Origin of the sequence: Pseudomonas sp. GM102, from assembly GCF_000282555.1 — a bacterium.
Lineage (GTDB): Bacteria > Pseudomonadota > Gammaproteobacteria > Pseudomonadales > Pseudomonadaceae > Aquipseudomonas.
Genome location: NZ_AKJB01000086.1, coordinates 1 through 55,578, shown reverse-complemented (window position 1 = coordinate 55,578; position 55,578 = coordinate 1). Strand labels below are relative to the sequence as shown.

General features: G+C 58.8%; 60 protein-coding genes (1 of these 60 only partly in view). 50 read left to right on the top strand and 10 right to left on the bottom strand.

The genetic code is table 11. The annotated features are described in order from the left end of the window. Positions 1 to 1,365 carry the start of a ribonuclease E gene (rne, locus tag PMI18_RS08235; RefSeq protein ID WP_007904028.1) on the bottom strand. Its footprint begins 1,818 nt before the window's first position, so the window shows 1,365 of its 3,183 coding nt (coding positions 1-1,365); its start codon is at positions 1,363 to 1,365; its stop codon lies off the left edge, out of view. Positions 1,366 to 2,066: 701 nt separating this feature from the next. Between rne and rluC the strand changes: the two genes are divergently transcribed. From rluC to sppA, 3 genes are read left to right on the top strand one after another with little or no spacing between them, the layout of a single operon-like run. Next, positions 2,067 to 3,029, top strand: coding sequence for a 23S rRNA pseudouridine(955/2504/2580) synthase RluC (rluC, locus tag PMI18_RS08240; RefSeq protein ID WP_007904017.1), 963 nt, complete (start codon positions 2,067 to 2,069; stop codon positions 3,027 to 3,029). After that, on the top strand, positions 3,016 to 3,678 hold the full coding sequence (locus tag PMI18_RS08245) for an HAD-IA family hydrolase (RefSeq protein ID WP_007904016.1): 663 nt from the start codon (positions 3,016 to 3,018) through the stop codon (positions 3,676 to 3,678). The genes rluC and PMI18_RS08245 overlap by 14 nt, the downstream gene beginning before the upstream one ends. 26 nt (positions 3,679 to 3,704) lie before the next feature. After that, on the top strand, positions 3,705 to 4,694 hold the full coding sequence (gene sppA / locus PMI18_RS08250) for a signal peptide peptidase SppA (protein WP_007904015.1): 990 nt from the start codon (positions 3,705 to 3,707) through the stop codon (positions 4,692 to 4,694). A gap of 212 nt (positions 4,695 to 4,906) precedes the next feature. Here sppA and PMI18_RS08255 read toward each other — a convergent pair whose 3' ends face one another. Continuing rightward, entirely contained in the window at positions 4,907 to 5,485 is a 579-nt protein-coding gene (locus tag PMI18_RS08255) for a Maf family protein (RefSeq protein WP_007904014.1), read from the bottom strand. Positions 5,486 to 5,589: 104 nt separating this feature from the next. Between PMI18_RS08255 and PMI18_RS08260 the strand changes: the two genes are divergently transcribed. The 17 genes from PMI18_RS08260 to PMI18_RS08340 all read left to right on the top strand — a co-directional run bounded on the left by PMI18_RS08260 (position 5,590) and on the right by PMI18_RS08340 (position 19,343). Continuing rightward, positions 5,590 to 6,117: a YceD family protein gene (locus PMI18_RS08260; protein WP_004371317.1), complete on the top strand. Its 528-nt coding sequence runs from the start codon at positions 5,590 to 5,592 to the stop codon at positions 6,115 to 6,117. Positions 6,118 to 6,130: 13 nt separating this feature from the next. Then, positions 6,131 to 6,313, top strand: a complete 183-nt coding sequence (gene rpmF, locus PMI18_RS08265; RefSeq protein WP_003179396.1) for a 50S ribosomal protein L32 — start codon at positions 6,131 to 6,133, stop codon at positions 6,311 to 6,313. A 4-nt stretch (positions 6,314 to 6,317) separates the two neighbouring features. Further along, positions 6,318 to 7,328, top strand: a complete 1,011-nt coding sequence (gene plsX / locus PMI18_RS08270; protein ID WP_081499880.1) for a phosphate acyltransferase PlsX — start codon at positions 6,318 to 6,320, stop codon at positions 7,326 to 7,328. 125 nt (positions 7,329 to 7,453) lie between these two features. Then, positions 7,454 to 8,392, top strand: a complete 939-nt coding sequence (gene fabD / locus PMI18_RS08275) for an ACP S-malonyltransferase (RefSeq protein WP_007904008.1) — start codon at positions 7,454 to 7,456, stop codon at positions 8,390 to 8,392. A 16-nt stretch (positions 8,393 to 8,408) separates the two neighbouring features. Then, complete coding sequence (gene fabG / locus PMI18_RS08280) at positions 8,409 to 9,152, top strand: 3-oxoacyl-ACP reductase FabG (RefSeq protein WP_007904007.1); 744 nt, start codon at positions 8,409 to 8,411, stop codon at positions 9,150 to 9,152. Positions 9,153 to 9,343: 191 nt separating this feature from the next. After that, positions 9,344 to 9,580 carry an acyl carrier protein gene (acpP, locus tag PMI18_RS08285; RefSeq protein ID WP_003175607.1) on the top strand — a complete coding sequence of 79 codons (237 nt, stop codon included), beginning with the start codon at positions 9,344 to 9,346 and terminating at the stop codon, positions 9,578 to 9,580. Positions 9,581 to 9,688: 108 nt separating this feature from the next. Then, entirely contained in the window at positions 9,689 to 10,933 is a 1,245-nt protein-coding gene (fabF, locus tag PMI18_RS08290; protein WP_007904000.1) for a beta-ketoacyl-ACP synthase II, read from the top strand. Beyond that, positions 10,933 to 11,748: an aminodeoxychorismate lyase gene (gene pabC, locus PMI18_RS08295; RefSeq protein WP_007903998.1), complete on the top strand. Its 816-nt coding sequence runs from the start codon at positions 10,933 to 10,935 to the stop codon at positions 11,746 to 11,748. Before fabF ends, pabC begins: the two co-directional genes overlap by 1 nt. Positions 11,749 to 11,751: 3 nt before the next feature. Then, positions 11,752 to 12,990, top strand: coding sequence for an endolytic transglycosylase MltG (mltG, locus tag PMI18_RS08300; RefSeq protein WP_007903996.1), 1,239 nt, complete (start codon positions 11,752 to 11,754; stop codon positions 12,988 to 12,990). Between the two features lie 19 nt (positions 12,991 to 13,009). Next, the gene (tmk, locus tag PMI18_RS08305; protein ID WP_007903994.1) at positions 13,010 to 13,642 is read left to right on the top strand and encodes a dTMP kinase; all 633 of its coding nucleotides are present in this window, start codon (positions 13,010 to 13,012) and stop codon (positions 13,640 to 13,642) included. Further along, positions 13,635 to 14,621 carry a DNA polymerase III subunit delta' gene (locus PMI18_RS08310; RefSeq protein ID WP_007903987.1) on the top strand — a complete coding sequence of 329 codons (987 nt, stop codon included), beginning with the start codon at positions 13,635 to 13,637 and terminating at the stop codon, positions 14,619 to 14,621. Before tmk ends, PMI18_RS08310 begins: the two co-directional genes overlap by 8 nt. 43 nt (positions 14,622 to 14,664) lie before the next feature. Then, a complete protein-coding gene (locus tag PMI18_RS08315) occupies positions 14,665 to 15,021 on the top strand; it encodes a PilZ domain-containing protein (protein ID WP_007903986.1) in 357 nt (118 codons plus the stop codon). A 14-nt stretch (positions 15,022 to 15,035) separates the two neighbouring features. Beyond that, positions 15,036 to 15,827, top strand: a complete 792-nt coding sequence (locus PMI18_RS08320; RefSeq protein WP_007903985.1) for a TatD family hydrolase — start codon at positions 15,036 to 15,038, stop codon at positions 15,825 to 15,827. 394 nt (positions 15,828 to 16,221) lie between these two features. Continuing rightward, the gene (locus PMI18_RS08325) at positions 16,222 to 16,860 is read left to right on the top strand and encodes a TetR/AcrR family transcriptional regulator (RefSeq protein ID WP_007903981.1); all 639 of its coding nucleotides are present in this window, start codon (positions 16,222 to 16,224) and stop codon (positions 16,858 to 16,860) included. A gap of 139 nt (positions 16,861 to 16,999) precedes the next feature. Then, the gene (locus tag PMI18_RS08330) at positions 17,000 to 17,968 is read left to right on the top strand and encodes a GTP 3',8-cyclase MoaA (RefSeq protein WP_007903977.1); all 969 of its coding nucleotides are present in this window, start codon (positions 17,000 to 17,002) and stop codon (positions 17,966 to 17,968) included. A 192-nt stretch (positions 17,969 to 18,160) separates the two neighbouring features. Continuing rightward, positions 18,161 to 18,766, top strand: coding sequence for a DUF4823 domain-containing protein (locus PMI18_RS08335; protein WP_007903975.1), 606 nt, complete (start codon positions 18,161 to 18,163; stop codon positions 18,764 to 18,766). A 16-nt stretch (positions 18,767 to 18,782) separates the two neighbouring features. Then, a complete protein-coding gene (locus PMI18_RS08340; RefSeq protein WP_007903972.1) occupies positions 18,783 to 19,343 on the top strand; it encodes a DUF1285 domain-containing protein in 561 nt (186 codons plus the stop codon). Between the two features lie 59 nt (positions 19,344 to 19,402). Here PMI18_RS08340 and PMI18_RS08345 read toward each other — a convergent pair whose 3' ends face one another. Continuing rightward, on the bottom strand, positions 19,403 to 20,275 hold the full coding sequence (locus PMI18_RS08345; protein WP_007903971.1) for an esterase/lipase family protein: 873 nt from the start codon (positions 20,273 to 20,275) through the stop codon (positions 19,403 to 19,405). A 248-nt stretch (positions 20,276 to 20,523) separates the two neighbouring features. Here PMI18_RS08345 and PMI18_RS08350 point away from each other — a divergent pair, with 248 nt between their 5' ends. The 10 genes from PMI18_RS08350 (at position 20,524) to PMI18_RS08395 (ending at position 31,620) form a co-directional block, all read left to right on the top strand. Then, positions 20,524 to 21,240: a FadR/GntR family transcriptional regulator gene (locus PMI18_RS08350; protein ID WP_007903969.1), complete on the top strand. Its 717-nt coding sequence runs from the start codon at positions 20,524 to 20,526 to the stop codon at positions 21,238 to 21,240. A gap of 171 nt (positions 21,241 to 21,411) precedes the next feature. Next, complete coding sequence (locus PMI18_RS08355; RefSeq protein ID WP_007903967.1) at positions 21,412 to 22,287, top strand: SMP-30/gluconolactonase/LRE family protein; 876 nt, start codon at positions 21,412 to 21,414, stop codon at positions 22,285 to 22,287. Between the two features lie 273 nt (positions 22,288 to 22,560). Next, a complete protein-coding gene (locus PMI18_RS08360) occupies positions 22,561 to 23,379 on the top strand; it encodes an SDR family oxidoreductase (protein WP_007903965.1) in 819 nt (272 codons plus the stop codon). Positions 23,380 to 23,500: 121 nt separating this feature from the next. Continuing rightward, on the top strand, positions 23,501 to 24,505 hold the full coding sequence (locus tag PMI18_RS08365; protein WP_007903960.1) for a substrate-binding domain-containing protein: 1,005 nt from the start codon (positions 23,501 to 23,503) through the stop codon (positions 24,503 to 24,505). Between the two features lie 66 nt (positions 24,506 to 24,571). Next, positions 24,572 to 26,116, top strand: a complete 1,545-nt coding sequence (gene araG / locus PMI18_RS08370; protein ID WP_007903952.1) for an L-arabinose ABC transporter ATP-binding protein AraG — start codon at positions 24,572 to 24,574, stop codon at positions 26,114 to 26,116. 9 nt (positions 26,117 to 26,125) lie between these two features. Then, a complete protein-coding gene (gene araH, locus PMI18_RS08375; RefSeq protein ID WP_007903950.1) occupies positions 26,126 to 27,094 on the top strand; it encodes an L-arabinose ABC transporter permease AraH in 969 nt (322 codons plus the stop codon). 209 nt (positions 27,095 to 27,303) lie between these two features. Further along, positions 27,304 to 28,017 carry a GntR family transcriptional regulator gene (locus PMI18_RS08380; protein WP_007903946.1) on the top strand — a complete coding sequence of 238 codons (714 nt, stop codon included), beginning with the start codon at positions 27,304 to 27,306 and terminating at the stop codon, positions 28,015 to 28,017. Further along, positions 28,014 to 29,021, top strand: a complete 1,008-nt coding sequence (locus PMI18_RS08385) for an ADP-ribosylglycohydrolase family protein (RefSeq protein WP_007903941.1) — start codon at positions 28,014 to 28,016, stop codon at positions 29,019 to 29,021. The genes PMI18_RS08380 and PMI18_RS08385 overlap by 4 nt, the downstream gene beginning before the upstream one ends. Positions 29,022 to 29,231: 210 nt before the next feature. Then, the gene (locus PMI18_RS08390; RefSeq protein WP_007903940.1) at positions 29,232 to 30,698 is read left to right on the top strand and encodes a purine-cytosine permease family protein; all 1,467 of its coding nucleotides are present in this window, start codon (positions 29,232 to 29,234) and stop codon (positions 30,696 to 30,698) included. Further along, a complete protein-coding gene (locus tag PMI18_RS08395) occupies positions 30,691 to 31,620 on the top strand; it encodes a PfkB family carbohydrate kinase (RefSeq protein ID WP_007903939.1) in 930 nt (309 codons plus the stop codon). Before PMI18_RS08390 ends, PMI18_RS08395 begins: the two co-directional genes overlap by 8 nt. 135 nt (positions 31,621 to 31,755) lie before the next feature. Here PMI18_RS08395 and PMI18_RS08400 read toward each other — a convergent pair whose 3' ends face one another. The 5 genes from PMI18_RS08400 to PMI18_RS08420 all read right to left on the bottom strand — a co-directional run bounded on the left by PMI18_RS08400 (position 31,756) and on the right by PMI18_RS08420 (position 34,949). Beyond that, positions 31,756 to 32,136, bottom strand: a complete 381-nt coding sequence (locus PMI18_RS08400; protein WP_007903937.1) for a Rho termination factor N-terminal domain-containing protein — start codon at positions 32,134 to 32,136, stop codon at positions 31,756 to 31,758. A gap of 77 nt (positions 32,137 to 32,213) precedes the next feature. Further along, positions 32,214 to 32,468, bottom strand: coding sequence for a hypothetical protein (locus PMI18_RS08405; RefSeq protein WP_007903936.1), 255 nt, complete (start codon positions 32,466 to 32,468; stop codon positions 32,214 to 32,216). A 54-nt stretch (positions 32,469 to 32,522) separates the two neighbouring features. Continuing rightward, complete coding sequence (locus PMI18_RS08410) at positions 32,523 to 32,837, bottom strand: hypothetical protein (protein WP_007903935.1); 315 nt, start codon at positions 32,835 to 32,837, stop codon at positions 32,523 to 32,525. Positions 32,838 to 32,978: 141 nt separating this feature from the next. After that, positions 32,979 to 34,184: an MFS transporter gene (locus PMI18_RS08415; RefSeq protein ID WP_007903934.1), complete on the bottom strand. Its 1,206-nt coding sequence runs from the start codon at positions 34,182 to 34,184 to the stop codon at positions 32,979 to 32,981. Positions 34,185 to 34,271: 87 nt separating this feature from the next. After that, positions 34,272 to 34,949: an HD domain-containing protein gene (locus PMI18_RS08420; RefSeq protein ID WP_007903933.1), complete on the bottom strand. Its 678-nt coding sequence runs from the start codon at positions 34,947 to 34,949 to the stop codon at positions 34,272 to 34,274. A gap of 231 nt (positions 34,950 to 35,180) precedes the next feature. On the opposite strand from PMI18_RS08420, the gene PMI18_RS08425 reads away from it, so the two are divergent. The 10 genes from PMI18_RS08425 to PMI18_RS08470 all read left to right on the top strand — a co-directional run bounded on the left by PMI18_RS08425 (position 35,181) and on the right by PMI18_RS08470 (position 43,766). Beyond that, positions 35,181 to 35,663 carry a GNAT family N-acetyltransferase gene (locus tag PMI18_RS08425; protein WP_007903931.1) on the top strand — a complete coding sequence of 161 codons (483 nt, stop codon included), beginning with the start codon at positions 35,181 to 35,183 and terminating at the stop codon, positions 35,661 to 35,663. 154 nt (positions 35,664 to 35,817) lie between these two features. Next, positions 35,818 to 36,480 carry a hypothetical protein gene (locus tag PMI18_RS08430; RefSeq protein ID WP_007903923.1) on the top strand — a complete coding sequence of 221 codons (663 nt, stop codon included), beginning with the start codon at positions 35,818 to 35,820 and terminating at the stop codon, positions 36,478 to 36,480. Continuing rightward, positions 36,477 to 36,971, top strand: a complete 495-nt coding sequence (locus PMI18_RS08435) for a PAAR domain-containing protein (RefSeq protein WP_007903922.1) — start codon at positions 36,477 to 36,479, stop codon at positions 36,969 to 36,971. The genes PMI18_RS08430 and PMI18_RS08435 overlap by 4 nt, the downstream gene beginning before the upstream one ends. A gap of 6 nt (positions 36,972 to 36,977) precedes the next feature. Beyond that, positions 36,978 to 37,709, top strand: a complete 732-nt coding sequence (locus PMI18_RS08440; protein ID WP_007903920.1) for a hypothetical protein — start codon at positions 36,978 to 36,980, stop codon at positions 37,707 to 37,709. A 7-nt stretch (positions 37,710 to 37,716) separates the two neighbouring features. Further along, complete coding sequence (locus PMI18_RS31345) at positions 37,717 to 38,214, top strand: hypothetical protein (RefSeq protein ID WP_177319034.1); 498 nt, start codon at positions 37,717 to 37,719, stop codon at positions 38,212 to 38,214. A 352-nt stretch (positions 38,215 to 38,566) separates the two neighbouring features. Continuing rightward, a complete protein-coding gene (locus tag PMI18_RS08450) occupies positions 38,567 to 39,559 on the top strand; it encodes a 2-dehydro-3-deoxygalactonokinase (RefSeq protein WP_007903917.1) in 993 nt (330 codons plus the stop codon). 19 nt (positions 39,560 to 39,578) lie between these two features. Then, positions 39,579 to 40,199: a 2-dehydro-3-deoxy-6-phosphogalactonate aldolase gene (locus PMI18_RS08455; protein WP_007903916.1), complete on the top strand. Its 621-nt coding sequence runs from the start codon at positions 39,579 to 39,581 to the stop codon at positions 40,197 to 40,199. Between the two features lie 46 nt (positions 40,200 to 40,245). Beyond that, a complete protein-coding gene (gene dgoD, locus PMI18_RS08460; RefSeq protein ID WP_007903915.1) occupies positions 40,246 to 41,394 on the top strand; it encodes a galactonate dehydratase in 1,149 nt (382 codons plus the stop codon). 197 nt (positions 41,395 to 41,591) lie between these two features. Then, positions 41,592 to 42,902 carry an MFS transporter gene (locus PMI18_RS08465; protein ID WP_007903914.1) on the top strand — a complete coding sequence of 437 codons (1,311 nt, stop codon included), beginning with the start codon at positions 41,592 to 41,594 and terminating at the stop codon, positions 42,900 to 42,902. 60 nt (positions 42,903 to 42,962) lie between these two features. After that, positions 42,963 to 43,766 carry an IclR family transcriptional regulator gene (locus PMI18_RS08470; protein ID WP_007903913.1) on the top strand — a complete coding sequence of 268 codons (804 nt, stop codon included), beginning with the start codon at positions 42,963 to 42,965 and terminating at the stop codon, positions 43,764 to 43,766. Here the strand turns inward: PMI18_RS08470 and PMI18_RS08475 are convergent. Then, positions 43,763 to 44,815: an NAD(P)-dependent alcohol dehydrogenase gene (locus PMI18_RS08475; RefSeq protein ID WP_007903912.1), complete on the bottom strand. Its 1,053-nt coding sequence runs from the start codon at positions 44,813 to 44,815 to the stop codon at positions 43,763 to 43,765. The genes PMI18_RS08470 and PMI18_RS08475 overlap by 4 nt on opposite strands. 190 nt (positions 44,816 to 45,005) lie before the next feature. Here PMI18_RS08475 and PMI18_RS08480 point away from each other — a divergent pair, with 190 nt between their 5' ends. After that, positions 45,006 to 45,896, top strand: coding sequence for an AraC family transcriptional regulator (locus PMI18_RS08480; protein ID WP_007903910.1), 891 nt, complete (start codon positions 45,006 to 45,008; stop codon positions 45,894 to 45,896). Between the two features lie 183 nt (positions 45,897 to 46,079). On the opposite strand, the gene PMI18_RS08485 is transcribed toward PMI18_RS08480, so the two are convergent. Continuing rightward, positions 46,080 to 47,744, bottom strand: coding sequence for an electron transfer flavoprotein-ubiquinone oxidoreductase (locus tag PMI18_RS08485; RefSeq protein WP_007903905.1), 1,665 nt, complete (start codon positions 47,742 to 47,744; stop codon positions 46,080 to 46,082). 545 nt (positions 47,745 to 48,289) lie between these two features. On the opposite strand from PMI18_RS08485, the gene PMI18_RS08490 reads away from it, so the two are divergent. From PMI18_RS08490 to PMI18_RS08530, 9 genes are all read left to right on the top strand, one after another. Next, entirely contained in the window at positions 48,290 to 49,039 is a 750-nt protein-coding gene (locus PMI18_RS08490) for an electron transfer flavoprotein subunit beta/FixA family protein (RefSeq protein WP_007903904.1), read from the top strand. 2 nt (positions 49,040 to 49,041) lie between these two features. Then, positions 49,042 to 49,971 (top strand): electron transfer flavoprotein subunit alpha/FixB family protein, encoded by a 930-nt coding sequence (locus PMI18_RS08495; protein WP_007903903.1) that lies wholly within the window; start codon positions 49,042 to 49,044, stop codon positions 49,969 to 49,971. Between the two features lie 151 nt (positions 49,972 to 50,122). Beyond that, positions 50,123 to 50,959, top strand: coding sequence for a substrate-binding periplasmic protein (locus PMI18_RS08500; RefSeq protein ID WP_007903901.1), 837 nt, complete (start codon positions 50,123 to 50,125; stop codon positions 50,957 to 50,959). 9 nt (positions 50,960 to 50,968) lie between these two features. Beyond that, the gene (locus PMI18_RS08505) at positions 50,969 to 51,325 is read left to right on the top strand and encodes a DUF4398 domain-containing protein (protein WP_007903899.1); all 357 of its coding nucleotides are present in this window, start codon (positions 50,969 to 50,971) and stop codon (positions 51,323 to 51,325) included. Further along, positions 51,322 to 52,134: an OmpA family protein gene (locus PMI18_RS08510; RefSeq protein WP_007903897.1), complete on the top strand. Its 813-nt coding sequence runs from the start codon at positions 51,322 to 51,324 to the stop codon at positions 52,132 to 52,134. Before PMI18_RS08505 ends, PMI18_RS08510 begins: the two co-directional genes overlap by 4 nt. Before the next feature lie 210 nt (positions 52,135 to 52,344). Continuing rightward, entirely contained in the window at positions 52,345 to 53,784 is a 1,440-nt protein-coding gene (locus PMI18_RS08515; protein WP_007903895.1) for an aminotransferase-like domain-containing protein, read from the top strand. A gap of 87 nt (positions 53,785 to 53,871) precedes the next feature. Further along, positions 53,872 to 54,336 (top strand): hypothetical protein, encoded by a 465-nt coding sequence (locus PMI18_RS08520; protein ID WP_007903893.1) that lies wholly within the window; start codon positions 53,872 to 53,874, stop codon positions 54,334 to 54,336. A gap of 158 nt (positions 54,337 to 54,494) precedes the next feature. After that, on the top strand, positions 54,495 to 54,749 hold the full coding sequence (locus PMI18_RS08525; protein ID WP_007903890.1) for a YkgJ family cysteine cluster protein: 255 nt from the start codon (positions 54,495 to 54,497) through the stop codon (positions 54,747 to 54,749). Positions 54,750 to 54,790: 41 nt separating this feature from the next. After that, the gene (locus PMI18_RS08530; RefSeq protein WP_007903888.1) at positions 54,791 to 55,393 is read left to right on the top strand and encodes an START domain-containing protein; all 603 of its coding nucleotides are present in this window, start codon (positions 54,791 to 54,793) and stop codon (positions 55,391 to 55,393) included. The last annotated feature ends 185 nt before the right edge of the window (positions 55,394 to 55,578 follow it).

Below are 55,578 nucleotides of genomic sequence, written 5' to 3'. Positions count from 1 at the left end.
CGAGTTGCGTTTTTCGTTGAGCAGGAAAGCTGCAACCGGAATTGGCACTTGTGCGCGAACTTCGGCGGTGCGGTCTTTCAGGGCTTCTTCTTCGATCAGGCGCAGGATCGCCAGCGACAGCGATTCAACATCTCGGATGATGCCGGTGCCGTTGCAACGCGGGCAGACGATGCCGCTGCTTTCGCCAAGCGATGGACGCAGGCGCTGACGGGACATTTCCAGCAGGCCGAAGCGCGAGATACGACCGACTTGCACGCGAGCGCGGTCGGCTTCCAGGCATTCGCGGACTTTCTCTTCCACGGCGCGCTGGTTCTTGGCAGGGGTCATGTCGATGAAGTCGATGACGATCAGGCCGCCGATGTCGCGCAAGCGCAACTGACGGGCGATTTCTTCGGCAGCTTCAAGGTTGGTCTGCAGTGCGGTTTCTTCGATGTCGCTGCCTTTGGTGGCGCGCGCCGAGTTGATGTCGATGGACACCAGGGCTTCGGTCGGATCGATAACGATGGAGCCGCCGGAAGGCAGTTCGACGACGCGCTGGAAGGCGGTTTCGATCTGGCTTTCGATCTGGAAACGGTTGAACAGCGGAACGCTGTCTTCGTACAGTTTGATTTTGCTGGCGTACTGCGGCATCACCTGGCGAATGAAGGTCAGGGCTTCGTCCTGGGCTTCAACGCTGTCGATCAGCACTTCGCCGATGTCCTGGCGCAGGTAATCGCGGATGGCGCGGATGATCACGTTGCTTTCCTGGTAGATCAGGAACGGCGCGGAACGATCCAGCGAAGCTTCTTTGATGGCGGTCCAGAGTTGCAGCAGGTAATCGAGGTCCCACTGCATTTCTTCGCTGCTGCGGCCAAGGCCGGCAGTGCGAACGATCAGACCCATGTCGGCCGGGGCAACCAGGCCGTTCAGGGCTTCACGCAGTTCGTTGCGCTCTTCACCTTCGATGCGACGGGAAATACCGCCGGCACGCGGGTTGTTCGGCATCAGTACCAGGTAACGACCGGCCAGGCTGATGAAGGTGGTCAGGGCGGCGCCCTTGTTGCCACGTTCTTCTTTTTCGACCTGAACGATGACTTCCTGGCCTTCGCTCAGGACGTCCTTGATATTGACGCGGCCTTCAGGGGCTTTCTTGAAGTATTCGCGGGAGATTTCTTTGAGGGGCAGGAAGCCGTGGCGCTCAGAGCCGAAATCGACAAAGGCAGCCTCAAGGCTTGGTTCGATGCGAGTAATCCGGCCTTTATAGATGTTGGCCTTCTTCTGCTCGCGTGCACCGGATTCGATGTCCAGGTCGTAGAGGCGCTGGCCATCTACCAGTGCAACACGCAACTCTTCGGGTTGAGTTGCGTTAATCAGCATTCTTTTCATGTAGTACCGTCGGTTTCCGGGCTGCCGGAAACGGCGTTCGGCACACACGACTTCTCACGGTCGGTGTCAGGTGCGTCAGGAGTGGTTGGACACTCCAGTGTCTAGCGAACCCCGACCAATTGGGCCGGTGTTGCGACGTACGCGTCCTGCTTGCTGTGGCTACTTAAGCACTCAGTCAGGAGGAGGAATCAACCGGCGGCTGTGGACGAGATGAAGCGTCTTGATAAAGCCTATTGCTACACAGTCCAGCGGTTGTGCATCTCCACCCTACACGTATCCCTGATAATTCGGGTGCTGCCGCGCGCAGAATCCGCAGCGGGTTGGCATTTACCGTGAGCTCCGAAAGGGGGAGGTCACGCATCATGGCTAATTTAGGCGGTGTTTCCGAAGCGTTCGCTCGGGGTCGTTCGCAGCTGACTGCACTTTGTGAACTGGCCGTGAATATTTGCTCGGAAGGCGAGTGAAAACTCTGCTTTGCGGCATGATTCAGGCCTTATGTCACCTGCGCTCGTTACAACTGCAAACTCTGCCGTTACGTAGCGAAAGCCCCGTAGGACGGCCTCTCGTCCTCGTGAATTGCGTTGGTCAGGGCCGGTTTTTGACCGTTAGTCCGCTGTCCAGGCCACTTTTGGCGGCGTTCGCGACTATAGCAGCAATGATTAAGTGCTTCAATTCCATAAAAAATTGTTATCATCGGCGCCATGACGACTACTGCCCCCTCGACCCCAGCCGTACAACTGCTGGAGGTCTCGCCGGAATATGCCGGCCAACGTATTGATAACTTCCTCCTCGCTCGGCTCAAAGGCGTGCCCAAGACCTTGATTTACCGCATTTTGCGCAAGGGCGAAGTGCGGGTGAACAAAGGTCGGATCAAGCCCGAATACAAGCTGCAGGCGGGCGATATCGTGCGCGTGCCGCCGGTTCGCGTGCCTGAGCGCGACGAACCTGTGCCGCTGGCCCAAGGTCTGCTGCAGCGGCTCGAGGCCGCGATTGTCTATGAAGACAAGGCGCTGATCGTGGTCAACAAGCCTTGCGGCATTGCGGTTCATGGTGGCAGTGGCTTGACCTACGGCGTGATCGAAGCCTTTCGTCAGTTGCGTCCGGATTGCAAGGAGCTCGAACTGGTTCATCGTCTCGATCGTGATACCTCCGGCCTGCTGATGATTGCCAAAAAGCGCAGCATGTTGCGCCACTTGCACACGGCATTGCGTGGCGATGGCGTCGATAAGCGCTATATGGCGCTGGTGCGTGGCAACTGGGCGGCCTCGATCAAGCAAGTCCGTGCGTCGCTGGGCAAGAGCAATCTGCGCTCCGGCGAGCGCATGGTCGAGGTGGACGAGGAGGAGGGCAAGGAATCTGTGACCGTGTTCAAGGTGCTGCGTCGCTTTGGCGACTTTGCCACGATGGTCGAGGCCAAGCCGATCACGGGTCGCACTCACCAGATTCGCGTCCATACTCTGCATGCGGGCCATTGCATCGCTGGTGATACCAAGTACGGCGATGAGGGTTTCAGCAAAGAGATTCGTGATCTCGGCGGCAAGCGCCTGTTTCTGCATGCCTACATGCTGACTGTGCCGCTGCCTGATGGTGGTGAGCTCAAGTTGCAGGCGCCGGTCGACGAGATGTGGGCCAAAACCGTGGAGCGCTTGAGTGCACCCTACTGATTACAAGCTGCTGATTTTCGATTGGGACGGCACGCTGGCTGACTCCATCGGTCGGATTGTCGAGGCGATGCATGTCGCGTCCGAGCGGTCCGGTTTTCAGTTGCGTGATGATTTTGCCGTCAAAGGCATTATCGGTCTGGGCTTGCCGGAAGCGATCCGCACCCTGTACCCCGAGATTGGCGACACCGAGCTGATAGCATTCCGTCAGCACTATGCGGATCACTACATTGCGGCGGAGGCCGTGCCTTCCCCGCTGTTTGAGGGCGTTGTCGAGTCTCTCGAAGCATTTCGTGTCGAGGGGTATCATCTGGCAGTAGCGACCGGCAAGGCTCGTCGTGGGCTGGACCGGGTGCTGAAGTCTCACGGCTGGGAAGATTATTTCGATATCACCCGTGCTGCTGACGAAACTGCCAGCAAACCCCATCCGCTGATGCTTGAGCAGATTCTCGCCCATTGCGAGGTTCGCCCGGAGCAAGCGCTGATGGTTGGCGATTCGTCGTTCGACCTGCAGATGGCGCGCAATGCGGGCATGGATTCGGTGGCGGTCAGCTATGGCGCTCAATCGATCGACGCCTTGAAGCTATTTGAGCCGAGACTGGCCATTGATCGTTTTTCAGAGTTGCACGCCTGGCTGAATCAGCGGGTTTAATTGGTTTTTTTGCTGGGGTACATGGCATGACCGACGAATGGAAAGCGCCCGCCAAGGCGAGTGCGGAAAGCGGTGACGAGAAAAGCTGGAAGCTGTTGGAAAAAACCTTGCTGGCAGGGGTGCAGGAACAGCGCCGGTCCCGTCGCTGGGGAATATTCTTCAAGTCGCTGACTTTTTTGTACCTGCTGGGCGCGTTGATTCTGTTGTCGCCATTGGTAGGCATGGAGAAAGGCGCGAGCCTCGGCTCTGGCTACACGGCGCTGATCGATGTGACAGGTATGATTGCCGACAAAGAGCCGGCCAGTGCCGATAATATCGTCGGCAGCCTGCGTGCAGCCTTTGAGGACAAGAAGGTCAAGGGTGTGATTCTGCGGATCAACAGCCCTGGCGGCAGTCCGGTGCAGTCGGGTTATGTCTACGACGAAATCCGTCGTTTGCGCGGCTTGAATCCAGATACCAAGGTTTATGCGGTGATCTCGGACCTGGGTGCTTCCGGTGCTTATTACATCGCTAGCGCCGCGGATCAGATCTACGCCGACAAGGCGAGCCTGGTGGGTTCCATCGGTGTGACGGCGGCCGGTTACGGTTTTGTCGGGACCATGGAGAAGTTGGGCGTCGAGCGTCGTACCTACACCTCTGGCGAGCACAAATCATTCCTCGATCCGTTCCAGCCGCAGAAGCCTGCGGAAACACAGTTCTGGCAGAGCGTGCTCGATACCACTCATCAGCAGTTCATCAGCAGCGTCAAGAAGGGGCGTGGTGATCGCCTGAAGGACAAAGAGCATCCGGAGTTGTTCTCCGGGCTGGTCTGGTCGGGTGAGCAAGCGCTGTCGTTGGGCTTGATCGATGGTCTGGGTAATGCAAGTTCGGTTGCGCGTGATGTGATCGGCGAGAAAGAGTTGGTGGATTTCACTGTTGAGGAATCGCCATTCGATCGTTTCTCGAAAAAGCTTGGCGCCAGCGTGGCTGAGCATTTGGCAATGTGGATGGGCTTTCAGGGGCCAGCATTGCGCTGATCATCTGGCTGCATGAACAAACCGGCCCGAGTGGCCGGTTTTTTGTGCAAATGCGGTCTCTGTAGCAGCTGGCGAAGCCTGCGTTCGAGTGCGCAGCGCTCGCAAATCCGGAGCGCGCGGTTTGTCTGAAAGGTCGTGGTGAATGGTTTAACGAGCGCTGCGCACTCGAGCGCGCAGGCTTGGGCGAGTCCATTCAATTACAGGGATGCGCTTCAGGGGATTTGCACACCTTCAGCCAACAGCATATCGATCAGGCGAATCAGCGGCAGGCCGATCAGGCTGGTGGCGTCAGGGCCTTCGGTGCTTTGAAACAGGCTCACCCCTAAACCTTCGGCTTTGAAGCTGCCAGCGCAGTCGTAGGGCTGTTCGGCGCGCAGGTAGCGCTCGATGCGTGCTGCGTCGAGTGTGCGCATGTGTACGGTAAAGGGCACGCAGTCGACCTGGCAGTGGCCGGTCTGACTGTTGAGCAGTGCCAGGCCGGTCAGGAAGGTCACGCTGGCGCCGCTGGATGCCAGCAGTTGTTCACGGGCCTTTTCGAAGGTGTGAGGTTTGCCGATAATCCGCTCGCCGAGTACGGCGACCTGATCCGAGCCGATGATCAGGTGGGCTGGATGACTGCCTGCAAGTGCGCGGGCTTTTTCTTCGGCGAGGCGCTTTACCAGTTCGACGGCTGACTCGTCCGGACGATGGCTTTCGTCAATATCCGGCGAGCTGCACGTGAACGGCAGCTGCAAGCGGGCCAGCAATTCCCGGCGATAGGCCGAGCTTGAAGCAAGTAATAAAGGCAGCATGCGCATCTCCAAAGGGCAGGGGCGAATTCTAGCGCAGGCTCAAGTGACAGGCAGGGCTGAATTTCCTTTGACATGGCTGGGGGCATCCCTATAATGCTGCGCCTATGTTGAATGACCCGATTCCACCTCACGTTGACCCGCGCAAATTGGCTGACCGTGGCACCACCCTTCAAGGTGAACTGCTGCTGGCCGATTTGGAGAGACTCTGCGACCCGCTTTCCGATACTGTCGGTACGGTGCAGGCTAAATTCGTTTTTGAACGAGATGAACGTAAATCTGTGGTAATTCACAGCTTTATCGACACCGAAGTCAAAATGGTTTGCCAGCGTTGTCTTGAGCTGGTCACCCTGCCGATCCATAGCGAATGCAGTTATGCTGTGGTGAAGGAGGGTGCGAATACCCAGTCGTTGCCGAAAGGTTATGACGTGCTGGAACTGGGCGAAGATCCTTTGGATCTGCAGTCACTGATCGAGGAGGAGCTTCTGCTCGCCTTGCCCATTGTGCCTGCTCATCATCCGGAAGAATGCCAGCAGCCGGCGGGTCTCGATGAGCCCGAACCGAGCGAGGACGAGGTAACGCGGTCCAACCCGTTCAGTGTATTGGCGCAGTTAAAGCGTGACCCAAACGTTTAGGAGTTAATCAATTATGGCTGTTCAGCAGAACAAAAAATCCCGCTCTGCCCGTGACATGCGTCGTTCGCACGACGCTCTCGAGGCTAGCACCCTGTCTGTAGAAAAAACCACCGGTGAAGTTCACCTGCGTCACCACGTATCGCCAGAAGGCGTATACCGTGGCCGTAAAGTGATCGACAAGGGCGCTGACGAGTAATCACTTGTCCGCTCAAGTCATCGCGATTGACGCAATGGGCGGGGACTTCGGTCCCCGCAGCATTGTTCAGGCCAGCCTTGCTTGTCTGTCTGCTACACCCTCGCTGCACCTGATCCTCGTCGGTCAACCCTCCCTTCTTGAAGAACTGCTCGCCAGCCAATCGGCTGTGGATCGCGCGCGCCTGTCGATTGCGCCGGCGTCCGAAGTTATCACCATGGACGAAAAACCTGCGCAGGCCTTGCGTGGCAAGCCTGACTCGTCGATGCGTGTGGCGCTGGAGTTGTTGCGCGATGGCAAGGCTCAGGCCTGTGTCAGTGCCGGCAATACCGGTGCCCTGATGGCGTTGTCGCGGTTTGTGCTCAAGACCTTGCCGGGCATCGATCGGCCGGCAATGATTGCGGCCATTCCGACACAGAAGGGCTACTGCCAGTTGCTCGATCTGGGTGCCAACGTCGATTGCAGTGCCGAGCACTTGTTGCAGTTTGCAGTGATGGGCTCGGTCGCGGCAGAGACCCTGGGCATCGTTCGCCCGAGGGTCGCATTGCTGAACATCGGCACCGAAGACATCAAGGGCAATCAGCAGGTCAAGCTGGCGGCCACCTTGTTGCAGAGTGCTCGTGGCATCAACTACATCGGGTTTGTCGAGGGTGATGGCTTATACCGTGGCGAAGCGGATGTGGTGGTGTGTGACGGCTTTGTCGGCAATATCCTGCTCAAGTCCAGCGAAGGCCTGGCGACCATGATTGCCGGGCGCATTGAGGCGTTGTTCAAGAAAAATTTCGCGTCGAAAGTAGTGGGCGCACTGGCGCTGCCGCTGATGAAACGCTTGCAGGCCGAGCTGGCGCCGGCACGACATAACGGCGCAAGTTTCCTCGGTTTGCAGGGAATTGTCGTGAAAAGCCACGGTTCGGCGGGGGTGCAGGGTTTTCAGAGTGCGATTCAGCGCGCGTTGATCGAGATCCAGGAAAACTTGCCTGAACGGCTCCATGGGCGCCTGGAAGATTTGTTGCCTTAGGCGTTTTCGTCGGACAATGCTTAAATGTGACCGCTCAGTTCAATGGGCCATCCAACTGTGAGTTTCTTGCGTTCCACAAACGGGACGTCAATTCTCCGACGACAAGATCATTAGGGGCTTGTTACATGTCTGCTTCCCTCGCATTCGTCTTTCCAGGACAGGGTTCGCAGTCCCTCGGCATGCTGGCCGAGTTGGGCGCGCAACATCCGGTGGTCCTCGAAACATTCAAAGAAGCTTCCGATGCTCTGGGTTACGACCTGTGGGCACTGACCCAGCAAGGGCCGGAAGAACAACTCAATCAAACCGATAAAACCCAGCCGGCCATTCTGACCGCCTCGATCGCCTTGTGGCGCCTGTGGCTGGCTGAAGGCGGCGCGCGTCCGGCTTACGTTGCCGGTCACAGCCTGGGCGAATACAGCGCCTTGGTGGCTGCAGGCAGTCTGAGTCTGGGCGATGCCGTGAAACTGGTAGAGCGTCGCGGTCAGTTGATGCAGGAGGCTGTTCCGGCCGGGCAGGGCGGCATGGCTGCAATCCTGGGTCTGGAAGATGCCGACGTGCTGGCCGCCTGTGCCGAAGCGGCGCAAGGCGAAGTGGTGAGTGCGGTCAACTTCAACTCCCCGGGCCAGGTAGTGATCGCTGGCGCCAAGGCGGCGGTCGAGCGCGCCATCGAAGGCTGCAAGGCACGTGGCGCCAAGCGCGCCATGCCATTGCCGGTCAGCGTGCCGTCTCACTGCGAATTGATGCGTCCGGCCGCCGAGCGGTTCGCCGAGTCGATCGCAGCGATCGACTGGCAGGCGCCGCAGATCCCTGTGGTACAGAACGTCAGCGCCAACGTGCCGGCCGATCTGGAAACCCTCAAGCGCGATCTGCTTGAACAGCTCTACAAGCCTGTACGCTGGGTCGAGTCGATCCAGGCGCTGGCGGCCAAGGGCGCGACTGAGCTGGTCGAATGCGGCCCTGGCAAAGTACTTGCCGGTTTGAACAAACGTTGCGCTGAAGGCGTGTCGACCTCTAACCTCAATACCCCAGACGCTTTCGCTGCCGCCCGTGCAGCGCTGGCCTGAACAAGGAGAAGCTTGCATGAGTCTGCAAGGTAAAGTTGCACTGGTTACTGGTGCCAGCCGTGGTATCGGCCAGGCTATCGCTCTGGAATTGGGTCGTCAGGGTGCCATTGTTGTCGGCACCGCGACTTCCGCTTCGGGGGCCGAGCGTATCGCTGCGACCCTGAAAGAAAATGGTATTCAGGGCACTGGTCTGGAACTCAATGTCACCAGCGATGAGTCCGTAGCGGCCGTGCTGGCGAGCATTCAGGAGCAATTCGGTGCGCCGGCGATCCTGGTCAATAATGCCGGTATCACCCGCGATAACCTGATGATGCGCATGAAAGACGACGAATGGCATGACGTTGTCGATACCAACCTGAACAGCTTGTTCCGCCTGTCCAAGGGCGTTTTGCGCGGCATGACCAAAGCCCGTTGGGGACGAATTATCAGTATTGGTTCGGTTGTGGGTGCCATGGGCAACGCAGGCCAAGTAAACTACGCTGCCGCCAAGGCCGGTCTGGAAGGTTTCAGCCGTGCACTGGCGCGTGAAGTCGGTTCTCGTTCGATTACGGTAAACTCGGTGACCCCTGGGTTCATTGACACCGATATGACCCGTGAACTGCCCGAGGCGCAGCGTGAAGCTATGCAGACGCAGATTCCGCTGGGTCGTCTGGGGCAAGCTCAAGAGATCGCGTCTGTGGTCGCTTTTCTTGCATCCGACGGTGCGGCTTACGTTACTGGGGCTACAATCCCGGTGAACGGCGGGATGTACATGAGTTAAATGTGACGGATTGCTTCAAAAAAATGTCATACGAGCTGTCTAAAATCCGTTATAAAGCTGCAATCTATTTATAGACAGAGGGTCGTCGGGTTTGAGGAGTGAAGCTTTCAGTTGAAAAACTGAAAAGTCTTTCTATACACTTACCCACCGGCCAGCTGCCTGAATTTGTCCATTAGGAGTGAAAACAAGGTATGAGCACCATCGAAGAGCGCGTCAAGAAAATCGTTGCTGAGCAACTGGGCGTTAAAGAAGAAGAAGTGGTCAACACTGCTTCCTTCGTTGAAGACCTGGGTGCCGACTCCCTTGACACTGTTGAGCTGGTGATGGCTCTGGAAGAGGAATTCGAGACCGAAATCCCTGACGAAGAAGCTGAGAAGATCACTACTGTACAAGCAGCAATCGACTACGTTACCAGCCACCAGGCGTAATAGTTTTTAGTCGTCGCTCGCTGTCATGGAAAAACCGCACTGCCATCATGGCGTGCGGTTTTTTCTTTAGGCCTGATGCAAAGTCGTCATTTGAAAAAGGAGAGTGCTGTGTCGCGTAGACGCGTCGTAGTCACCGGTATGGGTATGTTGTCGCCACTGGGCACGGATGTGCCGAGCAGCTGGCAGGGCATTCTGGCTGGCCGCAGTGGCATTGGTCTGATCGAACACACCGACCTTTCTGCCTATTCCACCCGTTTTGGCGGCTCGGTAAAGGGCTTCAATGTCGAGGAATACCTGTCGGTCAAGGAAGCTCGCAAACTCGACCTGTTCATTCAATATGGTCTGGCTGCAGGTTTTCAAGCCGTGCGTAACGCAGGCCTTGAGGTCACCGACGCCAATCGCGAGCGGATCGGCGTGGCCATGGGTTCGGGTATTGGCGGTCTGACCAATATCGAAGACACCAGCCGCACGCTGCATGATTCCGGCCCACGACGGATTTCTCCGTTTTTCGTGCCTGGCTCGATCATCAATATGATTTCCGGTTTCCTGTCCATCCATCTGGGGGCACAGGGACCTAACTACGCCATCGCCACCGCGTGTACTACCGGTACACACTGCATCGGCATGGCGGCACGCAACATCATGTACGACGAAGCCGACGTCATGATTGCCGGCGGTGCCGAGATGGCCGCGTGTGGTCTGGGCATGGGCGGCTTCGGTGCCTCCCGCGCACTGTCGACCCGCAACGACGAGCCGACCCGCGCCAGCCGTCCATGGGACAAGGGCCGTGATGGCTTCGTGCTGTCCGACGGCGCCGGCGCACTGGTTCTCGAAGAACTGGAGCACGCCAAGGCTCGTGGCGCGACCATCTACGCCGAGCTGATCGGCTTCGGCACCAGTGGCGATGCTTACCACATGACCTCGCCACCGGCCGATGGCGCGGGTGCTGCACGTTGCATCACCAATGCCTTGCGCGATGCGAAGATCAATAGCGATCAGGTTCAGTACATCAACGCCCACGGCACCTCGACCTCGGCGGGCGACCTCGCCGAAGCCTGTGCGATCAAATCCGTGTTCGGTGATCACGCCTACAAGCTGGCGGTCAGTTCGACCAAGTCCATGACCGGTCACCTGTTGGGTGCGGCGGGCGCGGTCGAGGCGATTTTCAGCGTCCTGGCAATCAACAGCCAGGTAGCACCGCCGACCATCAACCTCGATGAGCCGGACGAAGGCTGCGACCTCGACTTCGTACCCCACACCGCGCGGGGCATGGATATCGACGTGGTGCTGTCCAATTCCTTCGGATTTGGCGGTACCAATGGCTCGCTGGTGTTCCGCCGGTTCGCTGACTGATGGATAGCTGGGTCGACGGTCAACCGGCTGACGCTTTGTCGCTGAAGGATCGCGGCCTGGCTTACGGTGACGGTCTGTTCGAAACCGTTGCGGTCAAGGGCGGGCAGCCGCTGCTGCTGGATCGACATCTGTCGCGTCTGGCGGAGGGGTGTTCGCGCTTGGCGATTGCCGCTGATCATCAACTGATCCGTGCAGAGCTGCTGGCCTATGCCGCCGCGCTGGGCGAGGGCGTGCTCAAACTCATCCTCACCCGCGGCGACAGCCTGCGCGGTTACGCCGTCGATCCCTCTGCTCAGGCTCGGCGCATTCTGCAAGGCAATCCTCCTGCTGCTTATCCGGCTGTTCATGCGGAGCAGGGCGTTCGTCTGTTTCCTTGTGCGACACGTCTTTCCAAACAACCATTGCTCGCCGGTCTCAAGCATTTGAATCGTCTGGAGCAGGTCATTGCCCGTTCCGAATGGCAGGACACCGAGCATGCCGAAGGCTTGATGCTGGATCAGGTCGGGCGGGTGATCGAAGGTGTGTTCAGTAATCTGTTCCTGGTGCGCGATGGTGTACTGGTAACCGCCAATCTCAAACGCTGTGGCGTGGCGGGCGTGATGCGCGCCGAATTATTGTTTCAAGCCAAGTCATTGGGGATTCCCACGCAAATCACCGATATCACCCTCGAGCAGCTGCAATGGGCTGACGAGGTCTTTGTCTGCAACAGCGTGTATGGCGTTTGGCCGGTGCGCGCCTATGCCGCACTGAGCTGGCCGGTTGGGCCGCTCACCCGTAAACTCCAAACCATTGCTCGTGCGCTACTGGATGCTTGATTCGTGAGACGTAAATTCTTGCTGCTGCTGGAAACCGGATTGGTTCTGGCGGGGCTGTTGGCGGGCGCTTGCGCCTGGAAAATCGATTCGGCGCTGGAACAGCCGCTGAACATCGCCCAGGAAGAGCTGCTGGAAGTGCCCAAAGGCACTACGCCAAACCGCACTTTCCTGCGACTTGAAGCTGATGGCGTCATCAAGGACGCTTTCTGGCTGCGTGTGTATTGGCGCTTCAATCTGGCAGGGCAACCGCTGCACAGCGGCGAATACCGCATGGTGCCCGGTATGACAGTCAACGGGCTGATCGACCTGTGGAAACGTGGAGAAATGGTGCAGTACAGCCTGACGCTGGTCGAAGGCTGGAATTTTCATCAGGTTCGCGCGGCCCTGGCCAAGGATGAAAAACTCGAGCAGACCCTCAACGGTCTGAGCGACAGCCAAGTGATGGACAAGCTGGGGCACAGCGGGATTTTCCCCGAAGGGCGATTCTTTCCCGACACCTATCGTTTCGTGCGCGGCATGACCGACGCCGATCTGCTCAAGAAAGCTTACGACCGACTGGATGAGGTCCTCCTCAAGGAATGGAATCAGCGTTCTGCCGACGTTCCCTACAAGGACCCCTATCAGGCGCTGATCATGGCCTCGCTGGTGGAAAAGGAAACCGGTGTGCCGCAGGAGCGTCGGCAGATTGCCGGCGTGTTCGTGCGGCGCATGGAGATGGGCATGCTGTTGCAGACCGATCCGACCGTGATTTATGGTCTGGGTGACCGTTACAACGGCAAGTTGACCCGCGCTCATCTCAAGGAACCGACGCCCTATAACACTTACATGATTGCTGGCCTGCCGCCGACGCCGATTGCGATGGTGGGCCGCGAAGCGATCCATGCGGCGCTGAATCCGGCGAACGGCAACAGCCTGTATTTTGTCGCGCGCGGTGATGGCAGCCACGTGTTCTCCGATGATCTGGACGCCCACAACAATGCGGTGCGCGAGTTCCAGATCAATCGACGAGCCGATTACCGCTCCAGCCCTGCGCCGGCTGTTGCGCCGCCGATCGAGGATGCCCAGGCACCAATTCCGGCGGCTTCGCCCAACGTCGCGCCCGAAGGCCTGCCGCCAGTAATGCCGCAAGACTCCGTACAAGACTCGGAACAAGACTCGGAACAAGAGCCGGAACAAGAGCCGGAACAAGAACCCGCGCCAGCACCCGAAGCGGATGCGCCCGCGCCGCAAAGCCCGCAATGACTCTGACTAAGGACTGCCTGTGACTGGCTTGTTTATTACCCTGGAAGGCCCGGAAGGTGCCGGCAAGAGCACCAATCGCGAATACCTGGCCGAACGTCTGCGCGCTGCCGGGATCGAGGTGGTGTTGACCCGGGAACCCGGTGGCACGCCCTTGGCCGAACGGATCCGTGACGTGCTGTTGGCGCCGGTCGATGAGGTCATGAACCCCGACACCGAGCTGCTGTTGGTATTCGCCGCGCGAGCCCAGCATCTGGCCGAAGTGATCCGCCCGGCGCTGGCCCGTGGTGCGGTGGTTTTGTGCGATCGCTTTACCGATTCGACTTATGCCTATCAGGGCGGTGGTCGCGGTTTGTCGCAGGAGCGCATCGCGACCCTCGAAACGTTCGTCCAGGGCGATCTGCGCCCGGACTTGACGCTGATCTTCGATCTGCCTGTGGAAGTGGGTCTGGCCCGCGCCAGTGCCCGCGGTCGCCTGGATCGGTTCGAGCTCGAAGGCCGAGCGTTTTTTGATGCGGTGCGCACGGCCTTCCTCAAGCGTGCCAAAGCGGATCCTGCGCGTTATGTCTTGGTAGATGCCGCTCAGCCGCTGGCGCAGGTTCAGCAATCCCTGGATACCTTGTTGCCACGCCTGCTGGAGTTGACCCGTGGCTGAAGTCTATCCGTGGCAGGACAGTCTCTGGCAGCAATTGGCGGGCCGTGCCCAGCACGCCCATGCCTATTTGCTGCATGGCCCGGCCGGGATCGGCAAGCGCGCGCTGGCCGAGCGTCTGATGGCCCATTTGTTGTGTCAGCGCCCGACCGCCCAAGACGCCTGCGGCGAGTGCAAATCGTGTCTTCTGCTGAAGGCCGGCAGTCACCCCGACAACTACATCCTGGAGCCGGAAGAGGCAGACAAAGCGATCAAGGTCGATCAGGTGCGTGATCTGGTCAGCTTCGTGGTTCAGACCGCGCAGATGGGCGGTCGCAAAGTGGTGCTGATCGAGCCAGTCGAATCGATGAACATCAACGCCGCCAACGCCTTGCTGAAAAGCCTTGAAGAACCGTCCGGCGATACCATATTGCTGTTGGTCAGCCACCAGACCAGCCGTCTGCTGGCAACCATCAAGAGCCGTTGCGTGCAGCAGGCCTGTCCGTTGCCAAGCGAAGCCATGAGTCTGGCTTGGCTGGCTAGCGCTTTGCCGGACTGTTCGGAAGAAGAGCGCGTTGAACTGCTGACCCTCGCCGCCGGTTCGCCATTGGCCGCGGTCAAATTGCAGGCACAGGGCGTGCGTGAACAGCGGGCGCTGGTGGTCGAGGGTGTGAAGAAGCTGCTCAAGCAGCAGCAATCGCCGACGCAACTGGCCGAGGAATGGAAAACCATTCCCATGTTGCTGCTGTTCGACTGGTTCTGCGATTGGTCGAGCCTGATTCTGCGTTATCAATTGACTCAGGATGAAGCAGGGCTGGGGTTGGCGGACATGCGCAAAGTGATTCAATACCTGGCGCAGAAATCCGCTCAGGACAAGGTCCTGAATATCCAGGACTGGATCCTCGCCCAGCGCCAGAAAGTGATGAGCAAAGCCAACCTCAATCCGGCATTGTTGCTGGAGGCACTGCTAGTGCAATGGGTATCTTTGCCTACCCCAAAGTGACCGTCTGCCACTAGACTCTGATCATCAGACAGTGGAGGTCAACATGAACGAACCCGTCAGTCCGGGGCCGCGCAATGGCATTTTGTCCTTGACCATCAAGGACAGGGCCGTGCTCTACGCGGCCTACATGCCGTTCATCAAGAACGGTGGCCTGTTTATCCCGACCAACAAAAGCTACAAGTTGGGCGATGAGGTTTTCATGTTGCTGCACCTGATGGATGAACCGGAAAAGATTCCGGTCGCCGGCAAAGTCACCTGGATCACCCCCAAAGGTGCCCAGGGCAACCGTGCCGCCGGAGTTGGCGTGCAATTCAACGAAGGCGACGACACCGCGCGCAGTCGAATCGAAACCCATCTGGCCGGAGCCCTGAAGTCCGACCGTCCCACTCATACGATGTAAGTTGCAGCCCTTTTATGCTCGTAGATTCCCATTGTCACCTTGATCGCCTCGACCTCACCGCCCACGACAGCTCCCTGGATGCTGCGCTCGATGCGGCCCGTGAGCGCGGGGTAGGGCACTTTCTGTGCATTGGCGTCAGCGCCGATAATGCCGCCGACGTCAAAGCGCTGGCCGAACGTTACGACGATGTCGACTGTTCGGTCGGCGTGCATCCACTCGATGTGCAGCCGGGTGCCGCGCCAGCGCTGGATTGGCTGTTGCGCGAACTCAATCATCCGCGAGTGGTGGCGATCGGTGAAACCGGCCTGGATTATCACTACGAGCCGGAAGCGGCAGCGTTGCAGCAGGAATCGTTCCGTTTGCACCTGCAAGCAGCTCAACAGACCGGCAAGCCGGTGATCATCCATACCCGTGGCGCGCGGGCCGATACCCTTGAGCTGCTACGCGAGGCGGCACTGCCTCAGGCGGGCGTGCTGCATTGCTTTACCGAAGACTGGGAGATGGCCAAGGCTGCGCTGGACATGGGGTATTACATTTCCTTGTCCGGTATTGTCACTTTTCGCAATGCCGATGCGCTGCGGGATGTGGCCGGCAAAGTGCCGGCTGACCGGTTGCTGGTGGAAACCGACTCGCCGTACCTGGCGCCGATCCCTTATCGCGGCAAACCGAACCTGCCGCAATACGTGCGTGAGGTAGCGGAATTTCTGGCCATGTTGCGAGGTGAGTCCTACGAACAATTTGCCGAGCAAACCACCGAGAATTTCAAGCGGTTATTTCCGTTGGCGCACGTCAGGGCATCGGCGTAACGGCGGAAAAGATCGCAGCCTTCGGCAGCTCCTAGGGGGCTTTGGCCGCTGAATCGCAGGCAAAAAAAACCCGGGTTCTGGGGGGTGAATCCGGGTTAAGACCATTAGGAGTAAAACAAAGGCACGCAATCCTTTGGTACCTTCATCGGCGCGACACTTGGGGGAGATGCCTCGCCGACAGTTGAAGTATTGATCAGTATTGCGCCGAGTCCAGTTTAGCTGGTCGGGTTTTTAAACAAATTTGGAATACGCGCGCTTCGGTTGAGTTCTCATCAACCGGCGAGGTTGCGCGAATTCATCAAGAAACACATATATGGTCGGATGATCCGTGCATTTTGGCGTAAGTTAGGCATAATACGCGGCTTCGAATTTTGACCCCTACAGACCTTTTCTTATGCATAAAGAACCTCGTAAGGTCCGTGAGTTTCGTCGCCGCGAGCAAGAAATTCTCGATACCGCGCTCAAGCTGTTCCTCGAACAAGGTGAAGACAGCGTCACCGTCGAGATGATTGCTGATGCCGTCGGTATCGGCAAAGGCACGATCTACAAGCACTTCAAATCCAAGGCAGAGATCTATCTGCGCCTGATGCTCGATTACGAGCGCGATTTGAACGAGCTGTTGCATTCCGCCGATGTCGATAAGGACAAGGAAGCCCTGTCCCGGGCCTACTTCGAATTCCGCATGCGCGATCCGCAACGCTACCGGTTGTTCGATCGCCTGGAAGAAAAGGTGGTCAAGGGCAACCAGGTGCCGGAGATGGTCGAGGAACTGCACAAGATCCGCGCCTCGAACTTCGAACGCCTGACCCTGCTGATCAAGGGCCGGATCAGCGAAGGCAAGCTCGAAGACGTGCCGCCTTACTTCCATTACTGCGCGGCCTGGGCGCTGGTGCACGGCGCCGTGGCGCTGTATCACTCGCCGTTCTGGAGCAACGTGCTGGAAGATCAGGAAGGTTTCTTCCAGTTCCTGATGGACATCGGCGTGCGCATGGGCAACAAGCGCAAGCGCGATACCGACACGCCGAGCAACTGAACCCGTCAGTTGTCTTGTTGCGCCATGATTTAGCTACATGGCGCAGTACCGCAGGAATATACTCAGGCATAGGGCTTGCTAAAACTTGATTTGTGAGTCAAGTTTTGCGTGTTCGAATCTTCTTTCGCCGGAGTGATCCATGATCGTTGACCGTCAAGGCAGGCGTTTTCGCAATTTGCGGATCAGTCTGACCTCAGCTTGTAACTACGCTTGTACCTACTGCGTGCCCAACGGCAAGCGGCTGGTGGCTGCGCAGGATGAGTTGTCGGCCGAGGCCATGGCACGCGGCGTGGCCTATCTGATCGAAGCTGCGGGCATCGAGCGCTTGCGCATTACCGGTGGCGAGCCATTGGTCAGTCCCAAGCTCGAAGCCTTCATGACCGCCGTCGGGCAGATGGGCCTGGAGGACATCAGCCTGACCACCAATGGTCAGTTGCTGGCGAAGAAGCTGCCGCTACTGGTGGATGCCGGTATTCGACGCATCAACGTTTCCCTCGATACCCTGGATGCCAGCGCTTTTCGCAGCATTGCGCGCGGCGGTGATCTGGCGACCGTCCTCGACGGCATGAACCAGGCCGCTGCGGCCGGCATGAAGATCAAGGTCAATATGGTGCCGCTGCGTGGGCAGAACCTCGATCAGGTAATGCCATTGCTCGACTACTGCCTGGAGCGCGGTTACGAGTTGCGTTTCATCGAGTTGATGCGCATGGGCCACCTGGCCAGCGACTCCAACGCCTTCCTGCAGCAGTTCGTCAGCCTTCAGCAGTTGCTGAGCCTGATCGGCGAGCGCTACGAGTACCTTCAGGCCGATGCGCCGGTCGATGCCACGGCGGTGCGTTACCAGATTCCAGGGCTGGGCCACTTCGGCGTGATCGCCAACGAAAGCGTTCCGTTTTGTCGCACTTGTTCGCGTCTACGCTTGTCGTCCACGGGGTGGCTGCATGGCTGCCTGTCGTCAAGCAATCGCCACTATGTCGGCGACCTGCTGGACAAGCCTCGTCACCAGGCGCTACCGGCCTTGCAGCGACTGCTGGTCAAAGCCTTGGGCGACAAACAGGAAGTGGCGTTCTCCGGTGGCGCGACCATCATGAAAATCATCGGCGGCTGATCGGGCCTCTTCGCGGGCAAGCCTCGCTCCTACAGGTTACACACATGACCCGTAGGAGCGAGGCTTGCCCGCGAAAGCTATCTTTCGGTTCCCCAAAAACACCTGACACATCCCCCTGTACATTGAGCTGGCGCGGAAGCTGCATCCCATGGCCATTCGCCGGTTTTCCGTCACCGGCCTCTGGAGGGTAGGATGCGTAGCCTGGTTTTGCTGCTGGCCGTTTTGGCGCTTGGTGGCTGCATGAATGTCAGTGATATGGCCGAAGGGACTCGCTACCACATGAGCGACGCGGGCCTGCTGGACCACAGCGACAGCCGTCGCGTGAATAATTTCCGCATTCAGCCGGACTCGTTCATCTACATCGCCCAAGGTGCCTTCGTGCCGCCGGGCAATGCCTACCCGCGCCCTAACGTGGTGGCCGAGGAGGCCTTCAACGGCTTTATCGAATATTTCCCGATGGTCCGCCGCGCCCGCGCGCCGGAAGGCCTCGACGCTGCCATGGGCGAAGCCCGTGCCGCCGGCGCCCATTACCTGCTTTACACCCGTTTTGCCAAGGCCGACGACCGCATCGGCAACTCGGACGAATGGCTCGACCAGGAACACGTGGATCGCCTCGGAATCGACAACGGCGTCATTCAGATCATGTTGATCGAGACCAGCACCCAGTATTTGATCGATACTGCACGTATCAAGAGTCGTGGCGGTTTACTGACGTTCCACGACAACAAGCCAGAAGACTTGCTGGGCCCGCCGCTGGAGCAATACGCTCGTAGCCTGCTGGGGCTCAGCGACCAGTAATTCAAAGGAGAACGCCATGAGTGGCCCGCAAAAAGCCAACGACCTGTTGGGGCAAATCCCCAAAACCAAAGGCTTGCCGCCGGTCCACTTGTGGAACCCCGACTTCTGCGGCGACATCGACATGCGCATCGCCCGCGACGGCACCTGGTATTACCTGGGCACGCCAATCGGGCGCAAGCCGATGGTCAAGCTGTTCTCCACCATCATTCGCCGCGACGGCGATGATTACTTCCTGATTACCCCGGTCGAAAAGGTTGGCATCAAGGTCGACGATGCGCCGTTCGTGGCGATTGCCGTGGAGGTCGAAGGGGAGGGTGAAGCCCAGGTCTTGCGCTTTACCACCAACGTCGATGAAACGGCCGATGCCGGCGCCGAGCACCCTATGCGCGTGGTGATCGATCCGGTGACTCAGGAACCCGCGCCGTACGTGCATGTGCGCACCAATCTTGAAGCGTTGATCCACCGCAACGTGTTCTACCAACTGGTGGAGCTGGCGGTGAGCCGTGAGATCGACGGGCAGCGTTGGCTGGGCGTGTGGAGCGGTGGTGAATTCTTCCCTGTCGGGCTTGAGCCGTAAGGGGCTGAGCGCTGGAAAAGAAACGGCCCGTTATTGCAACGGGCCGTTTTTTTATGGGCTTACAAACCCTTGCTCTTGAGTCGCGCGGCATGTTCCAGGTAGAGCCTGACCGGGCTCACGTTCCAGCTGGTGATCCCGGCCATCTGATTGACTGCGTCAAAGTGGTCCATCGGGTAATCCGAGCGGATCACTTTACCCAGGTGCGAGCTGTAGCGGCCGACCAGCCCATCGTTGGCGTGCTTCTCTTTATAAAACAACTTCGACAGCACGACAGTGTTCAAATGGCTCGGATCGAGTGGTTGCAGGCTTTGGAAGTTCTGCACGATCCCGCTCCAGGAGTAGTAATACACGCCGTTTTCGACTTCGTTGCCTTCGCCGCCCCAAACCTTTGGCACCCCTTGCGGGTACTTGCGATTGAAGGCCGCCAATCCCGCGCTGGTCAGCGATTCGAATGCCGCTTCAGCGTCAATCGGGTTTTCCGGATGGCCGCTGATCAACGAAATGAAGGTGCCGACCGCGCCCAACAGGGCCAGTACGAAGGCTTCGGGCAACTCTCCGGGTGTCAGCGCCTTATGCAATTGGTCGGCAATCTCGGAACCATGATTGGGGCAACTGACCGACGTGACCGACGCGACCTTTTCCGGGTGCAGCGCTGCTACGTAGCGTGCGGCCAGGGGGCCTTGGCTATGGCCGATCAGATTGACCTTGGCAGCTCCCGTTTCCAGCAAAATGCGGTTGACGTGCTCGAGCAGTTTTTCACCGCGTTCCTCATTGCCGTTGACGGCTGGAATATTGACCGCAAACACCTGAGCACCGGCGCGTTCCAGGGCTTCCTCGATTTCGAAGAAGTAGGGGTAACCGGCGATTTTATCGAAGCCGAAAAGACCGTGAACCAACACAATGGGGTATTTCGTAGACGCATCCATGTCCATGTTCATACCTATCGATAGCGGATTTGAAGGGGAACAGACCGCTGACTGCCTGATCTGTTGCGGCTAACCGTAGTTTACAAAGTGGATGGGATCAAAGCGCTTCGAGCAGGATTCGGACGAACAGCCGTGTCCGTATGGCGAGGCATCTGAAAATCCAATTGACACCCAATCATATGATGATTAGCGTGGACACCCATCGCGAACGGCGTTGTGTCGTTTGTTTTTTATCACCGGTCGACGAGGTGCCCATGTCCAGCAGTTTTCATGCGTCGACGGTCGACTGGCTGGGGTGCTGGATTGCTGCCGGCCAGGTAAAGCCCGGCGAAACCATCAAAGTCGAAGCCGATCTGGGCGAGCAGCTCGGTGTCAGCCGTACGGTCATCCGCGAAGCCATCAAAACCCTGGTCGCCAAGGGCATGCTCGAAGTCGGGCCGAAGGTCGGCACGCGCGTATTGCCGGTGCGGCGCTGGAACCTCTTCGATCCTCAAGTCGTCGGCTGGTTGTCGCGCAGCGGCTTGCCGGAAAACTTCGTCGACGACCTGCTCGACCTGCGCCGCACCATTGAACCCATGGCGGTGCGCTGGGCCTGCGAGCGGGCGACGGTGGAACAAGTACAAGCCGTACTCCAGGCCTATAACGCGCTGGAACGGGCAGTGGACAGCGGCGTCGATTACAACCGCGCCGACCAGTTCTTCCACGAGTGCATCCTCGCCGCCAGCCACAATCAATTCATCGAACAAATGGTCCCGGCCCTCGGCGCGTTGCTGGCCGTGTCTTTCGAAGTGTCTGCCGCCGACCCGGACGAACTGCGCCGAACCTTGCCAATCCACAAAGACATGGCCGACGCCATCGCCGCCCGGGATGCCGCGCGGGGTGTGTGGGCTTGCATGACGCTGATCGATAACGCGGACCTGGCGATCAAACGCTTCTACCCGCAAGTCATGGCCGACAAGAAGGCTAGCTAACAATAAGAACCCTTGTGGGAGCGGGCTTGTGTGGCGAGGGGGCTTGCCCCGTTGGGGGGCGAAGCACCCCTAACAACAGTCTGGTTTTACGACTGCTTCGCAGCCGAACGGGGCGAGCCCCCTCGCCACATAAGCCGCTCCCACACAAAGCAATAAGAGAAAGGAGGTTTCATGACGTGGACTGCCGTTACCGGACACCGTGCGCAACTCGGCGAAGGCCCGTTTTGGGATGCTCCGACCCAGGCGCTGTATTGGGTAGATATCGCGGGTAAGCAAGCGCTGAGGCTGATCGGCGCCAACGTGGAAATCTGGCAGATGCCGGAACACGTGTCCGCATTCATCCCCTGCGAAAGCGGCGATGCCCTGGTGACATTGAGCAGTGGGGTTTATCGGCTGGACCTGGCTTCCCCAGGCCTGGAACCTCGGCTGACCTTGTTCTGCGTGGCCGATCCGCAACCCGGCAATCGCCCCAACGAAGCCCGCTGCGATGCCCAAGGCCGGCTCTGGCTGGGCACCATGCAAAACAACATCGGTGAGCAGGGCGAAGATTTACCCGTCGTGCGCCGCTCGGGGGGCCTGTTTCGCATCGACCGCGATGCTCGGGTCACGCCACTGCTTCGAGGATTAGGTATTCCCAACACGTTGCTGTGGAGCGACGACGGCACCACCCTGTATTTCGCCGACAGCCTCGACAGCACGCTTTACCGACATTTCATCCATACCGACGGCAACCTGGACACCGCCTATGTCTGGCTTGGCCCCCACGAACGTGGCGGCCCCGACGGCTCGGCGATGGATGCCGAGGGCTATATATGGAACGCCCGATGGGACGGCAGTTGTCTGCTCAGGCTGACCCCGGACGGTTATGTGGATCGGGTAATCGAGCTGCCGGTCAGCCGTCCCACCAGTTGCGTGTTCGGTGGCGAAGACTTCAAAACCCTGTACATCACCAGCGCCGCAAGCCCATTCAATCATCCGTTGGACGGCGCGCTGTTATCGATTCGAGTGGATGTACCCGGAAAAGCCTGTCAGCGGTTTGTGGGATAAATCCCAAAATATGGGATGTAAAATTATATATTGAGATTATTTGGTGGTCGGGTTTATAGTCGGCCCCATCAGTTACACGCACTCACACTTAAAAAAACAAAACAGGTGAAGTGATGCAGCGATATTCCACCGCACTCCCTTACGGAGTCAGTGCTTCAGGCCGCCTCGGCGCCCGGGCGTTTTCTCGCCTGCCTGCCTGTTCCCAACAGCTTTTTGACCGGACATCGACAGATGTCCGGTTTTCGTCGTGCCTTCAAACAGGAGTGTTGATCCATGGCTGAACCTCTTTCCTTGCCACCGGTGCCTGAGCCGCCCAAGGGTGAGCGCCTGAAGAACAAGGTGGTGCTGTTGACCGGCGCCGCTCAGGGTATTGGCGAAGCGATTGTCGCGACCTTCGCCTCTCAGCAGGCCAGGCTGATCATCAGTGATATTCAGGGCGAGAAAGTCGAAAAAGTCGCGGCGCACTGGCGTGAGCAAGGCGCGGATGTCGTGGCGATCAAGGCCGACGTATCGCGCCAGCAAGACCTGCACGCCATGGCCAGATTGGCCATCGAACTTCACGGCCGAATCGACGTGCTGGTCAACTGTGCCGGGGTCAACGTGTTCCGCGACCCGCTGCAAATGTCCGAAGAAGATTGGCGGCGCTGCTTCGCCATCGATCTGGACGGCGCCTGGTATGGCTGCAAAGCCGTGTTGCCGCAAATGATCGAGCAGGGCATCGGCAGCATCATCAACATTGCCTCGACCCATTCCACTCACATCATTCCCGGCTGCTTCCCGTACCCGGTGGCCAAGCACGGTTTGCTCGGTCTGACCCGCGCCTTGGGCATCGAATACGCACCCAAGGGCATTCGCGTCAATGCCATCGCCCCGGGCTACATCGAAACCCAACTGAACGTTGATTACTGGAACGGTTTTGCCGACCCCCATGCTGAACGTCAGCGGGCCTTCGACCTGCATCCACCGCGGCGCATCGGCCAGCCGATTGAAGTGGCGATGACCGCTGTGTTCCTGGCCAGCGATGAAGCGCCGTTCATCAATGCTTCATGCATCACCATCGATGGTGGACGCTCGGTCATGTACCACGACTGAATAACTCGGGTTTCAAGCGCGAAACTACGTCTGAAATCCAATCATCATACGATATGACTATTGGCTGCATGCTTTGAAGGCTTTCAAATAACGCTCAAAAAAAATAACAAGGAGTCAGCTTATGAAACGTCGTCGTGGGATCCGTTCCCTGTGCTGTGCCGCTTTGGCGGTCACCGCGGTCAGCCTCAGCAGTACATTGCTGGCGGCCGAGGAAGTGAAGATCGGTTTTCTGGTCAAGCAAGCGGAAGAGCCCTGGTTCCAGACCGAATGGGCCTTCGCCGAAAAGGCCGGTAAGGACAAGGGCTTCACCGTCATCAAGATCGCCGTGCCTGATGGCGAGAAAACCCTCTCGGCCATCGACAGCCTGGCGGCCAACGGTGCCAAGGGCTTTGTGATCTGCCCGCCGGACGTGTCCCTCGGCCCGGCAATCATGGCCAAGGCCAAGCTCAACGGTTTGAAAGTGATCGCCGTCGATGACCGTTTCGTCGATGCCAGCGGCAAGTTCATGGAAGACGTGCCGTACCTGGGCATGGCGGCTTTCGAAGTCGGCCAGAAACAGGGCGCCGCCATGGCCACAGAGGCGAAAAAACGCGGCTGGGAATGGAAAGACACTTACGCGGTGATCAACACCTACAACGAACTCGACACCGGTAAGAAACGCACTGATGGCTCTGTCAAAGCGTTGGAAGACGCCGGTATGCCGAAAGACCACATCCTCTTCTCGGCGCTGAAAACCCTCGACGTACCGGGCAGCATGGACGCCACCAACTCGGCCTTGGTGAAGCTTCCGGGTGCGGCGAAAAACCTGATCATCGGCGGCATGAACGACAACACCGTGCTGGGCGGCGTGCGCGCCACCGAAAGCGCCGGTTTTGCCGCGACCAACGTGATCGGCATCGGCATCAACGGCACCGATGCCATCGGCGAACTGAAGAAACCCAACAGCGGCTTCTTCGGCTCGATGCTGCCGAGCCCACACATCGAGGGCTACAACACCGCGAGCATGATGTACGAGTGGGTCACCACCGGCAAAGAACCGCCCAAATACACCGCGATGGATGACGTTACGCTAATCACGCGCGACAACTTCAAGCAGGAACTGGAAAAAATCGGCCTGTGGAACTGAGGCGCGGTTGATTTCATCGGCGGCCCTGGCGACGGGGCTGCCTGACCGGTGTGATGAGGTGGGTTTATGCACGCGCACGTACAAACAAATGAACAGGGCATTGGCGGCAGCCTGCGCTTCAACGGGATCGGCAAAACCTTTCCCGGGGTGAAGGCGCTGGACGGCATCAGCTTCGTCGCCCATCCGGGGCAGGTTCACGCCTTGATGGGCGAGAACGGTGCGGGTAAATCCACGCTGCTGAAAATCCTGGGTGGTGCTTACACGCCGAGCAGCGGCGATCTGCAGATCGGCGAGCAGAAGAGGATTTTCAAATCTACCGCCGACAGCATTGGCAGCGGGGTCGCGGTAATCCATCAGGAGCTGCACCTGGTGCCGGAAATGACCGTCGCCGAGAACCTGTTTCTCGGGCATCTGCCGGCGAGTTTCGGACTGATCAATCGCGGCGCTTTGCGGCAACAGGCATTGGCCTGCCTCAAAGGCCTGGCCGATGAAATCGACCCGCAGGAGAAAGTCGGGCGCTTGTCCCTGGGCCAGCGGCAACTGGTGGAAATCGCCAAGGCGTTGTCCCGTGGCGCGCATGTGATTGCATTCGACGAGCCCACCAGCAGCCTGTCGGCGCGGGAGATCGATCGCCTGATGGCGATCATCGGGCGCCTGCGCGACGAAGGCAAAGTGGTGCTTTACGTCTCCCATCGCATGGAAGAAGTGTTCCGCATCTGCAACGCGGTGACGGTGTTCAAGGACGGCCGCTTCGTGCGCACCTTCGAGGACATGAGCGCGCTGACCCATGATCAGTTAGTGACGTGCATGGTCGGTCGCGACATTCAGGACATCTACGATTACCGCAGTCGTCCGCGCGGCGCAGTGGCGCTCAAGGTCGACGGGTTACTGGGGCCGGGCTTGCGTGAGCCGGTGAGTTTCGAGGCGCACAAGGGTGAAATCCTCGGGCTGTTCGGCCTGGTCGGTGCCGGGCGCACCGAGCTGTTCCGAATGCTCAGCGGGCTCACGCGCAACACCGCCGGGCGCCTGGAGTTGCGCGGTCGTGAACTGAAACTGCATTCGCCGCGCGATGCCATTGCAGCGGGGATTTTGCTGTGCCCCGAAGACCGCAAGAAGGAGGGCATCCTGCCGCTGGCAAGCGTCGCCGAGAACATCAACATCAGCGCTCGAGGCGCCCATTCCACCTTCGGCTGCCTGTTGCGCGGCCTGTGGGAAAAGGACAATGCCGACAAGCAGATCAAGGCGCTGAAGGTGAAGACGCCCAACGCGGCGCAGAAAATCATGTACCTGTCTGGCGGCAATCAGCAGAAGGCGATTCTCGGTCGCTGGCTGTCGATGCCAATGAAAGTCCTGCTGCTCGACGAGCCCACCCGGGGCATCGACATCGGTGCCAAAGCCGAGATCTACCAGATCATCCATAACCTGGCGGCCAGCGGCATCGCGGTGATTGTGGTGTCCAGCGACCTGATGGAAGTCATGGGCATTTCCGACCGCATCCTGGTGCTCTGCGAAGGCGCGATGCGCGGCGAACTGACCCGCGAACAAGCCAATGAATCCAACCTGCTGCAACTGGCGTTGCCACGCCAACGCGCTGCCGACGTGGCGAACTGAGAGGTGACTATGACCGTCCAAAACAACGCTCTGCCAACCCCGCGCAAACCACTGGACCTGCGGCGCTTTCTCGATGACTGGGTGATGCTGCTGGCGGCCGTCGGGATCTTCGTGCTCTGCACCTTGCTGATCGACAACTTCCTGTCGCCACTGAACATGCGTGGCTTGGGCCTGGCGATTTCTACGACCGGGATTGCCGCATGCACCATGTTGTATTGCCTGGCGTCCGGGCATTTCGACTTGTCGGTGGGCTCGGTGATTGCCTGCGCCGGCGTGGTCGCGGCGGTGGTAATGCGCGACACCGACAGCGTGTTCCTCGGCGTGAGTGCGGCGCTGGTGATGGGGCTGATTGTCGGGCTGATCAACGGGATCGTGATCGCCAAGCTACGGGTCAATGCGTTGATCACCACGCTGGCGACCATGCAGATTGTGCGTGGCCTGGCTTACATTTTTGCCAACGGCAAAGCGGTGGGCGTTTCGCAGGAACAGTTCTTCGTCTTCGGCAACGGCCAGTTGTTCGGTGTGCCGGTGCCGATTCTGATCACCATCGTCTGCTTCCTGTTTTTCGGTTGGTTGCTGAATTACACCACCTACGGGCGCAACACCATGGCCATCGGCGGCAACCAGGAAGCAGCGCTGTTGGCCGGGGTGAACGTTGACCGGACCAAGATCCTCATCTTCGCCGTACACGGTGTGATCGGTGCGTTGGCCGGGGTGATTCTGGCGTCGCGCATGACGTCCGGTCAGCCGATGATCGGCCAGGGTTTCGAGCTGACGGTGATCTCGGCTTGCGTGCTTGGCGGGGTGTCGTTGAGTGGCGGGATCGGGATGATTCGGCATGTGATTGCCGGGGTTCTGATTCTGGCGATCATTGAGAATGCGATGAACCTGAAGAATATCGATACGTTTTATCAATACGTGATTCGTGGTTCGATCCTGTTGCTGGCGGTGGTGATTGACCGGTTGAAACAGCGCTGACGGACATTCTTTTACCGATCATTCCCACGCTCTGCGTGGGAATGCAGCCCGGGACGCTCCGCGTCCCAACAGCGGACGCAGAGCGTCCATTGAGGCATTCCCACGCGGAGCATGGGAACGATCATTTGAAGGATCCTTCACCCACTTTCACAAAATATCCCTTGCTCGCCCCAACCCGTTTCAGCTATGACGGTACACCCGAGGTGTACATGATCAGACCAGTACGATTAGACAAGAAACAACAGGTGGTCGACGAGCTCACCCGGCGCATCGAAAACGGCCTCATGGAGGACGGCGTTCCATTGCCGGGCGAGCATCAGTTGGCTCAAGAATTCAAGGTCAGCCGCGGCACGCTGCGTGAAGCCCTGGTCGAACTGAAGCGGCGCCACGACATCGTTACGCAAGGCGCGGTGGGGTCCATCGTTACGTTCGATGGTGTGGTGCTCGATCAGCGCAACGGCTGGGCCCAGGCGCTGGCCGACAACGGGGCGCTGATCAATACCGAAGTGCTGCGGCTGGAGGCGGTTACTCGTCCGGACCTGTTGGCGCGCTTCGGTACCGATCAATTCATCACCCTCGATCGTCGCCGCCGTGGCACCGATGGCACCCTGGTGTCTCTTGAGCGTTCATTGATGCCCGCCACTGGCGGCCTGGAAAGTCTCCCGCGAGTGGGGCTGATCGATGATTCCCTGACCATCACGCTGGCCGCCTACGGCTATATTGGCGAGCATGGCGATCAGTGGATCGGTGCCGAACCCTTGAACGCCGAAGACGCCAAGCTGCTCGGACGCCCGGAGGGCACGGTGTTCCTCAAGGCCCTGCGTACCACCTACGACCGTCAGAACCGCTTCATGGAACAAGTCGAAAGCCTGCTCGATCCGGTGCGCTTTCGTCTGCATTTGCAAATTGGAGCTTCAAAGTGACCGAACTCGACCGTGCCCTCGGCGCGTTCTACGGACTGGCCCTGGGCGATGCGTTGGGCATGCCGACACAATCCCTGAGCCGCGCCGAGATCAAGGCGCGCTTCGGCGAGATCACTGATCTGCAGGACGCTGGCCCGGATCAACCGATCGCTGCAAACATGCCCAAAGGTTCGATCACTGACGATACGGAGCAGGCGATCCTGGTCGGTCAGTTATTGATTGAAGGCGAGGGCTGGATCGAACCGCAGGTGCTGGCCCAGCGCTTGATCGAATGGGAAGCCGCGATGCAAGCCAAGGGTTCGCAGGATTTGCTCGGCCCCTCGACCAAACGCGCGATCGAGATGATTCTCGCCGCCCACTCGCTGGAAGAGGCAGGCCGCCACGGCACTACCAACGGCGCGGCCATGCGCATCACGCCGGTGGGGATTGCGGCCGATGTTGCCGATCCCGAGCGTTTCCTCCGCGCTGTGGTGCAAGCCTGTCAGGTGACTCACAACACCACGCTGGGAATTGCCAGTGCGGCGGCGGTGGCGGCGGTGGTTTCTGCCGGGATCAACGGCATGGACCTGGGCGAGGCATTGAACCTCGGCCAGCAGATCGCTCAGCAAGCCGAGGGTCATGGCCACTGGGTCGCTGGTGGACGTATCGCCTCGCGCATCAGTTGGGCGCGGAGCATCAGCGTCGACAGCGACAAAGCGTTGCTGGCGGATTTGCTGTACGACGTGATCGGCACGTCGGTGGCCTCGCAGGAATCGGTGGTGGTGTCGTTCGCGCTGGCTCAGCAAGTGGCTATCGGGGAAATGACGGCCTTCGAAGCGTTGTGCATGGCTGCCAGTTTGGGCGGAGATACCGACACCATCGCGGCGATTCTTGGTGCAATGCTTGGGGCCTGCCTGGGACTTGAGAGTTGGCCTGCCGCGATGATCGAGCAGGTTAAAGCAGTAAATGATTTGCAGCTGGAACCGTTGGTGCAAGGGCTTTTGGCTTTGCGTTGTTCGCGCTGACGCCATCGCGAGCAGGCTCGCTCCCACAGGGTATGGTGCAATCTCAAGGCACACGCCGTACCTGTGGGAGCGAGCCTGCTCGCGATAGGGGCGCCGCCTATTTAGAATTTCACCCGCAATGGAACGCACTGATATGGCAAGGATCGCCGGAATGTTATCTCGACTTCCGAAATTGCCCATAACCACAACAATGGCAACAGGAGCATTTTTATGAGTTCATCGAACACCGGGCAGAACGCCGGGCAATTGGAAACCCGTGGCATCGAACCGGTGCCGGAAGGGGAGTGCAACGGTCACCCACAGCAACTCTTCTGGGTCTGGTTTGCGGCCAACATCTCCATCCTCGGCTTACCGTTGGGCGCCACGCTGGTGGCCTTCCGCGGCCTGGCAATCTGGCAGGCGATCATCGTCGCCATCCTCGGTGCCGCCGGTTCGTTCGCGGTAGTCGGGATCATCTCCATTGCCGGTCGTCGTGGTCGCGCACCGAGCCTGACCTTGTCGCGAGCTATCTTCGGGGTGCGCGGCAATATCGGCCCGACGCTGGTCTCGCTGATGTCGCGACTGGGTTGGGAAACCGTCAACACCACCACCGCCGCATTCGTCTTGCTGTCGTTGTGCTCGATTCTGTTCGGCTCGCCGGTGGAAGCCAAAAGTGCGCCGCTGCTGACCCTGGTGTTTATCGCGATTTTTGTACTGCTGACGTTGTCGGTGTCCGGCCTCGGCCATGCCACGTTGCTGGTGATCCAGAGATGGGCGACCTACGTGTTCGGTGGGTTGAACATCCTGGTCGGCGGTTTCCTCTGCGTGACCATCGACTGGAGCGCTGTATTCAACGCCACGCCAGCGCCCCTGAGCGCAATGATCATCGGCATCGGCACCATGGCCGCCGGCACCGGGATCGGTTGGGCCAACGCCGGTGCCGACATGTCGCGCTACCAGCACCGCAGCGTCAAGGCCGTGCGTCTGATGGCGTCGGCGGCGTTCGGTGCGGGGATTCCTCTGGTGCTGCTGATCACCCTCGGTGGTCTGTTGTCGGTGGGCAACAATGATCTGGCCTCGGCCACTGACCCGATCGTCGCGATCCGCGACATGCTGCCAACCTGGATGGCCGTGCCGTACCTGATCACCGCATTCGGCGGGCTGCTACTGTCAAACAACCTGTCGGTGTACTCCGCCGGTTTGACTACGCTGACCCTCGGCCTGAAGGTCAAGCGCGTGTATGCGGTGGTGCTCGATATCATTGCTATCTTCGCCGGTTCGATCTACTTCATGCTGATCGCCGAGAGTTTTTACGGCCCGTTCATCACCTTCATTTCCTTGCTGGCGGTGCCGATCACAGCGTGGGTCGGGATCTTTGTGGTCGACCTGATTCACCGGCATTACTACAGCCCCAAGGACCTGCTGGACGTCAGCCCGAGCAGCGCCTACTGGTATCGCGGTGGCGTCGAGTGGCGCGCCTTCGGTGCATGGGCGGTGGCGATTGTGCTGGGTTTCAGTTTCACCACCATTGGCACCACTGAACAAGATGTCTGGTTCCGGGGCTTTTTGTCAGACTCCTGGCTGGGCCACAACGGCCTGGGCTGGATCGTCACGTTCGTGGTGGCCGGTGGCATTTACTGGGTGCTCGGCGGCGCCAAGGACCGCCGAGCCGCGTTGATCGAGCCGGCTCATGCCTAATCTGCTACACACCGGCCAGGTCATGATCGACCTGGTCATGGCCGTGGATAAATTGCCTCAATCGGGCGGTGACGTGCTGGCGCAATCCGCCCGTTTCGAAGCTGGCGGTGGCTTCAATGTGATGGCTGCGGCCCGGCGAAACGGCTTGCCGGTGGTCTACCTCGGTGGCCATGGCAAGGGCCGTTTCGGCGACATGGCCCGAGAGGCGATGACGGCTGAAGGCATTCGGATCGGCATTGATCAGAGCACTGAGCGCGACACCGGGCTGTGTGTCGCGCTGACCGAAGCTTCGGCTGAGCGCACGTTCATTTCCTGCATCGGTGCCGAAAGCGAATTGACCGCCGAATGCCTGGCGAGCGTGGCGATCGAGGCGGGCGATTTTGTCTATGTCAGCGGCTATAGCCTGCTGCATGGCGGCAAGGCTCAGGCGTTGGTGGATTGGGTGCTGGATTTGCCAGACGGGGTCAAGGTGGTGTTCGATCCGGGGCCGTTGGTGGATTCGCCGGACGCGCCGCTGATGAAAGCCTTGTTGCCGCGCATCGATCTGTGGACCAGCAACCGTGTCGAGGCGCAGCGATTTACCGGGACGTCAGACATTACCGAGGTGTTGAATAGGCTGGCGGATCATTTGCCGACGGACGCCTTGATGGTGGTTCGCGATGGGCCGCAGGGGTGCTGGATCAGCCAGCAGGGTGACCGTCAGCATGTGCCGGGATTCAAGGTCACGGCTGTCGACAGCAACGGTGCGGGGGATGCCCATGCCGGGGTGTTGGTTGCGGGGTTGGCGCAAGGTTTGTCGGCGATAGACGCGGCGCGGCGGGCCAACGCGGCAGCTGCTTTGGCCGTCACTCGTTGGGGGCCGGCGACTTCGCCGGGGGCGGTTGAGGTGGATGTATTGATTCGGGAGACCTATGGCGTCTGATTGACCGCTATCGCGAGCAGGCTCGCTTACACAGTGGATCTATGCCAGCCGCTAATATTGCGATTCACACGAATCAACTGTGGGAGCGGGCTTGCTCGCGAAGAGGCCCTCAAACTCACCATCAAATCCGAACCCTTACCCGGCCTTGCGCAACGCCTCGATCAACTCCTGCTTGCGCATGCTCGAGCGCCCCGGAATCTTCTTCGCCCGGGCTTCTTTCTTCAGGCTGTCCACTGTTTGCGTATCGCGCGAAGCCTTGCTGTTGCGCGGCTTGCCTTCACGGGTGGCCACCGCACGTCGGGCTGACTCCTTGCGATCTGCAGACTTGGCGCTGGCCGGCTTCTTGCGCCCGGAGCCGCCGGCGCGTTCACCTCCGCCCGACTGCTTGTTCACCGTGGCCCAGGCGCGAGCTTCGGCTTCATCTTTCGACACGCCTTTGTGCTCGTAGCTTTCTTCGATGTGTTCGGCCTTGCGTTTTTGCTCGGCGGTGTATTTGTCTTTGCTTCCACGAGGCATGGGATTTCTCCTGGTTGTAGGCGCTGGCGAAGCCTGCGATCTTTGCTTTTCAAACATTCAAAGCAGCGCCTACTCGGTTAGACATCCAGCTTGCGCGCCGCTTCAACCCCAGCGGCGCTGAGTTTGATCGGCAGGTTCAGCGAGTGCTCGCCGGCTTCGTTGCAGATCACATGACCGTGCTGGATCAGCCCGCGATCCTGCAGAGTGGCGAGGGTGCTGGCCACGACTTTCTCCCCCCGGTAATTGTCCAGAACCTCCTTGCCCAAGCCATTTGGGTGGGCGTGTAGCAGACGGGTCAGGACTTCTTTTTCCAGGTTTTTATCGACGTTCATGGTTACCTCTTCGTTAGGACGGATAGGTATTGCAGGTCGCTCGTATCGGCGATTTTATGGACGGGTGCCAAGGCCTTCGGAGCCCGAGCCTCCGGTGGTGGTTTTCGAGCCGATGCCGGTTCCGGCGTTATCGGGAGTCTGGGGGCCGGGTGTATTCATCCCGCCCTGTCCGTCCGCCTCGTCGTGATAAATCCGTGGGTCTGTGGCCGTCGGAGAAGGCGATCGACCGCTGTCGATACCTTGGGTGGTCGCAGATTCGGGCCTTTGAAGTGGGTCGCTCGGGTCGGTCCCGGAAGAGCTGGTCGCGGCGAACGCGACAGAGGAGAGCAGCGTGGTAAGAGCGAGGGCGGTCAGTCGGGACGTGGTCATGGTGTCGTCTCCGTTGATTAGAATCCTTACCCGATATTGGTCCTCGCTAACCTGGATTGGTGCCTGATGAACGACGAGCGGTCCAGGGGGTGTTCTCAATGAGTTTCCGGCGCAGCGGGGAAACTCATTGAGAATGCCCCCCTAGGCCTGCTGCAACGATTTGATCCTGCTCACGTGACGCCAGATCAACCGACCTACGGTGATCAGCCAGTTCAGCAGGGCGACCGTCAGTACCGTGAGCAACAGTGTCATCATCCCGTGTTCGACGATGATTCTGCCGGCCAGCAACGGAAAGCCGAACACGCCGACGAAGTAGGACAGGCTGAACAACAGCAAGGACTGCGAGGTGCTGCCGGACGGTGCTTCGTTCGCCGCCAGGCCATTGATTACCGAATACGTCAGCCCATAACCCACCCCGAGCATCATCGCCGCCAGCACGTAGCTGAATCCGTCATCGACGACAAAACCGAACATCAGGATCGAAACCATCATCAGGCCCGACAACAGGCAGGAGGCACGCAATGGATCGCGTTTGACCACGAACCCGGCAATCAACATACGGCTGCTGATCGCCGCGCCCATGAAGCCGAAAAAGAACAGCGAATAATCAAGTGAACGGGACGTCGCGTAACTGGTTTGAAAACTCGACAGACCACCGAATACACAACCGCCGAGGCCGACCATGATGATCGGGAACACGGCTCTGGAGGACAATACCCGAGCCGTTGTGTGCCAGGATATTCGTGCGACTGACGCTGATGCCGAGGGTGTTTTCTTGAGCTGGGCATCCAGCCGCCAGAACAGCAAAGCACCGATCAGGCTGGCCAGCGCCGCGAGGTAAAACGCTGCCGTCACCGGATACCCGAGAGCGCTGGCTGCGCGGCCCAACAATGGACCGCTGCCGATCCCGGTCATCATGCTGCCCGACAGCAGCGCAAAGTATTTAGCCCGTTGCGCAGGCGTCACCAGACTCGCGACGATGATCGGTCCGAGCGTGTAGAAAACGCCCCAGCCCAACCCTAGCATCAGTCCAAAAAACAGCAGCAGATTGCCAAAGCCAGGCGTCAAGGCAAATCCCAGGCTGGCGGCCACCAGTAAGAGGCTGAACAGTGCAATGGAGCGCGCCGCGCCGAGCAGGTCGGACAAGTGACCGGAAACAATCACTGCCGCAAAGGTGCTGAGCATCGCCGCCGAAATCACGCTGCCGGCATCGAGTTCGTTGCCACCGCGAGAGCCAATGAGCAACGACAGTAGAAAAGTCGAGCCATAGGACAACGACAACAAATAGCTGGCGAGGCAGAACAGACTGAACAACCTGCTTGAGACGGGTGGGGCGGCGGTAGACATGAGTCGTCTCTTGACCTGATAGAAGCGAATGTCATCTATCTATCACGCAAGGTATCGATGATAGGTCTGTGGTTACCGATTTCAGGGTTAGCGCAGACCGGAGTAATGCTCTGGGCAGACGCCGATTTCTTCCTTGAACAGCTCCATGAAACCCTTCAGGCGTTCGTGGCGAATCTGTGCCAGACGTTGACCGGTGGTCGTTTGGAAACCGTCCGCCAGGTGCAGCAGTTTGGTCTGGAAATGATCGAGGCAAAAGCGCTTGTCGTTGTAGTCCCGTTCTTTTGCTTCTGGGTCCAAAGGGTCATACAACGCACTGCCCATGCGCCCGGCGATGTAGAAGGTACGTGCCACGCCGAGCATACCAAGGGAGTCCAGGCGGTCGGCGTCCTGGATGATTTTCGCTTCGAGGGTGGTGGGCGTGATGTTGGCGCTGAAGCTGTGGGCTTCGATGGCGTGAACGACTGCTGTGATTTTTGCGCCAGGCCAATCCAGGGCTATCAGTACGGTCGAAGCTTTCTGCGCCGCCAGTCGTGATGCCTGTGAGCGCAGTGGCGAGTTCTTCTCCACCGCCACACAATCGTGCAACAGCACGGCGGCCAGCAGTACCTCAAGATCACCGCCTTCTTGCGCATGAAGCGTGCGCACGTTGTGCCACACCCGCTGCAAGTGGGACAGATCATGGGCGCCATCCTCGCCAGGCTCCAGCGCGTGGGGCAGCAGGCTTGAGGCCAGATTATGCAGAGGCGCAAAAGCGATAGCGGTCATAAAAGTCCTTTAGTGTGGAAACGCTTTTGTGGCGAGGGAGCTTGCTCCCGCTGGGCTGCACAGCAGCCCCACCCCCAGACGACACGGTATTTCAGTTAGATCGGCGTCGCCAGCTTTGCGACTGCTTTGCAGCCGAACGGGAGCAAGCTCCCTCGCCACAGTGCTATCAAATGTGACGAGCGCCGCGCGCGGACTTAGTATGGCGTTTTCAACTTTTCACAAGGCACGTCCATGACGATCGAAATCCGCCCGGCAACCCCCAGCGATGCTCCGCAAATCCTCGCGTTCATCACTGAACTGGCCGACTTCGAACGTGCCCGCCACGAAGTCATCGCCAGCGTCGCCGACATCGAGCGCAGCCTGTTCAGCGAAGGCGCCACCGCCCATGGCCTGATTTGCCTGCGCGATGGCCTGCCGATCGGCTTTGCGGTGTTCTTTTTCAGCTATTCCACTTGGTTGGGCAGCAACTGCCTGTACCTCGAAGACCTCTACATCACTCCCGAACAACGGGGCGGCGGCGCCGGTAAAACCTTGCTGCGCCATTTGGCGAAAATCGCCTGCGCCAATGACTGCGGCCGTTTCGAATGGAGCGTGCTGGACTGGAACAAACCGGCGATCGAATTCTACAAATCCCTCGGCGCACAACCGCAGGAAGAGTGGGTGCGGTATCGGATGGATGGGGCGGTGTTGCGCGAGTTTGCCGAGGGACGTTGATCGTTGCTGGCAATCTGATATGAATCGGTTGTTCGCACCGCTTTAGTCCGGCATTCTGTGCGCCCTTTGCGCGCTCACGGACGACACCTGCAATGCCTTTGGCACTCTTTCTCCACGCCCGTGGAGCCTTCGCCGCGTCAATGAGTGACCGGCGATGAGCGGACTTCGGGCGACTCTGCGTTTGTATGGCCTGGCGAAAAACCTAGGCTCCACGGACGACCTCCATCGCCAGCCGGTGGACATCCTTTGCACCCTCAACCGCACGGGCGGTAAGGCGATCCGGGCGTTCGTCTCGCGTCTGGACGCCGAGTTGATGACGCGTAGTCGTGGTCTTGAGGAGTACCGCGTCGTACCGCTTCGAACGTTCGATCCAAACCCGTTTATCCAGGAACATCAGGGCTGGCTGACGCTGCACGTCTGCTGTGGCTTCGTTGCCCTGGCGGATCAATCGTTATTGAACGACGGCACGTTGCTGCCCATGGGCTGGTACGTCTATTCCGACATCGGCCAATGGACCGCAGAGCATTACATCGACTTCGGCCCGCAGATGGCCAGCCTGCTGCAGGCGTCCTATGACCGGATCGGGTTGCGTGACTACAACGCCGTGCTCAACGACCTCGACAGCATCTCGGATGCGGCTCTGGAATGGCAAGTCGCCGAGGCCTGGCAAACCCTTCACAACGTTTCATCCTCCGACAGCCATAACGATTGCCACGCGCTGTTCGACCCGGTCGATAACCGCTGGCGCTTTGCCGCGACCGACATCGATATCCATCAGCCTCACCCTGAATCTCAGAAGCAAGGAGCTTTGACTTGAGTGGAAAACCCGCTGCGCGCGTCACCGACCCGACCGCATGCCCATTGCCGGGCCATGGCACCAATCCGATCGTCTCTGGCTCCCCGGACGTGTTCTTCGATGGCCTCGCGGCTGCCCGCATGACCGACAAATCCGCCTGCGGCAGCCCGATCACCGGAGCCATCTCCGGCACGGTATTCATCAACGGCCTCAACGCCGCAACGCTCGACAGTACCGGCGGGCATGGCAACGTGGTGGTTGGCGGCTCTGGCACAATCATTATTGGCCAGAGTGGCGGAGGGGCGGCGTTTAGTGGATTGCTGCCGATGCCGGTGCATTTCACGGACAGGTTGCAAGTGGTCAATGAGGCAACTGGAGAGCCCGTTCCCTATCACCCCTACACCATTCAGCGTGGTGACGGCAGCGAAGAGCATGGCATCACGGATGCGTCCGGGTTTACCCATACCGTCAGTTCGCATTTGGCTGAAACTATTAAATTGTTTGTGGAGTGATCAAGGATGGCCGATGAAAACGCGACGGTAGAAGCACCCTTGGCGAAAAGAGAGGTAAAAACTCATACGCTTACGTGCAAGACAGATCATTCTGTCAAGCAAGTTTCTGTTGGGGTGCGGGATCTGGTTATATTTTTTATCGGTGGTGCGGGAGATCAGGAAAGTTATTATCTTACTGGTCCAAATAACAATATTGGATATGTTCGTAATATAGCTGTTGCGGATGCAGCAAAGTTTAATATGTTGAATCGCTGCCCTTCATGGCTTCTCAGCTACAATGCATTTATTAGTGATGAGGGCTTAGAGCGGAATGTGATCAGTCGAATACCTAATTGCTCTACGGCGATTTACATTGTTGGTCATAGTCTTGGCGGATGGAATGGCGCTCATCTATCCAGTGTGTTGACCGATAGAGGGTTTAAAGTAAGGATGTTGATGACATTGGATCCTGTAGGTGAGGGTAAAATCGTTTACGGAATATCAAATATTTACAGGCGAGAGCCAAAGCCGAAAGCTGAATACTGGGTTAACATTCGAGCCGCTGCTACCGATTGGAATTTTTCGGATCTGGTTGCAGATTTTGGTGAGCAATGGGAAGTCACGCAAGGCCCTAATGTTATGGGTAAGGTCGACATCAATCACGCGGATGCCGACCTGATGTTCATGCAGGTGTTGCCGACCGGGAAGTCGGCTCGTCAGATATTCAATGAATCGATTTTAAACTATTTCAGGGAGTGATGTTTAAGTGCGTAAGCTATTTATTTTTTTTGTGATTTTAATGTGTTCGGCTTGTTCTTTAAATCACGGAAAGCCTATCGCTACACTCCAGTACTCAAAAATTGAACAATTTGGAGATACAAGTATCTATCAGATTTATTTTACGTCTGATATAGCAATTCTTGAGTTGTTCAAATCGCGAATTGGTGAAGGGCTTGTATGTTCGCTGGAGGATGATATGGATTTTTCTCAGGCTCATCACATTAGGCGTTCCGGTTTCGGCTTTGTCGAAAGGGTTGTAGATGATCCACAAGTTACCTATAAAGCTGACGTAATTTTTCGCGAGTCTGAAAGTGGCAAGGGAGGAGAGAAGTATTTGCAAGGGGAAGCATTAGTCCCGTTGTTGGAAGGTCGTGATTATTTTTCTTGTGTGTTCAGAGTTCACACTACTACGTACAAAACGTATTTCTCGAACATCATGCATGTACCATCCGGGGAGTTATTGAAGGCTGCCACCAAAAATTAAAATATAGAACTCACCGGTTAGGCTCGCTGTTTTTCAAGGGCAGGCAGCCTTATTACTCACTCGCTTCCCAGTTTCCGCATAGCAAACACCATCAAGCGCCTGCCGCACGCTGATCTTTAAAGCACCGCCTTCCCTTCATAGAAGGCCATTTTCCAGTACGTATTCCCTGACTGAAATCCGCAATATCGGCGGTTTCACCCACACGGCGAGTGAGGCTGCGTCGCAGGGCTTTGGCCTGGAAGGGTGTTTGTATATCCCATAATATGGGAATGATATTTATATATTGAGATTTGTCTCCGCCCAGGTTTATAGTCCAGCTCACTCACTGCCAAAAAACAAAACAGGTGAAGCGATGCTGGCGCAATTGATCGCGCTCGATTGGGGGACAACCTCATTACGTGCTTACAAACTCGGCTTCGGTGGCCAGGTGCTGGAACAGCGCTCGCTGTCGTCCGGGATCATGCAGCTGCCCAGGATGCCGCGAATCATCGCCGGCCAGGCATGCGCCGACGGTTTTGAATTGGCCTTCGATGAGGCGTGCGGTGACTGGCTTGACGCGCAGCCCGATTTGCCGGTGATTGCTTGCGGCATGGTCGGCAGTGCTCAGGGCTGGCGCGAAGCGGCCTACTGCGACACGCCGGCGAACGTCGCCAATCTCGGAACCTCCCTACAAATCGTTCGCAGTCTTCGCGGTGTCGATGTGCACATCGTGCCGGGCGTGATTCAGCGTTCGCGCTTGCCGAACGTGATGCGCGGCGAGGAAACCCAGGTCCTCGGCGTGTTGCAGCATCTGCCGAGCGGGGCGGGCAACGATCTGTTGATCGGCTTGCCGGGCAGCCATTCGAAATGGGTGGAAGTGGCCGACGGCTGCATCGTGCATTTCGATACTTTCATGACGGGCGAAGTCTTCGCCGTCCTCAGCGAACACAGCATTCTGGGGCGCACTCAGCAGCGCGGCGGGTCTTTCGATGGCGAAGCGTTTGATCGCGGCGTACGGGTGGCCCTGTCGGCGGACGGCGAGATCGGACCGCTGTCGACATTGTTCAGTGCTCGCAGTCTGGGGCTGACCGGCGAACTGAGCGCCGTCGCGCAGCCGGATTATCTGTCCGGCCTGTTGATCGGCCATGAACTGTCAGCCCTGGCCAACGTTCAGCGGCGTCGGCGCAACAGCGTCCATCTGCCGTCGATCATCCTCATCGGAAATACTCAACTCTGCGCCCGCTACAACCGGGCACTCGACGCTTGCGGCTTTGCCCGGGTGACTCTGGCCGAGCAGGCCACCGAACGCGGGTTGTGGCAGTTGGCGGTCGCCGCCGGACTGATCACGACACCCCCATCCCGTTAAACCTGACTGGAGGTCTGACATGCTCAAGCAAGCACTGGCACAAAACGGACTGATCGCGATCCTGCGTGGCCTGCGCCCGCAAGAAGCGGCAGCCGTCGGCGAAGTCCTGTACTCGGCCGGATTTCGCGTCATTGAAGTGCCGCTTAATTCCCCCGAGCCGTACGAAAGTATCCGCATCCTGCGCAGTACGTTACCCGCCGATTGCCTGATCGGTGCAGGCACGGTGCTGACGCCGGAGCAGGTCGAGCAAGTGAAAGCGGCGGGCGGCCAAGTGATCGTCATGCCCCACAGCGATGCCAAGGTGTTGCGCGCCGCGAAAGCGGCGGGGCTGTTCCTGTCGCCGGGTGTGGCGACGCCGACCGAAGCCTTTGCTGCATTGGCCGAAGGGGCGGATGTGCTGAAGATGTTCCCGGCCGAACAAATGGGCCCCGCCGTTGTGAAAGCCTGGCTGGCGGTGTTGCCGGCAGGGACGGTGCTGGTGCCGGTGGGCGGGATTACGCCAGACAACATGCAGGTGTTTATCGAGGCAGGTGTCAAAGGTTTCGGGCTGGGTTCCGGGTTGTTCAAACCGGGCATGACACCTGAGCAAGTGGCAGTAAACGCCAAGGCGTATGTCGCTGCATGGAATGCTTTGCGTTAAGACTTTTTGGCGCTGCGAGCGCTGCATCTAATAAGAGAGGCAATAGATGAAAATCACCAAACTCACTACCTTCATCGTTCCGCCGCGCTGGTGCTTCCTCAAGGTCGAAACCGACGAGGGCGTGACCGGTTGGGGTGAGCCCGTGGTCGAAGGCCGCGCACACACCGTCGCTGCTGCGGTTGAGGAATTGTCCGACTACCTGATCGGCAAAGACCCACGCAACATCGAAGACATCTGGACCGTGCTTTACCGCGGTGGCTTCTACCGTGGCGGCGCGATCCACATGAGCGCCCTGGCCGGCATCGATCAGGCGTTGTGGGACATCAAGGGCAAGGCTCTGGGTGTGTCGGTCAGCGATCTGTTGGGTGGTCAGGTGCGCGACAAAATTCGCGTTTACTCGTGGATCGGTGGTGATCGTCCAGCGGACACTGCACGTGCCGCGAAAGAAGCGGTCAGCCGTGGTTTCACAGCGGTGAAAATGAACGGCACCGAAGAACTGCAATTCCTCGACTCCTTTGAAAAGGTCGACCTGGCCTTGGCCAACGTCGCCGCCGTACGCGATGCCGTCGGCCCGAATGTCGGCATCGGCGTGGACTTCCATGGTCGGGTGCACAAGCCCATGGCCAAGGTGCTGATGAAGGAACTCGACCCGTACAAACTGATGTTCATCGAAGAGCCGGTGCTCAGCGAAAACTACGAAGCGCTGAAAGAACTGGCACCGCTGACCAGCACACCGATTGCCCTCGGCGAGCGGTTGTTCTCGCGTTGGGATTTCAAGCGAGTGCTCAGCGAAGGCTACGTCGACATCATCCAGCCGGATGCTTCCCATGCAGGTGGCATCACCGAAACGCGCAAGATCGCCAACATGGCCGAAGCCTACGACGTGGCACTGGCGCTGCATTGCCCGTTGGGCCCGATTGCCCTGGCGGCGTGCCTGCAACTGGACGCGGTTTGCTACAACGCGTTCATCCAGGAACAGAGCCTGGGCATCCATTACAACGAGAGCAATGACCTGCTCGATTATGTGAAAGATCCACGGGTGTTCGACTACGACAAAGGCTTCGTGAAGATCCCCAACGGCCCGGGCCTGGGCATCGAGATCAACGAGGAATACGTGATCGAGCGCGCCGCCGTCGGCCACCGCTGGCGCAACCCGATCTGGCGTCATGCCGATGGCAGTTTTGCCGAGTGGTGAGTTCTCCCTGACCCACCGCAAATCCCTGTGGGAGCCAGCCTGCTGGCGATTTGGTCGGCACTCCCAGCATTCTTGGTGACTGACACAACGCTATCGCCAGCAGGCTGGCTCCCACAGTTTGATCTCCATGGACAGGGAGATTTGCGGCAAACCCGATTTCACATCGACCTCAATAAACATAAGAAGAGGCACCTCTCATGCAACCGCAAACCCTCACCGGGCAGGCGTCGTTGGCGGCGCCGAGCCGCAAGCGGTTTTTCATCATGGTCCTGTTGTTCATCACCGTGGTGATCAACTACCTGGACCGCAGCAACCTGTCCATTGCCGCCCCGGCGCTGACCAGCGACCTGGGCATCGATCCGATCCATGTCGGGCTGATCTTTTCCGCGTTCGGCTGGACTTACGCCGCCATGCAGATCCCCGGCGGCTGGCTGGTGGACCGGGTGCCGCCACGCATCCTGTATAGCGTCGCATTGCTGCTGTGGTCGCTGGCCACGGTGATGCTCGGCTTCGCTGCCAGCTTCATCGCGCTGTTCGTGCTGCGCATGGCCGTTGGTGCGCTGGAAGCACCGGCGTATCCGATCAACAGCCGTGTGGTGACGACCTGGTTCCCCGAGCGCGAACGCGCCACGGCCATTGGTTTCTACACCTCCGGGCAGTTCGTCGGGCTGGCGTTCCTGACGCCGGTGCTCGCCTGGCTACAACACCAATATGGCTGGCACATGGTGTTTGTCAGCACCGGTGCGGTGGGTATCATTTGGGCGGTGATTTGGTACGCGGTGTACCGCGAACCACGGGATTTCAAGGGCGCCAACGACGCTGAAATCGAGCTGATCCGCGAGGGCGGCGGGTTGGTGGATATCCAGGCTGAAGCTGCCAAGACCAAGGCGAAATTCAGCTGGGTCGACCTCGGGATTGTCCTGAGCAAACGCAAGTTGTGGGGCATTTACCTGGGCCAGTTTTGCCTCAATTCGACGTTGTGGTTTTTCCTGACGTGGTTCCCCACCTATCTGGTGAAATACCGCGGCATGGACTTCATCAAGTCTGGCTTGCTGGCGTCACTGCCGTTTCTCGCCGCTTTCGTGGGCGTGTTGTGTTCGGGTTTTTTCTCCGACTTCTTGATCCGTCGCGGTTACACGGTGGGTTTCGCTCGCAAATTGCCAATCATTGGCGGCCTGCTGATTTCCACCTCGATCATCGGTGCCAACTTCGTTGAGTCGACGCCGCTGGTGATTGCCTTCCTTGCGCTGGCCTTCTTCGGCAACGGCCTGGCCTCGATCACCTGGTCGCTGGTGTCGACCCTGGCCCCGGCGCGCTTGCTTGGATTGACTGGTGGCGTGTTCAATTTCATCGGCAACCTGGCGGCGATTACCACGCCGATCGTCATCGGTTTTCTCGCCTCCGGTGATTCGTTTGCCCCGGCGATTACCTATATCTCGGTTCTGGCGTTGTTAGGTGCGCTTTCCTACGTGTTGTTGGTGGGCAAGGTCGAGCGTATCAAGTTGTAGTCGCGGCCATCGGGCGACCATAATGCCGCCCGTTCACTCGCTCAACGGTAAAGGCTGGATATGCAGGAAGACGCCCCAAAAATCGCCAAGGACGCCGCGCCGACCGGCACCCAGACACTGCTTCGTGGTTTGGGTGTGGTTCAGGCCGTGGCCAGTGGCGCCCGCGATCTCAAGGAAATCGCCCGGCTAATCGGCACAACGCGCAGCACCACTCATCGTCTGGCCAGCTGCCTGGTGGATGAACGTTATTTGCGGGTGGTGCCGCAAGTCGGTTATCTGCTGGGGCCGAAACTGATCGAGCTGGGTTTCCAGGCTCGTGAAGAGTTGCCACTGGTGACGCTGGCCGGGCCGTATCTGGATGAGTTGTCGGCGTTGACCGGCGACACCATTCACCTGGCGATTCGTGAAGGCGACGAGGTGTTGTACCTGCACAAGAATCCGGGGCGCAACGGTCCGGAAATGCGTTCGCGGGTCGGTCATCGCATGCCATTGGCGCGTACCGGGATCGGTAAGGCGCTGATGCTCGATGACACGCAGGAAGAATGGCAACGGCTGTATGAAATCAGCTTGCCGGTGGGTGGGAAAAATCAGTTCTGGCCGCAGCACCCGGAGCAATCCTGGGAGCAGTTTCAGCAGCGCATGATCGAGTACGTGGTCGGCGGGTACGCCTTCGACCTGGAAGACAACGAACCGTCGATCCGTTGCGTGGCGGCGCCGATCCGCGATGCCAGCAAGCGCATCGTCGCCGGCATCAGCATCGCCAGCACCGTGCCGTACATGCCATTGGAAAAAATGGCCGAGCTGATTCCCCTGATCAAAGGGGTCACAGCCCGGCTGTCGGCGGAGCTTGGCTTGAAGGTTTAGACCTTCAGCGTTGCCATGTCGATCACGAAGCGGTACTTCACGTCACCGGCAATCATGCGGGTGTAAGCCTCGTTGATCTGGCGGATGTCGAGCATTTCGATGTCGCAGGTGATGCCGTGCTCGGCGCAGAAATCCAGCACTTCCTGGGTTTCGGCGATGCCGCCGATCAGCGAGCCGGCCAACACGCGACGACCCAATACCAGTTTGGCAGCGTGCACCGGTGGATCGATCGGTTCGATCAAGCCCACCAGAATGTGCACGCCGTCGAAACGCAGTGTATCGAGGTAGGGATTGAGGTCGTGCTGCACCGGAATGGTGTCCAGCAGGAAGTCGAAATGTCCTGCGGCGGCTTTCATCTGTTCTGCGTCGGTGGACACGATCACGTGGTCCGCGCCCTGACGACGGCCTTCTTCAGCCTTGCTCGCCGAACGGGTGAACAACGTCACTTCAGCGCCCATCGCCTTGGCGAATTTGATGCCCATGTGGCCGAGGCCACCCATGCCGAGAATCCCGACCTTGTCACCGGCCTTGACGCCGTAGTGCTTGAGTGGCGAGTAGGTAGTGATGCCGGCGCACAGAATCGGCGCGGCGCTGGCCGGGTCAAGTTGCTCCGGGATGCGCACGACAAAGTGCTCGCTGACCACGATGCTGTCGGAGTAACCGCCCATGGTGTTGCTGCCATCGACCCGGTCCGGGGTGGCATACGTCATGGTCGGACCTTCCAGGCAGTATTGCTCCAGATCCGCCTGACAGGCTTCGCAGTGGCGGCACGAGTCGACCATGCAGCCGACCCCGACTAGGTCGCCGACTTTGTGTTTAGTAACGTTCGCACCGACGGCGGTAACTTTGCCTACGATTTCGTGGCCGGGCATCAGTGGGTAAACAGCAATGCCCCACTCGTTGCGGGCCTGATGGATGTCGGAATGGCAGACGCCACAGTAGAGAATGTCGATCGCAATGTCGTCGGCACGTGGGCTGCGGCGTTCGAATTTCATCGGGGCGAGGGGAGTGGTGGCTGATTGAGCGGCGTATCCGATGGCGGTGTACATGGTGAACCTCGCAAAAGCGGTGACAGGTGAGGCGAGCAATTCTGGGCGCCGCACGGGTTATCGGCCATGGCGATTCCTCCGGGTGTCATGCCTAATCCTCCGGCATGCACCGTTGATTGGTCGCATTGGCGGTCAGACCTGCGATGATGCTTTCATCCCTTTTTGCGCGACTTTTTGTGAAGAGCTCCCCATGTTGTTGACCCGTCATCTCGATGCCAATGCCACCCTGGTTTCGCTGATTCAGCCTTTGACTAATCGCGACGGTTTCGCTTCCACAGCGTTGCCGGGTGTGCAGGTTTTGCGCGCCAGTTGTGATGTCGCCCGTGGCCCGCAAATCTACGAGCCAAGCCTGGTCATCATCGCCCAAGGCAGCAAGTTGGCGTATCTGGGCCCGCGTACGCTTGAGTACGGGGCCGGGCATTACCTGATTCAGGCGTTGCCGGTGCCCTTCGAGTGCGAAACGTTTTCGGCACCGGATGGCCCGATGCTGGGCGTTTCCATCGCCATTGACCGGGTAATGCTCGGTGAGTTGGTATTGGCCATGGGGCTGTCGCCGGGGCGCACTGTTCCCGCGCAGACGCCCGAGTCCATGACCTCGGCGGTGCTCGACGATGCCATGCGCGGTTGTGTGGAACGCTTGTTGCGCTGCCTGCACGATCCGCTGGAATGCCAGATCATGGGCCCGGCGCGTTTGCGTGAATTGTTGTTCGTGGCGTTGCGGGGACCGCAAGCCGATGTATTGCGCGCGCTGGTGGAACAACAGGGGCAGTTCGCCCGGATCGCGGCGTCCCTGAGTCATCTGCATGCGCATTACACCGAGCCGCTGAATGTCGAGACCCTGGCCAGTTGCGCGAACATGAGCGCGTCGACGTTTCATGAGCATTTCAAACGCAGCACCTTGTTGTCGCCGGTGCAGTATTTGAAGCGTTTGCGCTTGCTCAGGGCCCAGCAGTTGTTGCTGGGCGAAGGCTTGGGCGTGGCCCAGGTGGCGCATCGGGTGGGGTATCAGAGCACGTCGCAGTTCAGTCGCGAGTACAAGCGCTATTTCGAACGCAATCCCGGGGATGAGCGGGCTGCTTGATGTCTGGCACCGCTTCGCGGTGTTCGCGGGCAAGCCTCGCTCCTACAGGGTTTCGTGGACGACACATCACCGTAGGAGCGAGGCTTGCCCGCGAAGGCGTCCTTGAAGATTACGCCCGCTGTAACTTTCATCGGGCAACAAAAAGGCCCCCATGTCGGGAGCCTTGATGTTCAGGCGTTCGACTTACATATTCGGGTAAGTCGGGCCACCGGAGCCTTCCGGCGCCACCCAGGTGATGTTCTGTGCAGGATCCTTGATGTCGCAGGTCTTGCAGTGAACGCAGTTCTGGGCGTTGATCTGGAAGCGCTTCTCGCCGTCTTCCTGGGTGACGACTTCGTACACGCCGGCCGGGCAGTAACGCTGGGCAGGTTCATCGTACATTGGCAGGTTCTTGGCGATCGGAATGCTCGCGTCGGCCAGCTTCAAGTGGCAAGGCTGCTCTTCTTCGTGGTTGGTCCCCGAGATGAACACCGAGCTGAGTTTGTCGAAGCTGATCTTGCCGTCCGGTTTCGGGTAGTCGATCTTCTTGCAGTCGGCCGCCAGTTTCAGGCAAGCGTAATCCGGCTTGGTGTCGTGCAGGGTGAACGGCAGTTTGCCGCCGAAGATGTTCTGGTCGAGCCAGTTGAAACCGCCGCCAACGATGGCGCCGAACTTGTGGATCGCCGGGCCGAAGTTACGGCTGGCGAACAGTTCGTCATACAGCCAGCTCTTCTTGAAGGCGTCGACATAAGTGGTCAGCTCTTCGGTGCCGTCCTTTTCAGCAAACAGCGCGTCGGCCACGGCGTCAGCGGCAAGCATGCCGGACTTCATCGCGGTGTGGCTGCCTTTGATCTTGGCGAAGTTCAGGGTACCGAGGTCGCAACCGATCAGCGCGCCACCCTTGAAGACCATTTTCGGCAGCGAGTTCAGGCCGCCTTTGGAGATCGCACGCGCGCCGTAACTGATGCGCTTGCCGCCTTCCAGGTATTGCTTGAGCACCGGGTGATGCTTGAGGCGCTGGAACTCGTCGAACGGCGACAGGAAGGTGTTGCTGTAGGAAAGATCGACGATCAGGCCGACCACCACCTGGTTGTTTTCCAAGTGATAGAGGAACGAGCCACCGGTGTTCTCGGTGCCCATGATGTCCAACGGCCAACCGGCGGTGTGGACCACCAGGCCTGGCTGGTGCTTGGCCGGGTCGATTTCCCAGATTTCTTTCAGGCCGATGCCGTAATGCTGGGCGTCGGCTTCGCTGTCGAGGTTGAAGCGCTTGATCAGCTGCTTGCCGATGTGGCCGCGGCAACCTTCGGCGAACAGCGTGTACTTGGCACGCAGTTCCATGCCCGGGGTGTACAGGCCTTCTTTCGGATTGCCTTCACGGTCAACACCCAGGTCGCCGGTGATGATCCCGCGAACCACGCCGTTCTCATCGAACAGTGCTTCCTGGGCGGCGAAGCCCGGGTAGATTTCCACGCCCAGGTTCTCGGCCTGTTGAGCCAGCCAACGGCACAGGTTGCCCAGGGAGATGATGTAGTTGCCTTCGTTGTGCATGGTCTTGGGCACAAAGAGGTCAGGAATCTTCTGCGCGCTGTCGGCGTTTTTCAGAACGAAGATGTCATCGCGTGTGACTGGCGTATTCAGCGGCGCGCCGAGTTCTTTCCAGTCCGGGAACAGTTCGTTCAGGGCGCGTGGTTCGAATACGGCACCGGACAGGATGTGAGCACCGACTTCGGAGCCTTTTTCGACCACGCAGACGCTGATTTCCTTACCGGCTTCGGCGGCCTTCTGCTTCAAACGGCAGGCGGCGGACAGGCCAGCGGGGCCGGCACCGACGATGACCACGTCGAATTCCATGTATTCGCGTTCCACAGGCTATCTCCTACTCAAGGCTCAACAGTTTTTTCTAATTGGAGGTTTGGTGTCGCATCCATTATTTCCTCCGGCAACTGCCGGAAGGGACAATGGATGACCCACCTTTCTCTCTAGGTGGCGCATTATATCTACACCACTCCTAGCGTCCAATACAAACGTTTGTTTGAATTGGCTCAAACCCAGAGAAATCAAAGTCACGCGGCTTATGAACGGCTATTTTGCCGTATTGACCGGAATAGGCGTTCCGGTCAAGATACGGGCGGTTTTGCGCTCGCCGTAGGCTGGCTGTTGGTTTCAAGAGCACCTCTAAAGACAGGGCGATGGCAGTATAAGGTGATGCGCAGCGCAGGTCAGGCGCGCAGTTTACACGCCGCGATAATGAATGACTCGTCGGTCACCACTGACGAACGGTTATCAGCGTCGTGAGCAACGTTCACCCGATACACCTGCCAGCGTTTTTAGAGGTGCCCTTGCGCCGATGAGCATCAACCGCCAGGTTCGCCTAGGCGACTTTCTTTTCACCGGAGAGTAACGAGGAATCCATGAAGGTTCTTGTAGCTGTCAAACGCGTTGTGGATTACAACGTCAAGGTTCGTGTCAAGGCGGACAATTCCGGCGTCGACCTCGCTAACGTCAAGATGTCGATGAACCCGTTCTGCGAAATCGCAGTGGAAGAAGCCGTACGTCTGAAAGAGAAAGGCGTTGCGACTGAAATCGTCGTCGTCTCCATCGGCCCGTCCACCGCTCAAGAGCAACTGCGCACCGCGCTGGCTCTGGGTGCCGACCGCGCCATCCTCGTCGAATCCGCTGAAGATCTGACTTCCCTGGCGGTTGCCAAGTTGTTGAAAGCTGTTGTCGACAAGGAACAGCCTCAGCTGGTGATCCTCGGCAAACAAGCCATCGACAGCGACAACAACCAGACTGGCCAGATGCTCGCTGCATTGAGCGGCTACGGTCAGGGTACATTCGCTTCGAAAGTCGAAGTCAGCGGCGATACTGTTGCCGTGACCCGCGAAATCGACGGCGGCGCGCAGACGGTTTCCCTGAAACTGCCGGCCATCGTCACCACCGACCTGCGTTTGAACGAGCCGCGCTACGCGTCCCTGCCAAACATCATGAAAGCCAAGAAGAAGCCTCTCGAAGTGCTGACTCCGGACGCTTTGGGCGTTTCCACCGCCTCCACCAACAAGACCCTGAAAGTCGAAGCGCCGGCGGCACGCAGCGCGGGTATCAAGGTCAAGTCGGTGGCTGAACTGGTCGAGAAACTGAAAAACGAAGCGAAGGTAATCTAATCATGACTATCTTGGTAATCGCTGAGCACGACAACAAGGTTGTGGCTCCTGCCACCCTGAACACCGTTGCTGCTGCCGCCAAAATCGGTGGCGACATTCACGTTCTGGTCGCTGGCCAGAATGTGGGTGCTGTTGCTGAAGCCGCTGCGAAAATCGCTGGTGTGGCCAAAGTGCTGGTGGCCGATAACGCCGCCTACGCTCATCAACTGCCGGAAAACGTTGCTCCGCTGGTTGCAGAGTTGGGCAAGGCTTACAGCCACATCCTGGCTGCCGCTACTTCGAACGGCAAAAACATCCTGCCGCGCGTTGCCGCGTCCCTGGACGTTGATCAGATCTCCGAGATCATCTCGGTCGAAAGCGCTGACACCTTCAAGCGCCCGATCTACGCCGGTAACGCCATTGCTACCGTACAGTCCAACGCCGCGGTCAAAGTGATCACCGTGCGTGCCACCGGTTTCGACCCGGTTGCAGCTGAAGGTGGTTCGGCTGCCGTTGAAGCGGTTGCGGCTGCTCACGACGCTGGCACTTCGAGCTTCGTTGGCGAAGAACTGGCCAAGTCCGATCGTCCGGAACTGACCGCTGCCAAGATCGTCGTTTCCGGCGGTCGCGGCATGCAGAACGGCGACAACTTCAAACACCTGTACGCCCTGGCTGACAAGCTGGGCGCTGCCGTCGGTGCTTCCCGCGCCGCGGTCGACGCAGGTTTTGTACCCAACGACATGCAGGTCGGTCAGACCGGCAAGATCGTTGCTCCACAGCTGTACATCGCCGTCGGTATTTCCGGCGCGATCCAGCACCTGGCCGGCATGAAAGACTCCAAAGTGATCGTTGCGATCAACAAGGACGAAGAAGCGCCGATCTTCCAGGTGGCCGATTACGGCCTGGTGGCAGACCTGTTCGAAGCCATCCCCGAGTTCGAGAAGCTGGTCTAATCCGGCGGCTTGACTTATAAAGAGCCCGACCTTTTGGTCGGGCTTTTTTTTGTGCTTTTTTTTGTGCTTCTGTAGGAGCTATGTAGGAGCTACATAGCTCCTACACAGCGCCTACAGACGAGATAACCGGGTTTGAGTGGAGTGTGTTCCCATGGATTTACGCCGCGTGTGTGGCTGGTCATTACTGCTGGGGCTGACGATGTTGCCGGGGCTGTCCGTAGCCGCGGGCAAATGCGAGCGCCTGGTGGTGACCGGCAGCCCGGACGCGCCGCCGTACCTGTGGCAAGACCCGCAAAACCCCAAGTACCTGATAGGCGCCAGCGCTGACCTGTTGCAGCAAGTGGCGGGGGAGTTGGGCATCAAGGTCGAGCTGCTTTACGCCGGCAAACGCTCCCAGGCCCTGGACGAAGTGCGCAGCGGACGAATGGACATGCTGGCCGACGCGCCATTGACGGTCAGTGAGCTGGAAAATCTGGATTACATCCATCCACCGCTGCTGGAAAACGATTATCTGGTCTGGACCCGCAACGACTCATTACTGGTCTACAACGAAGCGCAGGACCTTCACGGTCATCCCGGTGCCTTGTCGGAAAAGGCTCGAGTGACCCTCTCATTCGGCACTTTCGCCGAGCAGCAATTGACCCTGGTGCGCACGCCCAATCTGACCCAGGCCTTTCAGAAATTGCTGCTGAACGAGGTGGAATTTGTCCTCGCCGGACGCTACTCGGGCATGGCCATGGTGCAAACGCTGGGGATGGCCGATGACTTGATGGCCCACCCACAACCCATCGACAAACCCGGCCTGTATCTCGCCGTTTCCCATAACTCTGCCTGCAACGATCCTTGGTTGCGCGGACAGCTGGCCAAAAAGATGACAGAATTGCCCGCGTCCGGACTGACAGAAGCTGCACTGCTGCGCAATATCGAGCGTTGGAAAGCGCAACGCTCACAACCGCAGCCACAACCTGTCAGTACCCCAAAACAGTAGGGATTCTTAGTGAGTATTCGACCTCTTTTCGCTGCCCTGGCCGTTCTGGCTCTGGCGGGTTGTGCAGCCGATCCGGCGCCGAATGAACAAATACGCCTGACCGAACAGGCACTCGAACAAGCCAAGGCCGTGGGTGCTACCGTCGACGAAGTGCCAGAGCTGAAGCTGGCTGAAGACAAGTTCAAGCGTGCCAAGGGCAACATGGCTGACCAGTCCTTCAAGAATGCGCGCATGCGGGCCGAGCAGGCTGAGCTGGACGCGCGTCTGGCCGAAGCCCGGGTTCTGACCCTCAAGAGTGAGGAGCAGTTGAACGTGCTCAATACCCGCATCACTCGTCTGCGCAAGCAACTGGGAGATGCCCAATGAGCCTGAAAACCAAAGCACTCGGCGGCTTGATCCTGGCCGGTTGCGCAAGCCTTTATGGTTGCGCTGGTCAACACAGCGAAGCCGCAATCCAGCAGGCCGGCACTGACTTCCAGAAGGTCAAGGAAGACTCCAACGTGCTGCGCATTGCGCCCAAAGACGTGATCCGTGCCGGCGAGTCGCTGGCACGCGCCGATCGTCTGTCCAGCTACTGGGGCAGCGGTTCGGACGTTGTGCATTACGCCTACCTGAGCCGGCGCTACAGCGAAATCGCCCGGGAACACACCAATCAAGTGCTCAACGAGGAACGCGCGGCGAAGCTCGAACTCGAGCGTCAGCGCCTGCAACTGGCCCTGCGTGAGTCCAAGTTGCTCAGCGTGCAGCAACAGGGCAAGTGGCTCGAAGAGCAGATCGTGGCGTTGGCGACCACCCAAACCGACCGTGGTCTGGTGATGACGCTGGGCGATGTGCTGTTCGATACCGGTGAAGCAGAGCTGAAAAGCTCGGCAAACCGCGTGGTGCTGAAGATCGTCCAGTTCTTGCAGCTCAATCCCAAGCGCGTGGTGCGGATCGAAGGCTATACCGACAGCACTGGCGGTAAACAGGAAAACCTCAAACTGTCCCGCGACCGTGCGCAATCGGTGGCGGATGTGCTGATGGACCTGGGTATCGACGACAAACGTATCAAGGTCGAAGGCTACGGCGATGAATATCCGGTGGACGTGAACGCTTCCGAGCGTGGGCGTGCGCAGAACCGTCGGGTGGAAATTGTGTTCTCCGACGAAAAAGGCCAGCTCGGCGCCGCCCGTTAAGGGCTGCGTTACTGGAAAACCCGGCCTGTCAGCAGTGCCGGGTTTTTTTGTGCCTGCCAATCGCCTCGCGATTCCAGTAAAAACAGTACAGTTTTTGCTGACACTGCACTGTACGGTCGACTATTGTGGCAACTGTCCCAGTACACTTCTAAACTGTTCCGGTATTGTTTCACACAAGAATAAAATGCCCGTGAAATCGAGTGCTGCGTCATGACCAATCTCTTGCTCTACCAACGTATTGCTCAGCAGCTGGCCGAAGACATTCGCCGCGGTGTCTATCAACCGGGGGAGCGCGTGCCTTCGGTGCGCAAGATGAGCTCGCAGCTCAACGTCAGCCATGCAACGGTGTTGCAGGCCTACGCCAACCTTGAGGATCAGGGGCTGATCCGTGCCCGGCCACAATCCGGTTACTACGTGCACCAGACGCCAGCGCTCACGGCGCCAACCCCGGATATCGCACGGGTCGAGCGACCTGGCCTTGTCACGCGCAGCAGCATCATTCAGCAAGTCCTGGTCGAATCCCGTCGCGAAGGCGTCTTCCCGTTGGGTGCGGCTGTACCGAGCGTCGATTATCTGCCGGTGCGGGCGCTGCATCAGCAACTGGCCAAAGTCACCCGTTTCCATAGCCCCCGGGCGTTCAGCTACATGTTCAGCCCCGGTTTCGAGCCGTTGCGTCGGCAAGTGGCGATTCGCATGCGCGATGCCGGCGTGGTGGTCGACCCGTCGGAAGTAGTGATCACCCACGGCTGCGTCGATGCGCTGCAGATGTCTTTGCGCGTGCTGACCCGGCCGGGCGATCTGATCGCCGCCGAGTCGCCGACCTATTACGGTTTGCTGCAGCTCGCCGACCTGCTGGGGCTGAAAGTCATCGAGATTCCCAGCGATCCGGCCACCGGCATGAGCCTCGAAGCCCTGCAACTGGCGGCCAACCAGTGGTCGATCAAGGCGTTGGTGTTGACCACGCGCCTAAGCAATCCCTTGGGCGGCACCATGCCCGAAGAGCGGCAGAAACAACTGCTGCGCCTGGCCTCGGATTTCGATATCCAGGTGGTCGAAGACGACATTTACGGCGAACTGATGTTCGAGCAGGGGCGCACCAAGTCGCTCAAGGCCTATGACCGGCTGGATCGGGTGATCTATTGCTCCAGTTTCTCCAAAACCCTGTCGCCCGGTGTGCGCATCGGCTGGATGATTGCCGGCAAGTACCAGCAGGAAATCCAGCGCTTGCAGACCTTCAGCACCCATTCAGCCTGTAGCGTCACGCAAATGGGCATAGCGGCCTATCTGGAGAACGGCGGTTACGACCGGCATTTGCGCTACATCCGTCAGGAGTACCGCAAGAACCTCAGCGCTTTTCAGCTGGCGGTGCAGCAGTACTTCCCTGAAGGAACGCAAATGACCCGGCCCACCGGCGGCTTCATTCTGTGGGTCAGCCTGCCGGGGCGGGTCAACACGCAGGAACTGCATGTGCGTGCGTTGCAGCAAGGCATCAGCATTGCGCCGGGGCTGATTTTCAGTAATACCGAGCAGTTCAATCACTGCATTCGCCTGAACTGTGGCATCCCCTGGAACCGCGAGGCCGAGCGTGCATTGATGACGTTGGGGTTGCTGGCGACGCAACTTTGTCAGGAGACGGCGAGCGGTTTTTGAGCGGCTGGGCAGTTCTGAACTGCCCGCTTGTCTTGTCGTCTCCAACAGGCGAGCATATAGCCTTCTGCCGTTCACGCCGTTGGGTCCATGAAGCCGATTTTTCCTGCCGCCTGGTTGTTGATCTGCCTGTTAATGACCTGTCACCCGGAAGGCGTCATGGCGGCTTCCGTTCAGGAAAAACCGACAGCCAGCACCACCGAGAAAAAAACGGCAGCGGTCAAAAAGACCGCACCGGCCAAAAAGAAGGCTGCGGCGGTCAAAAAACGTTCCCCCATTGCTTCCAAGTCGAAACCGGCCAGTGAAGTCGTGAAAACCAAACTCCCTTCCGCAAATCTCGATTTGAGCTTGCCCAAGGACATGGTCGAAGAACTGAAGCCGGTCGGCACGGTACAGTTGCCCCGACATGCGCTGTTGCCACAAATGTTCGGTGAAAAGAGCAGCCCGTTTCAGCTCAACGGACGCCTGCTCAGCAACGAAATGCAGCTGCAACTGCGCAATGAAGAGCGTCGGGAAGTTGAAGGCGCGGCGCTGGAGTTCGAGTTCAAGCAGTAAATCCCTTCCATTCGTGACCCGCGGACCAGACGCTTTGTCGGAGACTGGTCAGTCACGTTCGTTTGAACGAAAAAACCCGGGCTCAGGTAATTTTAAACAGTCGTTTTAGCCGTTACTCTGTGCCACGTCCCTTTACCCGTCGCGAGGAGCTTGTCGTCATGAGATGCCGTGAAGGCTGTGGCGCCTGTTGCATTGCCCCTTCCATCAGTTCGCCGATTCCCGGAATGCCCAATGGCAAAGCCGCCGGAGAACGTTGCGTACAGCTGTCTACCGATAACCTGTGCAGCATTTTCGGCAAGCCGGAACGTCCTGCGGTGTGTTCGGCATTTGAAGCCGATATCGAGGTTTGCGGAAACAGCAGCGATGAAGCGATCAAGTTGCTGGGCTGGTGGGAGCAAATGACGGCCGCGTGATGTGTTCAACGAACGGAACTTCAACAATAAGGAATAAGACTATGGGTTCGCTGCATCGTATGGCTGTGCTGTGTGGTTTGACGGTTTTGCTGGCCTCCACGGCCCAGGCCGAAGAATGGAAAACCGCCAAGGAAGAAGAGGGCATTAAGGTGTCCTTGAGTGAAGTGGCCGGTTCCCAATACAAGGCTTACCGTGGCGTGACCGTCATGAAGACCACCATGGCCAAACTGCGTGCATTGCAGGAAGATGTGCCGGGTGCCTGTGCATGGATTCACGAGTGCAAGACTCAGAAGTTGCTCAAACATGAAGGTAACCAGAGCTGGACCTACACCCAATTCAATACCCCTTGGCCGGTCACTCCTCGCGACTCCGTATTGCATGTCACCACTGTTGAAGGCGCCGATGGCAGCCTGACCCGCGAGTTGGATGGGCAGCCCAAGTACGTCCCGGAAGAAAAAGGTTTTGTACGGGTGGCCCAGGTCAAAGGCTTCTGGAAGCTCGTGCCTAAAGGCGATCAAGTCGAAGTGACTTATCAGGCCCATACCGAACCCGGCGGCAGCGTGCCGTCGTGGTTGGCCAACAAGTTTGTGGTCGATGCGCCGTTCAACACCCTCAAAGCCCTGAAAGAACGCGCCGAGAAGTAACCGCGTATTCTTTTGATATGGCCCGTTGGGCAACGCCCCGATTTGATCGCAATACTGTTCATTTAGGCGCGCTCTTGGATCGTGCGTACCTTTGTGGCGAGCGAGCTTGCTCGCGCTGGGCTGCGTAGCGGCCCCAAAAATCTGACAATCATTGCCGATTTTTGTGAGTGCTACGCACTCAAGCG

What these genes read in the sequence shown, in the direction of transcription:
- PMI18_RS08315 (WP_007903986.1), top strand. Translation starts at nt 14,665, where the DNA reads ATGAACGAACCCGTCAGTCCGGGGCCGCGCAATGGCATTTTGTCCTTG.
- fabD (WP_007904008.1), top strand. Translation starts at nt 7,454, where the DNA reads ATGTCTGCTTCCCTCGCATTCGTCTTTCCAGGACAGGGTTCGCAGTCC.
- rluC (WP_007904017.1), top strand. Translation starts at nt 2,067, where the DNA reads ATGACGACTACTGCCCCCTCGACCCCAGCCGTACAACTGCTGGAGGTC.
- PMI18_RS08340 (WP_007903972.1), top strand. Translation starts at nt 18,783, where the DNA reads ATGAGTGGCCCGCAAAAAGCCAACGACCTGTTGGGGCAAATCCCCAAA.
- PMI18_RS08500 (WP_007903901.1), top strand. Translation starts at nt 50,123, where the DNA reads ATGGATTTACGCCGCGTGTGTGGCTGGTCATTACTGCTGGGGCTGACG.
- PMI18_RS08510 (WP_007903897.1), top strand. Translation starts at nt 51,322, where the DNA reads ATGAGCCTGAAAACCAAAGCACTCGGCGGCTTGATCCTGGCCGGTTGC.
- PMI18_RS08455 (WP_007903916.1), top strand. Translation starts at nt 39,579, where the DNA reads ATGCTCAAGCAAGCACTGGCACAAAACGGACTGATCGCGATCCTGCGT.
- PMI18_RS08525 (WP_007903890.1), top strand. Translation starts at nt 54,495, where the DNA reads ATGAGATGCCGTGAAGGCTGTGGCGCCTGTTGCATTGCCCCTTCCATC.
- PMI18_RS08430 (WP_007903923.1), top strand. Translation starts at nt 35,818, where the DNA reads ATGAGCGGACTTCGGGCGACTCTGCGTTTGTATGGCCTGGCGAAAAAC.
- PMI18_RS08415 (WP_007903934.1), bottom strand. Translation starts at nt 34,184, where the DNA reads ATGTCTACCGCCGCCCCACCCGTCTCAAGCAGGTTGTTCAGTCTGTTC.
- PMI18_RS08350 (WP_007903969.1), top strand. Translation starts at nt 20,524, where the DNA reads ATGTCCAGCAGTTTTCATGCGTCGACGGTCGACTGGCTGGGGTGCTGG.
- PMI18_RS08490 (WP_007903904.1), top strand. Translation starts at nt 48,290, where the DNA reads ATGAAGGTTCTTGTAGCTGTCAAACGCGTTGTGGATTACAACGTCAAG.
- acpP (WP_003175607.1), top strand. Translation starts at nt 9,344, where the DNA reads ATGAGCACCATCGAAGAGCGCGTCAAGAAAATCGTTGCTGAGCAACTG.
- PMI18_RS08520 (WP_007903893.1), top strand. Translation starts at nt 53,872, where the DNA reads ATGAAGCCGATTTTTCCTGCCGCCTGGTTGTTGATCTGCCTGTTAATG.
- sppA (WP_007904015.1), top strand. Translation starts at nt 3,705, where the DNA reads ATGACCGACGAATGGAAAGCGCCCGCCAAGGCGAGTGCGGAAAGCGGT.
- PMI18_RS08260 (WP_004371317.1), top strand. Translation starts at nt 5,590, where the DNA reads ATGTTGAATGACCCGATTCCACCTCACGTTGACCCGCGCAAATTGGCT.
- PMI18_RS08345 (WP_007903971.1), bottom strand. Translation starts at nt 20,275, where the DNA reads ATGGACATGGATGCGTCTACGAAATACCCCATTGTGTTGGTTCACGGT.
- PMI18_RS08390 (WP_007903940.1), top strand. Translation starts at nt 29,232, where the DNA reads ATGAGTTCATCGAACACCGGGCAGAACGCCGGGCAATTGGAAACCCGT.
- PMI18_RS08355 (WP_007903967.1), top strand. Translation starts at nt 21,412, where the DNA reads ATGACGTGGACTGCCGTTACCGGACACCGTGCGCAACTCGGCGAAGGC.
- PMI18_RS08410 (WP_007903935.1), bottom strand. Translation starts at nt 32,837, where the DNA reads ATGACCACGTCCCGACTGACCGCCCTCGCTCTTACCACGCTGCTCTCC.
- PMI18_RS08335 (WP_007903975.1), top strand. Translation starts at nt 18,161, where the DNA reads ATGCGTAGCCTGGTTTTGCTGCTGGCCGTTTTGGCGCTTGGTGGCTGC.
- dgoD (WP_007903915.1), top strand. Translation starts at nt 40,246, where the DNA reads ATGAAAATCACCAAACTCACTACCTTCATCGTTCCGCCGCGCTGGTGC.
- PMI18_RS08405 (WP_007903936.1), bottom strand. Translation starts at nt 32,468, where the DNA reads ATGAACGTCGATAAAAACCTGGAAAAAGAAGTCCTGACCCGTCTGCTA.
- PMI18_RS08325 (WP_007903981.1), top strand. Translation starts at nt 16,222, where the DNA reads ATGCATAAAGAACCTCGTAAGGTCCGTGAGTTTCGTCGCCGCGAGCAA.
- PMI18_RS08440 (WP_007903920.1), top strand. Translation starts at nt 36,978, where the DNA reads ATGGCCGATGAAAACGCGACGGTAGAAGCACCCTTGGCGAAAAGAGAG.
- PMI18_RS08255 (WP_007904014.1), bottom strand. Translation starts at nt 5,485, where the DNA reads ATGCTGCCTTTATTACTTGCTTCAAGCTCGGCCTATCGCCGGGAATTG.
- PMI18_RS08420 (WP_007903933.1), bottom strand. Translation starts at nt 34,949, where the DNA reads ATGACCGCTATCGCTTTTGCGCCTCTGCATAATCTGGCCTCAAGCCTG.
- PMI18_RS08515 (WP_007903895.1), top strand. Translation starts at nt 52,345, where the DNA reads ATGACCAATCTCTTGCTCTACCAACGTATTGCTCAGCAGCTGGCCGAA.
- PMI18_RS08380 (WP_007903946.1), top strand. Translation starts at nt 27,304, where the DNA reads ATGATCAGACCAGTACGATTAGACAAGAAACAACAGGTGGTCGACGAG.
- PMI18_RS08470 (WP_007903913.1), top strand. Translation starts at nt 42,963, where the DNA reads ATGCAGGAAGACGCCCCAAAAATCGCCAAGGACGCCGCGCCGACCGGC.
- fabG (WP_007904007.1), top strand. Translation starts at nt 8,409, where the DNA reads ATGAGTCTGCAAGGTAAAGTTGCACTGGTTACTGGTGCCAGCCGTGGT.
- PMI18_RS08475 (WP_007903912.1), bottom strand. Translation starts at nt 44,815, where the DNA reads ATGTACACCGCCATCGGATACGCCGCTCAATCAGCCACCACTCCCCTC.
- PMI18_RS08320 (WP_007903985.1), top strand. Translation starts at nt 15,036, where the DNA reads ATGCTCGTAGATTCCCATTGTCACCTTGATCGCCTCGACCTCACCGCC.
- PMI18_RS08360 (WP_007903965.1), top strand. Translation starts at nt 22,561, where the DNA reads ATGGCTGAACCTCTTTCCTTGCCACCGGTGCCTGAGCCGCCCAAGGGT.
- PMI18_RS08395 (WP_007903939.1), top strand. Translation starts at nt 30,691, where the DNA reads ATGCCTAATCTGCTACACACCGGCCAGGTCATGATCGACCTGGTCATG.
- PMI18_RS08330 (WP_007903977.1), top strand. Translation starts at nt 17,000, where the DNA reads ATGATCGTTGACCGTCAAGGCAGGCGTTTTCGCAATTTGCGGATCAGT.
- PMI18_RS08465 (WP_007903914.1), top strand. Translation starts at nt 41,592, where the DNA reads ATGCAACCGCAAACCCTCACCGGGCAGGCGTCGTTGGCGGCGCCGAGC.
- pabC (WP_007903998.1), top strand. Translation starts at nt 10,933, where the DNA reads ATGGATAGCTGGGTCGACGGTCAACCGGCTGACGCTTTGTCGCTGAAG.
- PMI18_RS08495 (WP_007903903.1), top strand. Translation starts at nt 49,042, where the DNA reads ATGACTATCTTGGTAATCGCTGAGCACGACAACAAGGTTGTGGCTCCT.
- PMI18_RS08400 (WP_007903937.1), bottom strand. Translation starts at nt 32,136, where the DNA reads ATGCCTCGTGGAAGCAAAGACAAATACACCGCCGAGCAAAAACGCAAG.
- araG (WP_007903952.1), top strand. Translation starts at nt 24,572, where the DNA reads ATGCACGCGCACGTACAAACAAATGAACAGGGCATTGGCGGCAGCCTG.
- PMI18_RS08365 (WP_007903960.1), top strand. Translation starts at nt 23,501, where the DNA reads ATGAAACGTCGTCGTGGGATCCGTTCCCTGTGCTGTGCCGCTTTGGCG.
- PMI18_RS08450 (WP_007903917.1), top strand. Translation starts at nt 38,567, where the DNA reads ATGCTGGCGCAATTGATCGCGCTCGATTGGGGGACAACCTCATTACGT.
- PMI18_RS08480 (WP_007903910.1), top strand. Translation starts at nt 45,006, where the DNA reads ATGTTGTTGACCCGTCATCTCGATGCCAATGCCACCCTGGTTTCGCTG.
- PMI18_RS08530 (WP_007903888.1), top strand. Translation starts at nt 54,791, where the DNA reads ATGGGTTCGCTGCATCGTATGGCTGTGCTGTGTGGTTTGACGGTTTTG.
- rpmF (WP_003179396.1), top strand. Translation starts at nt 6,131, where the DNA reads ATGGCTGTTCAGCAGAACAAAAAATCCCGCTCTGCCCGTGACATGCGT.
- araH (WP_007903950.1), top strand. Translation starts at nt 26,126, where the DNA reads ATGACCGTCCAAAACAACGCTCTGCCAACCCCGCGCAAACCACTGGAC.
- PMI18_RS08425 (WP_007903931.1), top strand. Translation starts at nt 35,181, where the DNA reads ATGACGATCGAAATCCGCCCGGCAACCCCCAGCGATGCTCCGCAAATC.